At 72.0% G+C, this 55,665-nt stretch carries 51 protein-coding genes and 1 pseudogene (2 of these 52 running past the window's edge); 17 read left to right on the top strand and 35 right to left on the bottom strand.

What is annotated here, in order from left to right; all coding sequences use genetic code 11:
• From ACFC1I_RS17685 to ACFC1I_RS17670, 4 genes are all read left to right on the top strand, one after another.
• Positions 1-992 carry the 3' portion of a CoA-acylating methylmalonate-semialdehyde dehydrogenase gene (locus tag ACFC1I_RS17685; RefSeq protein ID WP_376012374.1) on the top strand. Its footprint begins 562 nt before the window's first position, so only the last 992 of its 1,554 coding nucleotides appear in the window; the start codon falls outside the window, past its left edge; the stop codon is at positions 990-992.
• A 29-nt stretch (positions 993-1,021) separates the two neighbouring features.
• Positions 1,022-2,431 (top strand): aspartate aminotransferase family protein, encoded by a 1,410-nt coding sequence (locus ACFC1I_RS17680; RefSeq protein ID WP_376012371.1) that lies wholly within the window; start codon positions 1,022-1,024, stop codon positions 2,429-2,431.
• Positions 2,432-2,577: 146 nt separating this feature from the next.
• The gene (locus tag ACFC1I_RS17675) at positions 2,578-2,985 is read left to right on the top strand and encodes a transferase (RefSeq protein WP_056372272.1); all 408 of its coding nucleotides are present in this window, start codon (positions 2,578-2,580) and stop codon (positions 2,983-2,985) included.
• Between the two features lie 45 nt (positions 2,986-3,030).
• Positions 3,031-3,588: a thermonuclease family protein gene (locus tag ACFC1I_RS17670; protein WP_376013093.1), complete on the top strand. Its 558-nt coding sequence runs from the start codon at positions 3,031-3,033 to the stop codon at positions 3,586-3,588.
• 20 nt (positions 3,589-3,608) lie between these two features.
• Here the strand turns inward: ACFC1I_RS17670 and ACFC1I_RS17665 are convergent, their stop codons facing one another.
• Positions 3,609-4,007, bottom strand: a complete 399-nt coding sequence (locus tag ACFC1I_RS17665) for a DUF1304 domain-containing protein (RefSeq protein ID WP_376012370.1) — start codon at positions 4,005-4,007, stop codon at positions 3,609-3,611.
• Positions 4,008-4,042: 35 nt separating this feature from the next.
• On the opposite strand from ACFC1I_RS17665, the gene ACFC1I_RS17660 reads away from it, so the two are divergent.
• On the top strand, positions 4,043-4,801 hold the full coding sequence (locus tag ACFC1I_RS17660) for a LysR substrate-binding domain-containing protein (protein ID WP_376012368.1): 759 nt from the start codon (positions 4,043-4,045) through the stop codon (positions 4,799-4,801).
• A gap of 211 nt (positions 4,802-5,012) precedes the next feature.
• On the opposite strand, the gene ACFC1I_RS17655 is transcribed toward ACFC1I_RS17660, so the two are convergent.
• The 4 genes from ACFC1I_RS17655 to ACFC1I_RS17640 form a co-directional block, all read right to left on the bottom strand.
• Positions 5,013-7,484: a CHAT domain-containing protein gene (locus tag ACFC1I_RS17655; RefSeq protein WP_376012365.1), complete on the bottom strand. Its 2,472-nt coding sequence runs from the start codon at positions 7,482-7,484 to the stop codon at positions 5,013-5,015.
• A 79-nt stretch (positions 7,485-7,563) separates the two neighbouring features.
• The gene (locus ACFC1I_RS17650; protein WP_376012363.1) at positions 7,564-9,195 is read right to left on the bottom strand and encodes a S8 family serine peptidase; all 1,632 of its coding nucleotides are present in this window, start codon (positions 9,193-9,195) and stop codon (positions 7,564-7,566) included.
• A 73-nt stretch (positions 9,196-9,268) separates the two neighbouring features.
• Positions 9,269-9,736, bottom strand: a complete 468-nt coding sequence (locus ACFC1I_RS17645; RefSeq protein ID WP_376012360.1) for a hypothetical protein — start codon at positions 9,734-9,736, stop codon at positions 9,269-9,271.
• Positions 9,726-10,343, bottom strand: coding sequence for an RNA polymerase sigma factor (locus ACFC1I_RS17640; protein WP_376012358.1), 618 nt, complete (start codon positions 10,341-10,343; stop codon positions 9,726-9,728). The genes ACFC1I_RS17645 and ACFC1I_RS17640 overlap by 11 nt, the downstream gene beginning before the upstream one ends.
• Positions 10,344-10,467: 124 nt before the next feature.
• Here ACFC1I_RS17640 and ACFC1I_RS17635 point away from each other — a divergent pair, with 124 nt between their 5' ends.
• Entirely contained in the window at positions 10,468-11,211 is a 744-nt protein-coding gene (locus tag ACFC1I_RS17635; protein WP_376012355.1) for a GMP synthase, read from the top strand.
• Here ACFC1I_RS17635 and ACFC1I_RS17630 read toward each other — a convergent pair whose 3' ends face one another.
• The 5 genes from ACFC1I_RS17630 to ACFC1I_RS17610 form a co-directional block, all read right to left on the bottom strand.
• Entirely contained in the window at positions 11,212-12,012 is an 801-nt protein-coding gene (locus ACFC1I_RS17630) for a tryptophan-rich sensory protein (protein WP_376012353.1), read from the bottom strand. It abuts the gene before it with no gap.
• Between the two features lie 76 nt (positions 12,013-12,088).
• Positions 12,089-12,574 carry a glutaminase gene (locus ACFC1I_RS17625; RefSeq protein WP_376012350.1) on the bottom strand — a complete coding sequence of 162 codons (486 nt, stop codon included), beginning with the start codon at positions 12,572-12,574 and terminating at the stop codon, positions 12,089-12,091.
• On the bottom strand, positions 12,571-13,776 hold the full coding sequence (locus ACFC1I_RS17620) for a cation:proton antiporter (RefSeq protein WP_376012347.1): 1,206 nt from the start codon (positions 13,774-13,776) through the stop codon (positions 12,571-12,573). Before ACFC1I_RS17620 ends, ACFC1I_RS17625 begins: the two co-directional genes overlap by 4 nt.
• 22 nt (positions 13,777-13,798) lie before the next feature.
• Positions 13,799-14,998: an alpha/beta fold hydrolase gene (locus ACFC1I_RS17615; RefSeq protein ID WP_376012344.1), complete on the bottom strand. Its 1,200-nt coding sequence runs from the start codon at positions 14,996-14,998 to the stop codon at positions 13,799-13,801.
• Between the two features lie 95 nt (positions 14,999-15,093).
• A complete protein-coding gene (locus ACFC1I_RS17610) occupies positions 15,094-16,224 on the bottom strand; it encodes a hypothetical protein (protein ID WP_376012341.1) in 1,131 nt (376 codons plus the stop codon).
• A 64-nt stretch (positions 16,225-16,288) separates the two neighbouring features.
• Between ACFC1I_RS17610 and ACFC1I_RS17605 the strand changes: the two genes are divergently transcribed.
• Positions 16,289-16,879 carry a TetR/AcrR family transcriptional regulator gene (locus tag ACFC1I_RS17605; protein WP_376012338.1) on the top strand — a complete coding sequence of 197 codons (591 nt, stop codon included), beginning with the start codon at positions 16,289-16,291 and terminating at the stop codon, positions 16,877-16,879.
• A 16-nt stretch (positions 16,880-16,895) separates the two neighbouring features.
• Here ACFC1I_RS17605 and ACFC1I_RS17600 read toward each other — a convergent pair whose 3' ends face one another.
• The 7 genes from ACFC1I_RS17600 to xylA form a co-directional block, all read right to left on the bottom strand.
• Positions 16,896-17,693 carry a GTP pyrophosphokinase family protein gene (locus ACFC1I_RS17600; protein WP_376012335.1) on the bottom strand — a complete coding sequence of 266 codons (798 nt, stop codon included), beginning with the start codon at positions 17,691-17,693 and terminating at the stop codon, positions 16,896-16,898.
• Positions 17,694-17,764: 71 nt separating this feature from the next.
• On the bottom strand, positions 17,765-18,610 hold the full coding sequence (locus ACFC1I_RS17595; protein ID WP_376012333.1) for a transposase: 846 nt from the start codon (positions 18,608-18,610) through the stop codon (positions 17,765-17,767).
• A 186-nt stretch (positions 18,611-18,796) separates the two neighbouring features.
• On the bottom strand, positions 18,797-19,894 hold the full coding sequence (locus ACFC1I_RS17590) for an SAM-dependent methyltransferase (protein WP_376012330.1): 1,098 nt from the start codon (positions 19,892-19,894) through the stop codon (positions 18,797-18,799).
• Between the two features lie 145 nt (positions 19,895-20,039).
• Positions 20,040-21,662, bottom strand: a complete 1,623-nt coding sequence (locus ACFC1I_RS17585) for a LuxR C-terminal-related transcriptional regulator (protein WP_376012327.1) — start codon at positions 21,660-21,662, stop codon at positions 20,040-20,042.
• The gene (locus ACFC1I_RS17580) at positions 21,607-22,014 is read right to left on the bottom strand and encodes a hypothetical protein (protein ID WP_376012324.1); all 408 of its coding nucleotides are present in this window, start codon (positions 22,012-22,014) and stop codon (positions 21,607-21,609) included. Before ACFC1I_RS17580 ends, ACFC1I_RS17585 begins: the two co-directional genes overlap by 56 nt.
• A 62-nt stretch (positions 22,015-22,076) precedes the next feature.
• On the bottom strand, positions 22,077-23,381 hold the full coding sequence (xylB, locus tag ACFC1I_RS17575) for a xylulokinase (protein ID WP_376012322.1): 1,305 nt from the start codon (positions 23,379-23,381) through the stop codon (positions 22,077-22,079).
• Between the two features lie 107 nt (positions 23,382-23,488).
• Positions 23,489-24,679: a xylose isomerase gene (gene xylA / locus ACFC1I_RS17570; protein ID WP_376012319.1), complete on the bottom strand. Its 1,191-nt coding sequence runs from the start codon at positions 24,677-24,679 to the stop codon at positions 23,489-23,491.
• A 99-nt stretch (positions 24,680-24,778) separates the two neighbouring features.
• On the opposite strand from xylA, the gene ACFC1I_RS17565 reads away from it, so the two are divergent.
• On the top strand, positions 24,779-25,786 hold the full coding sequence (locus tag ACFC1I_RS17565) for a LacI family DNA-binding transcriptional regulator (protein WP_376012317.1): 1,008 nt from the start codon (positions 24,779-24,781) through the stop codon (positions 25,784-25,786).
• Between the two features lie 542 nt (positions 25,787-26,328).
• Positions 26,329-26,640, top strand: coding sequence for a hypothetical protein (locus ACFC1I_RS17560; protein WP_376012314.1), 312 nt, complete (start codon positions 26,329-26,331; stop codon positions 26,638-26,640).
• A 49-nt stretch (positions 26,641-26,689) separates the two neighbouring features.
• Here ACFC1I_RS17560 and ACFC1I_RS17555 read toward each other — a convergent pair whose 3' ends face one another.
• Genes ACFC1I_RS17555 through ACFC1I_RS17540 form a run of 4 tightly spaced genes read right to left on the bottom strand, consistent with a single transcriptional unit; the run spans position 26,690 to position 32,242 of the window.
• Positions 26,690-29,059 (bottom strand): beta-glucosidase, encoded by a 2,370-nt coding sequence (locus tag ACFC1I_RS17555; protein WP_376012312.1) that lies wholly within the window; start codon positions 29,057-29,059, stop codon positions 26,690-26,692.
• Between the two features lie 2 nt (positions 29,060-29,061).
• On the bottom strand, positions 29,062-29,952 hold the full coding sequence (locus ACFC1I_RS17550) for a carbohydrate ABC transporter permease (protein ID WP_376012309.1): 891 nt from the start codon (positions 29,950-29,952) through the stop codon (positions 29,062-29,064).
• 1 nt (position 29,953) lies between these two features.
• On the bottom strand, positions 29,954-30,946 hold the full coding sequence (locus ACFC1I_RS17545; protein WP_376012306.1) for a carbohydrate ABC transporter permease: 993 nt from the start codon (positions 30,944-30,946) through the stop codon (positions 29,954-29,956).
• 3 nt (positions 30,947-30,949) lie between these two features.
• On the bottom strand, positions 30,950-32,242 hold the full coding sequence (locus ACFC1I_RS17540) for an ABC transporter substrate-binding protein (RefSeq protein ID WP_376012304.1): 1,293 nt from the start codon (positions 32,240-32,242) through the stop codon (positions 30,950-30,952).
• Between the two features lie 133 nt (positions 32,243-32,375).
• On the opposite strand from ACFC1I_RS17540, the gene ACFC1I_RS17535 reads away from it, so the two are divergent.
• A complete protein-coding gene (locus ACFC1I_RS17535; RefSeq protein ID WP_376012302.1) occupies positions 32,376-33,533 on the top strand; it encodes an ROK family protein in 1,158 nt (385 codons plus the stop codon).
• A 159-nt stretch (positions 33,534-33,692) separates the two neighbouring features.
• Here the strand turns inward: ACFC1I_RS17535 and ACFC1I_RS17530 are convergent, their stop codons facing one another.
• Both ACFC1I_RS17530 and ACFC1I_RS17525 read right to left on the bottom strand, forming a co-directional pair.
• Positions 33,693-34,775, bottom strand: coding sequence for a Gfo/Idh/MocA family protein (locus ACFC1I_RS17530; RefSeq protein WP_376012299.1), 1,083 nt, complete (start codon positions 34,773-34,775; stop codon positions 33,693-33,695).
• The gene (locus tag ACFC1I_RS17525; RefSeq protein WP_376012297.1) at positions 34,772-35,464 is read right to left on the bottom strand and encodes a ThuA domain-containing protein; all 693 of its coding nucleotides are present in this window, start codon (positions 35,462-35,464) and stop codon (positions 34,772-34,774) included. The genes ACFC1I_RS17530 and ACFC1I_RS17525 overlap by 4 nt, the downstream gene beginning before the upstream one ends.
• A 78-nt stretch (positions 35,465-35,542) precedes the next feature.
• Between ACFC1I_RS17525 and ACFC1I_RS17520 the strand changes: the two genes are divergently transcribed.
• The 3 genes and pseudogenes from ACFC1I_RS17520 to ACFC1I_RS17510 all read left to right on the top strand — a co-directional run.
• Positions 35,543-36,541 (top strand): LacI family DNA-binding transcriptional regulator, encoded by a 999-nt coding sequence (locus ACFC1I_RS17520; RefSeq protein ID WP_376012294.1) that lies wholly within the window; start codon positions 35,543-35,545, stop codon positions 36,539-36,541.
• Positions 36,542-36,647: 106 nt separating this feature from the next.
• Positions 36,648-38,051: an aspartate aminotransferase family protein gene (locus tag ACFC1I_RS17515; RefSeq protein WP_376012291.1), complete on the top strand. Its 1,404-nt coding sequence runs from the start codon at positions 36,648-36,650 to the stop codon at positions 38,049-38,051.
• 106 nt (positions 38,052-38,157) lie between these two features.
• A pseudogene (locus tag ACFC1I_RS17510) lies at positions 38,158-38,460 on the top strand (hypothetical protein); the annotation flags it as partial.
• Between the two features lie 130 nt (positions 38,461-38,590).
• Here the strand turns inward: ACFC1I_RS17510 and ACFC1I_RS17505 are convergent.
• Both ACFC1I_RS17505 and ACFC1I_RS17500 read right to left on the bottom strand, forming a co-directional pair.
• Positions 38,591-38,920 carry an ATP-dependent DNA ligase gene (locus ACFC1I_RS17505; protein ID WP_376012289.1) on the bottom strand — a complete coding sequence of 110 codons (330 nt, stop codon included), beginning with the start codon at positions 38,918-38,920 and terminating at the stop codon, positions 38,591-38,593.
• Positions 38,921-38,940: 20 nt separating this feature from the next.
• Positions 38,941-39,438: a helix-turn-helix domain-containing protein gene (locus ACFC1I_RS17500; RefSeq protein ID WP_376012287.1), complete on the bottom strand. Its 498-nt coding sequence runs from the start codon at positions 39,436-39,438 to the stop codon at positions 38,941-38,943.
• 184 nt (positions 39,439-39,622) lie between these two features.
• Between ACFC1I_RS17500 and ACFC1I_RS17495 the strand changes: the two genes are divergently transcribed.
• On the top strand, positions 39,623-40,648 hold the full coding sequence (locus ACFC1I_RS17495; protein WP_376012284.1) for an SDR family NAD(P)-dependent oxidoreductase: 1,026 nt from the start codon (positions 39,623-39,625) through the stop codon (positions 40,646-40,648).
• 300 nt (positions 40,649-40,948) lie between these two features.
• On the opposite strand, the gene ACFC1I_RS17490 is transcribed toward ACFC1I_RS17495, so the two are convergent.
• The 6 genes from ACFC1I_RS17490 to ACFC1I_RS17465 all read right to left on the bottom strand — a co-directional run bounded on the left by ACFC1I_RS17490 (position 40,949) and on the right by ACFC1I_RS17465 (position 48,639).
• On the bottom strand, positions 40,949-42,508 hold the full coding sequence (locus tag ACFC1I_RS17490; protein WP_376012281.1) for an SLC13 family permease: 1,560 nt from the start codon (positions 42,506-42,508) through the stop codon (positions 40,949-40,951).
• Positions 42,509-42,694: 186 nt separating this feature from the next.
• Entirely contained in the window at positions 42,695-44,743 is a 2,049-nt protein-coding gene (locus ACFC1I_RS17485; RefSeq protein WP_376012278.1) for an NAD(P)-binding protein, read from the bottom strand.
• 24 nt (positions 44,744-44,767) lie between these two features.
• Positions 44,768-45,928, bottom strand: a complete 1,161-nt coding sequence (locus ACFC1I_RS17480) for a cystathionine gamma-synthase (protein WP_376012275.1) — start codon at positions 45,926-45,928, stop codon at positions 44,768-44,770.
• A complete protein-coding gene (locus tag ACFC1I_RS17475; protein ID WP_376012272.1) occupies positions 45,925-46,953 on the bottom strand; it encodes a pyridoxal-phosphate dependent enzyme in 1,029 nt (342 codons plus the stop codon). The genes ACFC1I_RS17480 and ACFC1I_RS17475 overlap by 4 nt, the downstream gene beginning before the upstream one ends.
• 211 nt (positions 46,954-47,164) lie before the next feature.
• Positions 47,165-47,782, bottom strand: coding sequence for an FMN reductase (gene msuE / locus ACFC1I_RS17470; RefSeq protein WP_376012269.1), 618 nt, complete (start codon positions 47,780-47,782; stop codon positions 47,165-47,167).
• Entirely contained in the window at positions 47,779-48,639 is an 861-nt protein-coding gene (locus ACFC1I_RS17465; protein ID WP_376012266.1) for a sulfurtransferase, read from the bottom strand. Before ACFC1I_RS17465 ends, msuE begins: the two co-directional genes overlap by 4 nt.
• A gap of 239 nt (positions 48,640-48,878) precedes the next feature.
• Between ACFC1I_RS17465 and ACFC1I_RS17460 the strand changes: the two genes are divergently transcribed.
• Positions 48,879-49,460, top strand: a complete 582-nt coding sequence (locus ACFC1I_RS17460) for a hypothetical protein (protein ID WP_376012263.1) — start codon at positions 48,879-48,881, stop codon at positions 49,458-49,460.
• Positions 49,461-49,466: 6 nt separating this feature from the next.
• Here ACFC1I_RS17460 and ACFC1I_RS17455 read toward each other — a convergent pair whose 3' ends face one another.
• The gene (locus ACFC1I_RS17455; RefSeq protein WP_376012260.1) at positions 49,467-51,590 is read right to left on the bottom strand and encodes a DEAD/DEAH box helicase; all 2,124 of its coding nucleotides are present in this window, start codon (positions 51,588-51,590) and stop codon (positions 49,467-49,469) included.
• A 78-nt stretch (positions 51,591-51,668) separates the two neighbouring features.
• Here ACFC1I_RS17455 and ACFC1I_RS17450 point away from each other — a divergent pair, with 78 nt between their 5' ends.
• Together ACFC1I_RS17450 and ACFC1I_RS17445 are read left to right on the top strand one after the other, a co-directional pair.
• Positions 51,669-52,037: a DUF6412 domain-containing protein gene (locus ACFC1I_RS17450; protein WP_376012257.1), complete on the top strand. Its 369-nt coding sequence runs from the start codon at positions 51,669-51,671 to the stop codon at positions 52,035-52,037.
• Positions 52,038-52,122: 85 nt separating this feature from the next.
• Positions 52,123-52,875 (top strand): YidC/Oxa1 family membrane protein insertase, encoded by a 753-nt coding sequence (locus tag ACFC1I_RS17445; RefSeq protein ID WP_376012255.1) that lies wholly within the window; start codon positions 52,123-52,125, stop codon positions 52,873-52,875.
• A gap of 20 nt (positions 52,876-52,895) precedes the next feature.
• Here the strand turns inward: ACFC1I_RS17445 and ACFC1I_RS17440 are convergent, their stop codons facing one another.
• From ACFC1I_RS17440 to ACFC1I_RS17430, 3 genes are all read right to left on the bottom strand, one after another.
• Positions 52,896-53,954, bottom strand: coding sequence for an FUSC family protein (locus ACFC1I_RS17440; RefSeq protein ID WP_376012252.1), 1,059 nt, complete (start codon positions 53,952-53,954; stop codon positions 52,896-52,898).
• Positions 53,955-53,965: 11 nt separating this feature from the next.
• Positions 53,966-54,592 carry a TetR/AcrR family transcriptional regulator gene (locus ACFC1I_RS17435; RefSeq protein WP_376012249.1) on the bottom strand — a complete coding sequence of 209 codons (627 nt, stop codon included), beginning with the start codon at positions 54,590-54,592 and terminating at the stop codon, positions 53,966-53,968.
• Between the two features lie 64 nt (positions 54,593-54,656).
• Positions 54,657-55,665: the 3' portion of an ATP-binding protein gene (locus tag ACFC1I_RS17430; protein ID WP_376012245.1), read on the bottom strand. It continues 269 nt past the right edge of the window; 1,009 of the gene's 1,278 nt are visible here — the last part of the coding sequence; its start codon lies off the right edge, out of view; its stop codon occupies positions 54,657-54,659.

Raw genomic sequence — 55,665 nt, 5'->3', positions numbered from 1 at the left:
TGAAGCCGAGTGAGAAGGACCCCACCGCGGCGCTGTGGATGGCGGAGCTGTGGAAGGAAGCCGGCCTGCCGGACGGCGTGTTCACGGTGCTGCAGGGTGACAAGCTCGCCGTCGACGGCCTGCTCACCTCCCCCGATGTCGCGTCGATCTCGTTCGTCGGGTCGACGCCGATCGCGCAGTACATCTACGAGACCGCGTCCCGCCACGGCAAGCGGGTGCAGGCGCTGGGTGGCGCGAAGAACCACATGCTGGTGCTCCCCGACGCGGACCTGGACCTCGTCGCCGACCAGGCCATCAACGCCGGCTACGGCGCCGCCGGGGAACGCTGCATGGCCATCTCCGTCGTGCTCGCCGTGGAGCCGGTCGCCGACGAGCTGATCGCCAAGATCACCGACCGCATCGGCAAGCTGACCATCGGCAACGGGGCGGGCATCGACGGTGTCGAGCCCGACATGGGCCCGCTGATCACCGACGTGCACCGCGACAAGGTCTCGCAGTACGTCGACATCGCCGAGCAGGACGGCGCGACCATCGTGGTCGACGGCCGCGGCTTCCAGGTCGAGGGTCATGAGGACGGCTTCTTCTTCGGCCCGACGCTCATCGACGACATCCCGACCACGAGCCGGGCGTATCAGGAGGAGATCTTCGGACCTGTCCTCTCCGTCGTCCGCGTCGCCTCGTACGACGAGGGCCTCGACCTCATCAACTCCGGCCAGTTCGGCAACGGCACCGCGATCTTCACCAACGACGGGGGAGCCGCCCGCCGGTTCCAGAACGAGGTCGAGGTCGGCATGATCGGCATCAACGTCCCGATCCCCGTCCCCGTCGCCTACCACTCGTTCGGCGGGTGGAAGCAGTCCCTGTTCGGCGACGCGAAAGCCTACGGCGTGCACGGGTTCGACTTCTTCACCCGCGAGAAGGCCATCACCTCCCGCTGGCTCGACCCCGCCAGCCACGGCGGCATCAACCTCGGCTTCCCCCAGAACAACTGACCCGCAGCATCCGGAACCCAGGGACTCCCATGACCGACACGCTCGCAGACACCGCCGTCTACATCGACCCGGCAGGCGCCTCGCGCCCGCTCCCCGACCTCGAGGCCGACGCCCGCGTACGCGCGGACGACCGCGGTCACGTGTTCCACTCGTGGAGCGCGCAGGCGCTCATCGACCCGCTCCCCATCGCGTCGGGCGAGGGGTCGACCTTCTGGGACTACCGCGGCAACGCCTACCTCGACTTCAGCTCCCAGCTGGTGAACCTCAACCTCGGGCATCAGCATCCGGATCTCGTCCGGGCCATCCAGGATCAGGCGGCTCGTCTCGCGACGATCCAGCCGTCGATGGCCAGCGACGTGCGCGGCGAGCTCGCCCGGCGCATCGCCGAGGTCGCCGGCGACGGCTTCGAGAAGGTGTTCTTCACGAACGGCGGCGCCGATGCGAACGAGAACGCGGTGCGCATGGCTCGCCTCGTGACCGGTCGCCGCAAGGTGCTGTCGATGTACCGCAGCTACCACGGCAACACCACCACGGCGATCTCGCTGACCGGCGACCCGCGCCGCTGGCCCAATGAGCCCGCGGACGGCTCGACCGCGAAGTTCTTCGGTCCGTACCCGTACCGCTCGGCGTTCCACTCGTCGAGCGCCGAGGAAGAGACGCAGCGCGCGCTCGAGCACCTCGAGCAGACCATCGTGCTCGAGGGCGCCACGACGATCGCCGCGATCATCATCGAGACGATCGTCGGCACGAACGGGGTGCTCGTGCCGCCGCCCGGCTACCTCGCCGGCGTGCGTGAGCTGTGCGACCGCTACGGCATCGTCTACATCGCCGACGAGGTCATGGTGGGCTTCGGCCGCGTGGGCGAGTGGTTCGCGTTCCACGCGTTCGACGTGCAGCCCGACCTCATCACCTTCGCGAAGGGCGTGAACTCCGGCTACGTGCCGCTCGGCGGTGTCGTAATCTCCGATCGGATCGCGTCGCACTTCGACACCGTGTCGTTCCCCGGCGGGCTCACGTACTCCGGCCATCCGCTGGCGTGCGCGGCGGGTGTCGCCACATTCGAGGTGTTCGAGCGTGACGGCATCCTCGCGCGCGTGCGCGACCTCGGCGCGCGCGTCGTCGAGCCTCGCCTGCGCGACCTCGCGTCGCGGCATCCCTCCGTCGGCGACATCCGCGGAATGGGGCTCTTCTGGGCGATCGAGCTCGTCAAAGACCGCGAGACCCGCGAGCAGCTCGTGCCCTTCAACGCGAGCGGGACGGATGCTGCGCCCCTCGCCGCGGTCGCCGCGGCGTGCAAGCGGGAAGGGGTGTGGCCGTTCACGCATTTCAACCGCGTGCATGTGGCGCCTCCGCTGGTGATCACCGAGGACGAGCTGGTGCGCGGGCTCGACGTCATCGACCGGGCGCTCTCGGCCGCCGACGAGTACGTCACGCGCTGATCAGCACCCCTTTCCGGCCCCGCGTCCACTCAGGACGCGGGGCCGCTCCACGCCCGCGCCCGAATCGTTCCGATGCGCGGGAATGAATCACCCCTCCCCATCGTTATTCCTGTACTCAGCACCATGTGCTGCTCCAGGAGGGGACCGTGGGAAAGAACTACATCGACATCGAGAACGACCAGGGCGAGATGCTGCGCTACCGCAAGCACGTCAACGGTCGGGGCCTGATCGCGCACGGAGCGAAGGTGCACCCCAGCGCCATCGTCGAAGCGGGGGCGTATGTCGAACCGGGCGTGCAGATCGCCGCAGGCGCGCACGTCGGCAGGGGCGTATGGGTCGAGACGGATGCCGTCATCGGGCCTGACGCCGAGATCGCACCGCACGCCCACATCGGGCCGCGCGCGGCCATCGGCCCGCGCGCGAAGATCGGCGTGCGCACCCAGGTCGGGCACGACGCCCGCGTCGCCGGGGGCTCGCTCATCGGCGACGACGAGACGATCGCCGACGGCGAGCGCGTCGCCACCGACAAGCGCGGACTGCGTCTGGCCGCGTGAGACCCGCGGTGGCGCGTCGGCGCCACCGCATAGGCTCGCGTCGTGATGAGACGCGTCCTTCTCGGCATCCTGCTGCTCGTCATCGCGGGCGGCGCGTACTGGTGGTTCGTCGCGCGCGAACCCGCCGAGCCGCCGATCATCCCGGCCGCGCCCGCCACGATGCCGGCGATCCCGGCCGACGCGTTCGAGATGACCGTCGAGAGCGTCCACGACGGCGACACGCTGCGCGCTCGCGTCGCCACCCCCAACGCCGTCGTCGGCGATCTCGAGTCGACGCGCGTCCGCCTGCTCGGGATCGACACCCCCGAGATCTCCCCGGAACTCGACTGCTGGGGTGCGGAGGCGACGGCGAAGCTGACATCGCTCGTCCCCGTGGGATCGACGATCCTGGTCGCTCCCGACGTCGAGGTGCACGACCGGTACGGCAGAACACTCCTCTACATCTGGACGCCGGACGGCCGCTTCGTCAACGGCGAACTCGTCGCGCAGGGTGACGCCCGCGTCGAGGTCTACTCCCCAAATCGCAGCCAGGAGACCGTGCTGCGCTCGCTCGAGTCCTCGGCGGTCGCCTCAGCCTCCGGGCAGTGGGGCGCGTGCGGCTGAGCCGTCCCGCGGGTGGATGCTCAGGCGAAGAGGAACAGCACGAACCCGATGAGGGGCAGCGTGCCCTGGATGAGCGCCGGCCGCAGATACCGCAGGCCGGTCGTGAGCAGCACGAGCGCCGCGGCCACCATCGACCCCAGCGCGAACAGCACGAGCGCGAGCCCCGCCGCGTGGACGGGCGCGGTGTCGCTTCCCGCGAAGAGCAGCACGAGCCCGATCACGACGCCGATCGCGAGGAACAGGTTGTAGTAGCCCTGGTTGTACGCCATCGGCTTCGTCGTGTCCGCGGCCGCCTGGTCGGCCACGCCGAATCGTTTCCAGATCTTCGGCTGCGTCCACTGGACGCTCTCCATCACGAAGATGTAGACGTGCAGGAGCGCGGCGAGCGCCGCGAACACCGTTGCCAGAATCGCCACCATGAGCGAACCATATCGCCCCGGCTACGCTGAACAGCATGGCGAAGGGCGGGTCGCGCACAGGCGGACGAGGACGCGGTGCATCGGGCAAGCGCGGGGGCGCAGCATCCGTGTCCTCCTCGAAGGCGGGGCCCGCCAAGACGCGGCGGCCGCAGCCGTCGCCCGGGCCGTCGCCGACGCCGCCCACCGAACCCGACATGCCGACGACGTTCACCCTCGGCGCGATCCCGGGGGCGACACCCGGCAAGTGGATCGACATCTGGAAGGAACGGATGCCGCGGACCAGCCTCGAGCTGGTCCCGCTGGCCTTCGCCGATCAGCGCCGCGCGCTGCGCGAGGGCGAGCTCGACGCGGCCCTCGTGCGGCTCCCGCTCGACAAGGACGGCCTCCACGTCATCCCGCTGTACGACGAGGTCCCTGTGGTGGTGTGCGCGAAGGATTCTCACCTCACCGCCGCTGAAGACGAGCTCGACGCCGCCGACCTCGTGGGCGAGGTGCTCATCGTGCCGCAGGACGACGTGCTCGCCGTCGATCTTCCCGGCACGGTGGCTCCGAGGTTCGCCGCGCCCGCCGACACGGGCGAGGCGATCGCCACGGTCGCTGCCGGCGTCGGGATCGTGGTGGTGCCGATGTCCGTCGCACGACTGCATCATCGGAAGGACGTCGAATACCGCGCGCTCAGCGGGGGCCCGATCTCGACCGTCGCGCTCGCATGGGCCGCCGAACGGACCACGCCCGCGGTCGAAGCGTTCGTCGGCATCGTGCGCGGCCGCACCGCCAACTCCTCGCGCGGCTGAGCGCCGCCCCGTCGCCGCATGGGGATGAGGGGTGCCGCCCCAGTCTCTGCAGCACCCCTCGAGGATCGGCGGCGAAGACCCTAGCCGATTCCGCATTTCCCCAGAAGGTCTTCTGTCAGCCGCTCGCCGACCCCCCGTCGGCGAAGCGTAAGCCGTTCCGATGACCAAGAGCAGGCAGCATCCGTCCTGATACAGGGATCGTGAAGAAATCTCAGAAACCTGCGCCGTGGACCTGGAACGGGGCGACGATGCCGGTGCGGACGGATGCTGCGGCCAGCGCCTCCGACGGCGCCTGCCCCGCGGCGAGGCCCTCGTGCATCGCCGCGAGCAGATCGCAGGCGTCGTCGTCGGCGACGATGACCGGCGCCGCCACGACGCTGCGCACACCCGCATACAGCCAGACCCGGGTCATGCCGACAGCCTCCTCGCCCCAGCGCACCGAGGAGCGCCCCACCTCGCAGGCCGACAGCACGACGACGTCGGGGACCTTCTCGACGAGGTCGATGTCGTAGCCGAACAGGGTCCCGTCGGCGAGTTCCAGGCCCGAGAACATGGGGTTGTCGACGGAGTGGCGGCCGTGCGCGGCGACGTGCAGCACGTCGACGCGAGATGCGACCCGGGTCACGCCGGCCACCGATGCGTCCTCGCCTCGCAGCACGGTCGGTGTGCGCCACGCCCCGGCGGCGGCGTCGATCTCCTCAACCGCCCGCGGCACACGAGGACCGGCTGCGAAGCCCGCGGTCGACGCCGCGCGCGGCGTCCGGCGGCCTCGCGCCCAGCGTGTCGCCGATCCCGCCAGGGTGAACACCCGCCCGCGCATCGCCGGCAGCATCGCCCACGGCACGTCGCTCAGAACGCCGGGAACCGTGATCACGAGCCGGCGAGCCGACGTGAGCGCGACCAGGTCCGCGAGCAGACCGTCGGAGAGCAGGGCGAGCCTGTCGGCGAGCCCGCGACGGACGATCTCCCCCATCGGCCCGCGAACGGATGCCGCCATGTCGAGGTCGGCGCGCAGCCCACGGAACGACCGACGGACGTCCGCCCACCGCGGGATCGGGTGCAGCCGGCTGCGCTCCGGCGTGACGACGAGCGCCGACAGCGCGTCCTGGGTGTAGACGAAGGCGATCAGCGCCGTCTCGGCGTCGAGAGAGTCGCGGATCTCCTCGAGATCCGCGCGGTGCTCGACGGCGGCCGTCCCGGTCGCCGACCACTGACGCTCGCGTGCGCGGTCGCGGAGCTCCGCGACACGCGGATTCGAGAGCCACGCGGGATCGTCGGCGCGCAGCATCCGGATCTCCGCCATGTCCTCGGCGACGGCGGGATCCGGCGAAGGCCGCAGCGGCACGATCTGCTGGCTCAGATGGCGGGCACGCTCGGACCACTCGAACACGACGTCCGGACGCCCGGATCGGACCGCCGATTCGAGTCCGGCGTAGATCAGCCCGCTGCCGTGCATGGTGATCGCGGACTGCAGGTCGAGGCTCCCGAACGACTCCTGCCAGCGTGCGAGCACGTCCAGCCCGGCTGCCGCGTTGCGCCGCGCCAGAGCGGGCCGGCCGGATGCGGCCGCCCGTGCCGCGCGGGCTTCGTATGCGAGAAGCCGCACCTCCATCGACGCCGACGGCGGCACGCGGATCGGTGTGCGGTCCGCCTCGGGTGCGCGCCGGGACTCGGCCAGGATGCGAGACATCCGCACCGCAGCGGCCTCGTTGCCGAACCCGCGCTCCGCCAGGCGCGACGCGACGGCCTCCACCGCGCCGGTGCTCGGGGCTCGCCGAGGGCGCGGCCCCTGACCTCCGCCGCGTTCCCGGGCATCGCCGATCAGATCCGCGCGCAGCCTCACACCGTCGGCGCGCGCCGCCCACGTCTCGTTGCCCAGCGTCCGGAAGCGGGCGGCGGCGATGCGAGCGGTCGCACGCGCGCCGGAAGGGTCGTGGGTGAGCAGCGAACACGCCAACTGGAACTCGGCCTCCGCGCGGGACTGCGGCATCCGATGCCTGCCGAAGGTGGACGCGACGCGACGAAGGCTGTCTTCCGCCTCGTTGGTGAGCCCCGCGTCGCGCAGGACCTCGGCGCGGTCGAGGTCGCAGATGGCGGCGATGACCGCCGAGGTCGGAGCGAGCGTCGCGCGTGCGGTCAGCATCGACTGGTTCGCGGTGACCAGGTCGCCGGAGAGGAGGGCGATGTAGCCCTCGTTGTGCCGGGCCTGCGCTTCGGCGATGGGCATCTCGAGCGCCGCGAAGATGCCCCTCGCCTGTGCCACGTCGCGCGTCGCGCCGGTGAGAGCCCGGCGCCGCATGTTGATGAGGCTGCGGTTCATGAGGAGGTTGGCGCGCGCCTCGGCGTCGCCGTCGAGCCCGTCGACGCCCCGGGTGAGCCACCGCTCGGCATCGTCGAGATCGCCCGCCTGTTCGGCGAGGGCACCCATCTGGCCCGCGAGGACCGCGAGCGTGTGCGCCCCGAGGCGGGAGTCGTCCATCGCCGCCCGGCAGACGCTGATCGCCCGCGCGAGGTCGCCGGTGCGGGCGAGCGCATACGCCTGCGTCCCCGCGATCCGTCCGAGCAGGTCCGGATCCTCCGTGAGCGCTGCCGCCTGCGCGAGCCGACGCCGCGCGTCGGAGTAGAGCCCCTTGTTCACGCGATCCACCGCCATGCGGTGGAGGTCTTCGGCGGAGCGCGGCACGGTCCCATCTTGGCGTGCACGTCCGACGAAGGCGATGCCCCGCCGGGCGGACCCGACGGGGCGCGTGCCGCAACGGGCCTCAGACCAGGCGCGGCCCGAGCAGCGTCAACTCCGTGTCGATCGACCCTTGCGCCTTCTGCACGGCCGACACCCGCTCCTCGGGAGTCGTCAGCTCTCCGGCCGCGAGCCGTTCGTCGAGCCACCGCGCGTAAAGCGCCGCGACGTAGGGTGCGGCGAACGACGTCCCGCTCCACAGCGAGAAGCCGCCGGAGAAGTCATCAGGGTCGATCGTCTCGCGCCGTACCCCGTCGCGGTCGTTGCGCGAACCGGGCTGCACGCCACCGACGAACGGCGGCGACGTGCTCAGGACGGCCACTCCCGGCGCGCAGGTCCGCACCCAGGGGCCCACGTTGCTGAACAGCGCCATCGTGCCGTTGGGGTTGAGCGCCCCGACCGACACGTGCGGTGCCGCGTCGGACGGGTCGTCGACGATGAAGTCCGCCCCGGGCCACTGCCACAGGGCCGCGGGGAAGGCCGGTCGTTCGGTGGCCTCATTCCCCGCCGAGCAGACCACCACGCAGCCCTGCTTGCGCGCGGCGACGAGGAGCTCGCTCAGCGTCCGATCGAACAGCTCGTCGTCGGGGGTCTCGTGGTAGTAGCTGAGCGACAGGTTGATCACATCGATCGTCTGACCGCCCTCGGGCAGCGACATCCATTTGACGAGGCTGCGCACCGCGACCATGAACTGGCTCTCCAGCACCGTCCCCTGGCTGTCGGCCACACGGACCGAGATGATGTCCGCTTCCGGCGCGACCTGACGGATGATCCCGGCGATGAAGGTGCCGTGCCCGGCCGCCTCATCGATGCCTCCGTCGAGGGGTCCCACGAGGTCGCCGTGGACCTCGGGGTCTGTACGGGGATCCGTCAGTCCGACCGGGGTCCCGTCGACGACGGGGTGTCGGTTGACGATGCCGTCGGGAAGCCAGTCGTGCCTGCCGCAGCCGGTGTCGAGCACGGCGACGACGGCCCGACGACCCGACGCCCGCTGCTTACGGCGGAACGGCGCCGCCCCCACGTAACCGACCACCTGGCGCCCGCCGCTGCCCGGATCGGCGTAGCTCTCGATACCGGGAGCGTTCGTTCTGCCGAACGGATTGGTGCGCCCGAACGGGTTGGTCCGCCCGAACGGGTTCGTGCGGCCGAACGGATTGACCTCGAGAGGATCGACGCTGAGCACGTGGTCGAGCCCTGCCCCGGTGAAGTCCCGGCCGAACCGGGCCCGCACCCGCTGCAGCAGACGCCACGCGTCGATGGGCGGCACGGGCTCGTCGTCCTTGTCGGGCCGCGGCTGCGGGAAGATACGCACGCGGTAGAAGGTCGGCAATGCGAAGCGGTCGCGCCCGTCCCGCGCCCGGGTGAGCGCGGCTTCCACGTCTTCCGTCTCTCCGCTGACGCGCTGCAGCTCGATGCCCCAGCCGAAGTCGGAGGCGGCCACCCGCAGCTCCTCGAGGATGTCTTCGAGGCGGTCGGTGTCGGTGATGATCAGATGATCCGAGTCGTACGCGGTGGGATAGGCCTCGATGCCCGAGACCGGCTCGCTGCGCGGGTCGAGCGGAACCCCCCGCGCGCGTGCCGCGTCGTAGCGCGCCTTCCAATCGAAGGTCCGATCGGCACCGCCGGCGCCCGAACCGCTGGGTGGCAGATCCGTCATGTCGTCTCCTCACACACGGGGGAGCCGCGGCCCCCAGGCCGCGGCATCCGTTCCTCGTATCTCGAACTGGTTGTCAGACTTCGAACTGCGGGGTCTGGAAGTCGCGCAGCGCGCCGTCGGCGTCGCGCACCACCAGGCGAAGCCGCGCCATCCCGGGCGTGACCTCGTCGAAGGCGAAGCGTCCGTGCTCGCCCGGTTCGGCCGACCATTCACGGTCGCCCTGGATCAATCGGATGGCGAGGGCCGCAGCATCCACCCATCCGTCCACACGGCGTCCGCCGTCTTCCGTGGCGGTGACGTGCAGCAGCACACTGGTCGTGCCGTCGCTGAACTGCAGCGTCGCGGTGTCGGTCTCGCCGCGCACGGCGGCGAACGTCCCCTCGACGAGGGTCAGGAGTGCGTACTCCCGCGACAGGTCCTCGACGGCGACGGCGGCGACCATCTGGTCGACCAGGCCGGCCGGCACGGGGTCGACGTCCTCCCACATGCGCCGCATCTGTGCGAAGAGCGCGGCGTCGGCCGCAAAGTCCTCAGTTTCCATCGTCGTCACCTCTCCATCCGTCTCCCTCGAGTACGGCGCGTAGCTTGGCGAGGCAGCGCTGGCGGGTCGGTCCGATCGATCCGACGGGCATCGCGAGGTCTTCGGCGATGCGGGCATAGTCGGGGCGGTCCTCGAACGCGACGATCCGCAGCAGGCGCTGGCATCGTTCGTTGAGCGTTCCGACCGCTGTCCAGAGGCGACGGGTCTCGTCGTCCTGCGCGGCGGTCTGCTCGGCGGATTCGTGGACCGGAAGGTGCGGTTCGAGCGACTCGGCCTCGGTCGCATCGGCACGCCGATGCTGTTTGCCGACCCGCCACGCCTCGCGGCGCGCGCACATCGTGAGCCATCCCGACACCGCGAGGGGGTCGTTGATGGTCTCGTGACGGCGTACGAGCGTCAGCCAGGTCGTCTGCACGACGTCCTGCGCCAACGAATGATCGAGCCCGTACGCCCTCACGACATGCCACAGCGGCGGTGTCATCAGGCGGACGAGTTCGTCCATCGCACGGCTGTCGCCTTCACGCCACCGCACGAACAGTGCGGCGGCGCGCTCCCATCGTGCCGGCTCCACGGAGTCGACGGAGGGCTCGGCGCCTGCCTGCGTCATAGCGCCCATTCTGTCCACACCATGCCCGAGCGCGATAGTGCGGGTTTGATACACCGGGATCGGGTGAATTCCGTAGATTTCCGGCGACTCGCACGGCCCCCGAGGGCCGACTTAGAATTCGGGCATGACGACCGCGCCGCTGCTCTATGTCTGCGTGCGCCCGCAACAGGGTGCGGCGGAGGCCGAATACGAGTCGTTCCGCTCCGCGATGCACCTCGACGAGAGCCGCCTCGCCCGCCACGATCTGGTGCGCGAGCCGCTTCCCGACGACGTCTTCGACCGCTACGCCGGGTTCCTCGTGGGCGGCAGCCCGTTCAATGTGACCGACCCCGAATCGACGAAGACCGATGCGCAGCGGCGCCTCGAGGCGGATCTCGCGCGCATCGCCGAGCGCACCGCGACCGGCGACGGGCCGGCCGCGCTCTTCACCTGCTACGGCATCGGCATCGCGACCCGCACGCTCGGCGGCACGGTGAGCCGTGCTTTCCCCGAAGACACCGGACCCGTCGCCGTGGCGCTCACGAAGCAGGCCGCGACCGACCCGCTGTTCGGCGGTCTCGCGAACCGCTTCACGGCGCTCACCGCCCACAAGGAGGGCACCGAGAGCCTTCCGGCCGGCGCGGTCCTCCTGGCGAGGAATGACGGATGCCCCGTCCAGGCGTACCGCGTGGGCGACCGGCTCTACGCGACCCAGTTCCACCCCGAGCCGACCACCAAGGCGTTCACCGAGCGCATGGCGGTGTACCGCGACGACGGCTACTTCGATTCCGCGGACTACGACGCGATCGCCGGACGCGTGCTCGCGGCATCCGTCACGGAGCCCGTGCGTCTGCTGCGGGCGTTCGCCGACCGCTTCGCGCCCGCCTGATCACACCTCGGCGTTGCGGACCGCCGTCAGCTCGCGCGCCGCCGTGCCGATCACCGCGGTGCCGAGGATTACGACGGCGACGATGATCGCCGTCACCCCGATCGCGGTGCTGTGCGGCTCGCCCGCCAGCCGGCCGACCGCGAGCCAGCTCAGTCCCCACGCGAGTGCGAGGGCGGGCGCGAGCCGCCAGCGGCTCGCAAGCTCGATCCCGAGCCCGATGACGGCGACGGCGATGAGCACGACGACGCCCCAGAGATCCGCCGAGTCCTCCCACTCGGGGGGCGCGATCGACGTCAGCCAGGCCGTGATGTTCGCGACGGTCGCGAGCGTCACCCAGCCGAGGTGCAGGCCCGTCACCCCGTCGACCAGCAGGCGGTCGGCCCAGCCGTCGGCGGGCTCGATGACGGTGCGGCTGAACGTGACGCCCAGGAGCGCCAGCAGCACGATGATCGCGAGCACCGTGAGCGCGAGCGAGCCGAACTGGGCCGCCACGAGCCACAGCCCGTTGAGGGCCATCGTGCCGGCGATGAGATACCCGAGCGCGCGCTGCCGGTCGCTCCCCCGCTGGCGGGGCAGCGCCTGCCACACGGTGTAGGCGAACAGGCCGACGTAGATCACGGTCCAGATCGAGAAGGCCGGCCGGGCAGGGGCGAGATACGAGCCGTCCTGGTCGAGCGCGCCGTTCTGGAGATCCTGCACCGGTGTGCCGCCGAGTAGCCCCGTCCCGACCATGGCGGCGATGATCATGAAGCAGAACGCGCTGATGACGATGATCTGCCGGGCGAGGTCCTTGGCGGTCATGCTCACACGCTAGGGCGGGCCCACCGCTGGGGAGAGGGCTCTTGACATCGAGGTCGGCGGCCGATATCGGCCCGCCTCACGCACCGCGCGGCGGGTCGAGCAGCAGGGCGACGCGCTCCGAGAGGTAGGCCTCGAGCGGCATGAGTCCCCCCGCCGTGCTCCATCTCACGCTGGGCACGCCATCGGCAGGGAACAGCGGAGCGGATGCCTCGCCCCTGTCGACCGCGCCGGGCTGCAGCATCCACCATCCGATGTGCACGGTCTCGCCCTCCGCGAAGCCGCCACGGCGCGCGGCGGCGGCGAGCTCGGCGCGCTGCCGCTGCGACTCGGCGGTGTAGCCGCGGCGCGCCTCCTGGCGGGCGCGGAGGATGTCGCCGGTCGCGAAGACGGCGTCGTCGGTGAGGAGCAGCACCCCGAGATGCCACGCGTCGCCGCGGCGCTCGATGCGGGGCGCGCGCGCCACCCCCAGGAAGCGCTTGGGCACGACGAGCTCGCCGAGCGCCTCGCGGGGCGCGCCGGCGAGCCGTGCGCGCGCGGCGTCGAGCAGGTCGAGGGTGTTCACGCCATGTCGTCCAGGAGGGAGGAGGGGCTCGCCTTCAGCCGCTCGCCGCGGAGCGCCATGCCGATGAGCGGGAACAGCAGCACGGAGAGCATGCCGCCGGCGACGAGCACGGTCTGCTGCGTCGCGTCGAGGATCTTCTCGTCCACGCCGATCTGGGTCACCGCGACGATGATCGGCAAGCCGGTCGCGCCCAGCAGGGCGATCGAGAGACGCTCGCGACGGGACGATCCCTCGGGAGCGGCGAGCGTCGACGGCAGCCCGCGCACCACGAACAGCGCGACGAGCACCAGGGGCACGAGCCAGAACAGCACGGGGTCGTCGAGCAGTCCCTGCAGGTCGAACGTGACGCCGGTGTAGATGAAGAAGATCGGCACGAGGAAGCCGAAGGCGACGCCCTCGATCTTGCTCTCGACCGCGTGACGGTCGTGCTCCGAGGCGTCCCGCATGAGGAGGCGCCAGATGATGCCCGCGGTGAATGCGCCGAGCAGCATGTCGAGGTCGAGCACGACGCTGAGGGCGACCAGGGCTGCGAGGATCACGAACACCACGCGGATCGCGAACTGCCCCGACGTGTGCAGCGTCGAGTTGACGAACGCGTGCATGGCGCCGCGCGGGACGCGGAGGGCGAGCCAGATCGCGAGTACCGCGAAGGCGGCGAAGAGGGCGAGGACGATGGTGGAGAGCCCCGGTTCGCGACCGCCGAGGAAGAGGGAGATCGCGATGAGGGGCCCGAACTCGCCGACGGCGCCGATCGCCGCGACCGCCTTGCCGAACGGCGTGGGCAGCTCGCCCGCGTCGCGCAGGATCGGCAGGAGGGTGCCGAGCGCCGTCGAGCACAGCGCGACGCCGATCACGATGGCGGCCTCGCCCGGCGCGAGCAGCCAGCCCGCCGCGACGCCCGCCGCGAGGCTGATGAGCCAGCCGAACGACGCGCGCCGGCCGAGGCGGCCGCGGAACGACCCGAACTCGATCTCGGTGCCGGCGACGAAGAACAGCATTGCGAGGCCGAAGTTCGCCAGCGTGTCGACGAAGGCGTTCGGCCCCGCCCATCCGAGGACCGCCGGGCCGATCAGAATGCCGAGCACGAGTTCGAACACGACCACGGGCACGCGCACCCACCGGCCGAGGCCGCGCGCCAGAATGGGGGCGAGCACGCCCAGCAGCGGGATCAGCAGGAGCGTCGAGGGCGTCAGACCATCCACGCGAACAGACTAGCCAGCCCGCTCACCCCGCCGAGACCCCGTCGAGCCAGCGCAGCATCGCCGGCAGGGCCAGGTACGCCACCGTGCCGTGGTCGGCGAAGGGGATCTCGTGGTACGTCACGTCCATGCCGAGACCGGCCTCGTGCTGTGCGAACCCGGTCGTGTCGGACGGCACGACGAGCTCGTCCTCGAGCCCCTGCGCGAGGAACAGCGGCGCGTCGAACGCCGTCGCCCCCGCCGAGTTCTCTTCGAGCAGGCTCGCCCACGGCTCGGTCGTGGTGGGGTCGCTCAGGGTGAAGTCGCCGACGAGCGGCTGCCCGATCCGGTGCAGCTCGGGGATGCTCGTCAGCAGGCACAGCTCGTTCATGCGCGGCACGATCGCGCGGGCGGCGGGGGTGAGGATCTTGTCGACGGATGCCTCGGGGTAGACGTCGCCGTATGCCATGAACGCGTACGAGCCGATCGTGACGCCCGAGATGTCGTCGAGGTGCGCACGCATCAGCCCCGGCAGGTCGGCGGCCGGAGCCGCCGCGGCGACCGCGCGGAGATCGAGCTCAGGGGTGTACGAGGCCGCCTGCTGCGCGGCGAAGAGCACCGCCTGACCGCCCTGCGAGTGCCCCCACAGCACGACGCGCTCACTGGCCCGCGCCTCGGGGATCGCGCGCGCGGCGCGCACCGCGTCGAGCACGGCGTTGCCGCCGGTCACACCGACGAGGTACGAGTCGGTGCCGTCGGTTCCCATGCCCACGTAGTCCGTCGCGACGACGGCGTACCCGCGGTCGAGCAGGAACCGCAGCCCCTCGATGCCGATGAAGGGGTCGAAGCCGTACGAGGGCGCGCAATCGCGGGCCGCCCCGGTGGTCGGGTGGCCCCACGACACGACCGTGCGCCCGCGCGGCGGCGCCGGCGTCAGCGGCGCGACGAGCACGCCGGTCGCGACCGCCGGATCGCCGTGCACGTCGGTGGTGCGGTACATGATGCGCCAGGCCCGCGCGGCGAACGGGGTGCCCAGGAGCGCGTCGCTCTTCACGAGCGAGCCGTGCTCACCGTCGGTCGCGTCGTCGGGCTGGGCGTAGAACGCGTCGATGCCCGGCCTCTCGAGCGCGTTCCCGACGATGCGCGCCTCTTCCGCGGCGACCACGCCGCCCACGACGGCCAGCGTCGCCGCCACGAAGGCGAAGACGAAGCGCTGCCGGCGCGCGCGACGCGTCGAGGTCCCCATCGCTGCGACGCTAGCGCGTCAACACCCCGGGACGCACGATCCGGCGGCTCTGCGCCGGATCCCGCCGGATCCCACGGTGCGTGCGCCGCGCTGGGTCAGTGCTCCAGCTGGCGCTCGGGCGGCGTCAGCTCGGCGCGATCGCGCTGGTGCCCGATGAGCGCCAGCACCACACCGGCCACGAGCCACGCGCCGAGGATCGTCCACTGCGCCCACGTGGCGGCATCCGGGAAGTACATCACCGAGCGCAGCAGGTGCGCCGATGCCCCCGGAACGAAGAACTGGCCGACGGCGCCCCACGGCTCGGGGAGGAACTGCGGCGGCTGCGCGGCACCGGCGATCGGGTTCGCGATGAACATGGTGATGATCGCGCCGACGGCGATCCCCGGAGGACCCATCAGGGCGGCGAGCCCAACGATGAGTGCGGACGTCGCCGTCACGCCGAGGCCGAGCACGGCGGCGTTCAGCAGCCAGTCTCCGGTCAGGATGCCGAACCAGGTCTGCATCACCAGTGCGATCAGCGCACCGGCCGCGACGCCGAAGACGAGCAGGCCCACCAGGCGGCGGACGACGCCCTGCACCAGCAGCGTCAGCAGGATGCCGCCGAGCATGCCGCCCAGCACCATGGGGAAGACGGATGCCGCGAGCCCGGCGCCCGTGCTGTCACCGTCGGCGAGCGGCACGATGTCGGTGACCGTGACCGTGGGGATCTCCGGCGCCGCACCCGGCGCACCTTCGGGAAGCTGCGGCATCTGGCCGGCCTTCAGCGCCCCGACGATCGCGGTGAGCTGGTCGGTGAGCGCGGTCTTGGCCGCCGTGTCGATCTGCGACTGCAGCTGTGTGGCGACGGCGCGCAGCGCTTGCGCGGCGATGGGGCTCGCCGCCGTCGCGATGAGCACCTCCGGCTCGTCGCCCAGGAGGATCGCGCCGTACAGCGTGCGCGACTCGATCTGCGACACGGCGTCGTCGCGCGAGTCGACCTCATGGAGATCGAAGGGAGCCGGGTCCTGCGCGGCGAGCTTGTCCTCGACGGCGGCGACGGCGTCGGCCGGACCGGAGATTGCGACGGGGAGGTTCTGCGGCTGCGAGGTCGCCGCGGGCCAGACGAAGGCCATCACGATCACGGCGACGATCAATGACCCGATCAGGCCGAACAGTGCGGCGACGCCCCACTTCGTGGGCCGGGCGGGTGCAGCATCCTTCGATGCCGTTTCACGATGAGTGCTCATCGCGTCCTCCTAAAAAGAATGGTGATTCTGTTTGCGAGGATAACAGAATCGGTATTCTGTTTCCATGCCGAAGGTGTCGGAGGAGTACCGCGAGGCCCGCCGCGACGAGATCGCCCGCGCCGCACTGCGCGTCCTGGCGCGCAACGGCGTGCGCGACACGTCGATCGCCGACATCGTCGAGGAGTCGGGTCTGTCGACCGGTGCGATCTACTCGCACTTCTCGAACAAGGCGGAGCTCGCCCGCTACGTGGTGGGGCGGTTCCTGCTCCCCCGCATCGACGCCCTCGAGGCGGCCGGCGAGAGCGGACGCATCGTCACGCCGCGTGAGGCGTTGCAGGGCATGCTCTCGATGTTCGCCGAGGCCGGGCTCTCCCCCTCGCTCGTGCTGCAGTTCTGGGGCGAGGCGATGGTCGAGCCGGGCCTTCACGAAGAGATGCTCCGCACCGCCGCTCGACTGCGCGGCTCGCTCACCCTCGCGATCGGGCCATGGGCGCGCACGCAGACCAGCGACGATGCGCATTCCGCCACCCTCGCCGCCGAGACGGCCCGGTCGATCGTCGCCCTCGCTCAGGGTTACATCGCGAACAGCGCCGTCTTCGGCCCGCGCGCGGTCGACGAGTACCTCGAGAGCGCCGTCGCCGTCCTCGCCAGCTGAACCATGGCTCGGTCGCTCAGACCGGGCGAGCCTCCGTGTCGCCGGGGCGCGGGGGCGCAGCATCCGTCGACGGCTCGGCAGGAGCGGGAACCGCCGTGATCTCGCGGACGGCCACGGGTGCGGTCTGGCCGGCCTTGCCGCCCCGGATCTCGCGGTGCAGGCGCTCCATGCGGGCGTCGAGCTCGGCGGCGGTCTCGGCCGCGTCCTTGAGGCTTTCGAGCAGCTCGTCGGGCACGCGGGTGGCGTACTTGTAGTAGATCTTGTGCTCGAGGCTGGCCCAGAAGTCCATCGCGATGGTGCGGAACTGCACCTCGACGGGCACCTCGATGCGCCCCGTCGACAGGAACACCGGCACCTCGAGGATCGCGTGCAGGCTCTTGTAGCCGTTGGACTTCGGCGTCGCGATGTAGTCCTTCACCTGCAGCACGCGCACGTCGTCCTGGGCGCTCAGGAGGTCGAACAGGCGGTAGACGTCGGCGGTGAAACTGCACGTGATGCGGATGCCCGCGATGTCGGTGATGTTCTCGCGGATCGACGCGAAGTCCCCGTCGATGCCCTTGCGCTGCACCTTCTCGACAAGGCTGTCGGGCGACTTGACGCGGCTCGAGACGTGCTCGATCGGGTTGTAGTCGTGCGTCAGCAGGAACTCGTCGCGCAGGATGCCGATCTTCGTCTCGACCTCCTGCAGGCCGAAGCGGTACTCCATCATGAAGCGCTGCAGCTCGTCGCGGAGCTCCCGGAGCTCGCTCGGCGAGACCGTGATCTCACCCTCGTCGGACGCCGTCGCGGGCACCAGTGGTGCGGGAGTCGCCATGCGTCTCACGCTAGGCGGCGGTTCTACGAGAGTCCTGTGAGGGATGGTCCCCGCGGCCCCTGCGCTTCGGGTCAGGCGTCGTCGAGGGCCTGCTGCGCGCGCTCGGACGCCTGCGCGGCGTCGCGGGCCTTCGCCGCGGCCTCGGACCGCTCGCTCTCGACGGCGTCGAGCTTCTCGACGGCGGTGCGCTCATCGGCCTCGAGGGCGGCGAGGTCGCGGCGGAGGTCGTCGATGCGTTCGCGCACATGGTCGACCCGTTCCTGTGCTTTCGCGCGGCGCGCGTCGACGCGGGCGAGCTCGCGCTCCGCCTCGTTCGCGAGGCGCTCGGCCTCGCGCGCGGCCTTCTCCGCGGCCTTGCGCGCGCGCCGCTCGGCGAGGTCGTCGCGCGGCGGTGGGGCGACGGCTCCCGGGAGCGACCCTCCCACCGCGTCGGCGAGTGCGGCCGGGTCGATGTCGCCGGCCTCCAGCGGCTTGACGAGCCGGGCCGTGAGGACGGCGGCCGCGGCCGCAGCATCCATCACCGCCGCGTTGATCGTCGCCGCGACGTCGTCGCGCGCCGCCGCACTCACGGTGCCGCCCGCGTCTTCGGCGAGCCCGACCGCCTGCTTCGCGAGGGCGGCGACGAGCTGCCGTCGCTGTCGACCCAGGCGCGCGAGCTCGGCGGCGTCGAGGTCGTCCTGCGCCTCGCGGAGGGCGGCCGACAGCTCCACCGCGTCGGCGAGCTGCCCGTCGCGCGCGAGCAGGTTCACGGCCCACGCCGAGACCGTGGGCTTGCGCAGCGCCTTGAGCCGCTTCGCGAGCTCCGGCGCCGCGAGGCCCGCCCGCGCGTTGCGCGCGGCCGTGAACTCGGCGGGCGGCAGGGCGTACAGCTCCGCGGCGATCGCATCGAGCTTGTGGGCTGCGTCGGCGTCGGGCATGGGCCCATTGTGGCCCATGCCCGCGCCCGTTCTCAGGACCGACCGCGGCGAGCGCGACCGACGCCGGCGTGCGGCGGTGGCCGAGGCGTTCGGCATCCGGAACAGTCCTGCAAACGGTTCGGAAGGCCGCGGGATGGGAATCCCGCAAGCCCCGCCGCGAAGAGCTCGCGACGGGGCTGCCACCACTCAGACGATCTCGTAGAAGCGCCAGAGGCCGAACTCGGGGACCAGCACCTGGACGTCGGACCACCCCGCCGAACGCGCGTAGCCGCGGAGGGTCGAGGGGCGCATCACCGTGCCGGTGCCCGCGCTCGGTGTGTGCGAGCGTCCGTCCGGCAGGCAGACGAAGAGGCTGAAGCCGTAGAGCAGTCGTTCGAGGTTGCTCGCGTTCGCGGCGAAGCGTTCCTCGGTGGCCTCGTCCATGATGACGACCATGCCGTCGTCGCTCACTGCGCCGCGCGCCGCCGCAAGCACCTCCACGGGATGCGGCATGTCATGCAGGCACTCGAACGCGAAGACGGCGTCGAACGGGCCGTACTCGGCGACGAGCGCCGCATCGCACAGCAGGAACTCGACGCGGTCGGCGACCCCGGCTCCCGCGGCGTTCTGGCGGGCCGCCTCGACGGAGGCCTCGTCGATGTCGAGGCCGACCACGCGCAGCTGCGGGTACGCCTTCGCCAGGGCGATCGAGGACCAGCCGCCGCCGAAGCCCAGGTCGGCGATGCGGGCGTCAGGGCGCCGGAGCACGGCATCCAGCCGGTCGATCCCCGCGAAGAGGTCGGGCAGATCGTCGAACCACGGCCGGTTCATGTCGGCCTGCGCCTCGCGGGCGTGCCGGCCGAGCTGCTCCCAGCTGACGCCGCCGCCGGTGCGATAGGCGTCGAGGAGGGCGTCGATCTGGGTCCCCGACGCCGCCGCCATGCGGGCGAGCGGTTCGAGGTAGGACAGACTCCCGCGGTCGAGCAGCACCTCGGCGACACCCGGCGCGAGGCGGAACCGCCGAGCGACGGGGTCAGCGTCCTCATCCGCGCGCAGGATACCGCTCGCGGACTGCTGCTCGAGCCACTCGCGCGCGTACCGGGCGTCGGTGTGCGTGCGCTCCGCGAGTTCGTCGACGGTGAGCCCGTCGGCCCGCGACAGTTCGGCGTACCAGCCGAGCTGCGAGCCGAGGTGGACGGCCATGAGGTCCATCCAGCCGAGCGTGGCTTCCATGATCCGGTCGGCGAAGGCCGCGGTGGCCTCGGTCTCGGTCTTCGCCTCGGGCTCCGTGGTCGTCGTGGACATCTTGTTCTCCTTCATGGGTGCTCGGTCTGCTGTCTGGTCCCGACGCTACGGAGCGTGAGGGAGCCGCCGCGTCGGCAGAACCGCGCACATCCGCCGCGCGCGTCTGCACCATTCGATGCAGGGCAGCGCTCGGCGCCGACCTCGGTCACCGGCTGCGCTTCCCCGCGTGCTCGCGCCACCATGCGGCGGCGGCGGTGCGCGAGCCGACGTCGAGCTTCACGTAGATGTTCGCGAGGTGCCGGCTCACGGTCTTCTCGCTGATGAAGAGCTCGTCGGCGATCTGCCGGTTGGCCCTGCCCTGCGCGACGAGCTCGACGATCTCGCGCTCCCTGGCGGTCAGCGGGCCGCCGTCCTCGGCAGCCGCGGATCGCACGACGACCGGCGGCGCGCCGAGGCGCTCGAAGATCACGCCGGCCTGTTCTCGCAGCTGTGCGGCCAGCGCCGGCTCTCCGCGGAGCTCCTCGGCGGTGGCGAGCCAGCACAGCACGTTCGCCTGCTCCCAGGGCTGCCCCAAGCGCCGGAAGAGGTCGAGGGCGGCGTGCAGCCGGCCGACGGCGCCCGCGGCGTCACCGGTGTGGATCAGGATCATCCCGTGCCCGTGGGCCGCCCACGCGTGGAATCCGTCGCTGCCGAAGGCGCGGGCGTCGTCCTCGAGCTCGTCGAGCAGGTGCTCGGCCTCCCGCGGCCGCCCGTCCGCGAGGGCGATCTCGATCCCCGGACGCAGCAGCCGCGCGCGGCCCATCCGATCGCGCTGCTCCAGTGCGGCGGCGATCATCGCCGCCGCACGCTCGGTGTCGCCGTCCGCGAGCACCAGCAGCGCCTCGCCCGGCACCGGGTCGACCCCGGCCTCGCTCGCACGGCGGTAGGCGTCGCGCGCTCCAGAGGCATCGCCGCGGAGGCGCCGGATCTCGCCGAGCTGGTTCCAGCCCTCGCCGGCGATCCACGGGTGATCGGATCCGAGGTCCTCGCACGCGCGCTCGAGCGCCGCTTCCGCAGCATCCCATTCCCCGCTCGCGGACTGGAGCTCGAGTCGGTGCACGCGGCAGACGCCGGCGTAGAGGACGTGCGCGCCGCGTGCGGCGCACCAGGCCTCGGTCGCGCGGGTCCAGTCGGCCATGCGGCGGAAGTCGGCGAGCTCATGGCACACGTGGATGGTGGTGCACAGCACGTCGCCCGCCCACTCCGCCTCGAGTTCGTCCGACACGACGCAGAGCATGGCCTCGTCGAGCTGCGCGAAGCCCTCGGCCGTGCGCCCCGCCCGGATCGCGTGCATCCCCGCCATGACCGCGCTCAACGCGGACACCGCGGGCTGGCGCAGCGCGTCGGCCAGCTCGCGCATGCGCGACACGCTTTCGGCAGGCCACAGCGCGCCGGTGCCGTCGAGGTCCATGCTCGCCGTGAGGTACACCTCGTAGGCGTGCCCGCGACCGTCGGGCAGGTCGGCGAGGATCCTCCGCGCGCGCCGCGCCCACGCCGTGCCGACCGTGATCTCGGCGCGGATCAGGCGGACGAGCGCGACGACGAGCGCCGCCTCGGCCGCGCCCATGGCGTCGCCCTCGTCGGAGAGCACGCGGAAGGCCGACTCGAGGCGCTCGAGGCAGGCATCCTGCCGCCCGAGCCACCACTCGCACGACGCGAGCGCGCGCAGGTCTGCACCGGTGGCCGCGGCGTCGCGGCGGGCCCCCTCGAACGCCTCCCGCGCCGTCTCCCAGTCACCGGACCGGTATGCCGCCCGCGCCCGTTCGAGCACGGCGACCGTGTCCGCCATGCCCGAATGCTACCGCCGTCATCGCGCCGTGTCCGGTCGTCGCCGCGCGACCCCGATGCGCGTGCGCAGACACCCCGTAGAGCACGAGCATGATCGCCATGGTCGTGAGGTAGAAGCCGTGCAGGATCCAGATCGGCCCGAACGGCAGGCTCAGCACGTAGACGGTGTAGACGGCGTTGCCGACGTTGCCCATCACGAGCGCGCTGAGGCTGTACGAGCGCAGGTCGTGCGACCGCACGGCCTTCACCACCATCGGGAGGTTGGCCGCGGCGAACAGCACGGTCGAGACCGTACCGGCGAGCGTCGCAGCATCCATATAGGGAAGATACGGATGCGGCCACCCGCGATACATCGGCAGTTCTACCCATTTTCCGCCGAGGTGGCCTGCATGATTCGGCCCGCAGGCTTCCGTGCTCAGGAGGCGAGGATGGATGCTGCCTGCCGCGCCGCACCGAGAGCCACGTACTCGCCCGGCTCGGGCACCTCGACCGGGAGGCCCAGCACGAGCGGCGCGATCTCGCGCACCGCCGCGGACTGGGCGCCGCCGCCGACGAGCAGCGCGCGCTCGAGCGGCACGCCGAGGCCGCGGAGGGCCTCGAGCCCCGCCGCGAGCCCCGAGAGCATGCCCTCGACCGCGGCGCGCGCGAGGTTCTCTCGCGTCGTCGAGGCGAGCGTCATGCCGGTGAGCGAGGCCGTGGCATCGGGGAGGTTGGGCGTGCGCTCGCCCTCGAAGTAGGGCACCAAGGTGAGGCCCGCGGCGCCCGGTTCAGCGGAGAGGGCCAGCCGCGACAGCTCGGCGTGGTCGACGCCGAGCACGCGCCCGATCGCGTCGAGCACGCGCGCGGCGTTGAGCGTCGCGACGAGCGGCAGGAAGCGGCCCGTGCAGTCCGCGAAGCCTGCGACCGTGCCCGTCGGGTCGATCGTGCGCTGCTCGCTCACCGCGAAGACGGTTCCGCTCGTGCCGATCGACACGACGACGTCGCCGGGTCCGGCGCCGAGCCCGAGGGCGGCGCCCGCGTTGTCGCCGGCGCCGCCGCCGACGCGGCGGTCCGCAGCATCCGTCACCCATTCGTCGGGTCCGAGCACGCGCGGCAGCGCGGCGTCCTGGCCGAGGGCGGCGATGAGCAGCTCGCGGTCGAAGCCGCCGGTCGCCGGGTTCCAGTAGCCGGTGCCCGAGGCGTCGGAGCGGTCGGTCACGAGCTCGTCGAGCACGGGTCCGCGGGGCGACTCGCCCTCGGGTCCGAAGCCGCGCAGCCGCCAGGTGAGCCAGTCGTGCGGCAGGGCGACGGCGGCGACCCGGGCCGCGTTGGCGGGCTCGTGATCGCGGAGCCAGCGGAGCTTCGTGATGGTGAAGGATGCGACGGGCACGAGGCCCGTGCGCCGCGCCAGCTCGTCGGCGCCGAACTCGGCCGTGAGGTCGGCCGCGGCCTGCGCCGAGCGGGTGTCGTTCCACAGCAGCGCGTCGCGGATGACACGTCCGTCCGCGTCGAGCGCGACCATGCCGTGCTGCTGCCCGCCGATCGCCCAGGCCTCGACGTCGTCGAGCCCGCCGGCGTCGGCGATCGCGCCTTGCAGGGCCGTCCACCAGGCCTCGGGGTCGACCGAGGTGCCGTCGGGGTGCGAAGCACGCCCCTGCCTGACGACCGCCCGAGTCGCAGCATCCACGATCACGACCTTGCAGGACTGCGTCGACGAATCGACCCCCATCACGAGGTTCATGTGCGCTCCTTCACGCTGTGTTCCGCCGAAACAGGGGATTCCACGCGAGACCGGGGACTGTGCCCCGGGTCTCGACGAGAATCCCCTGGTTCAGTGAGTGGGATGGGTCAGCCGCGGGCGCCGAGCAGGTGCTCGGTCGCGAGCTGCTGCAGGCGGACGAAGCCGAAGCCCTTGCCGCCGAGGTACGCGTTGGCGTCGAAGTCCTCGTAGGCCGAGCGGTCCGCGAGGAAGTCGTCGTACGACTCGCCGGGGTTGAGCGTCGGGGTCGACAGCTCGTCGACCTTCGCGGCGGCGAGCGCCTCCTGCACCTCGGGGTCGGCGCGGAAGGCCGCGGCGCGCTCCTTGAGCAGCAGGTAGGTGCGCATGTTCGCGGCGGCCGAGTCCCAGACGCCGGTCTCGTCCTCGGTGCGGCTCGGCTTGTAGTCGAAGTGGCGCGGGCCGTCGTAGGCCGGGACCCCGCCGGGGCCGCCGTTCTCGAGCAGGTCGACGAGCGCGAACGCGTTGTGCAGGTCGCCGTGGCCGAAGACGAGGTCCTGGTCGTACTTGATGCCGCGCTGGCCGTTGAGGTCGATGTGGAAGAGCTTGCCGTGGAACAGCGCCTGCGCGATGCCGGCGGCGAAGTTGAGGCCCGCCATCTGCTCGTGGCCGACCTCGGGGTTGAGGCCGACGAGCTCGGGGCGCTCGAGCGAGTCGATGAACGCGATCGCGTGGCCGAGGGTCGGCAGCAGGATGTCGCCGCGGGGCTCGTTGGGCTTGGGCTCGATGGCGAAGCGGATGTCGTAGCCCTTGTCGGTGACGTAGTCGCCGAGGAGGTTGACGGCCTCGCGGTAGCGCTCGAGCGCTGCGCGGATGTCTTTCGCCGAGTCGTACTCGGCGCCCTCGCGGCCGCCCCACATGACGAACGTCTTGGCGCCGAGCTCGGCACCGAGGTCGAGCTGGCGGAACACCTTGCGCAGCGCGAAGCGGCGCACGTCGCGGTCGTTCGACGTGAAGCCGCCGTCCTTGAAGACCGGTGCGGAGAAGAGGTTCGTGGTGACCATCGGCACGATGAGACCGGTGTCGGTGAGCGCGCCCTTGAGGCGGTCGATCTGCTTCTGACGCTCGGCGTCCGTCGATCCGAACGCGAACAGGTCGTCGTCGTGGAAGGTGAGGCCGTACGCGCCGAGCTCGGCGAGCTTCTCGACGGCGTGCACCACATCGAGGTGGTTGCGGGTCGGCCCACCGAAGGGGTCGGTGCCGTTGTAGCCGATCGTCCAGAGACCGAACGAGAACTTGTCGGCGCGGGTAGGGGTGGGCATGACGCTCCTTCGCGGTAAATGTTGCTGTCGACAACCTATATCAGAAACGGATGCTGCGCCAGCACGATTCCTCGATAGTTTCGGCGTTAGCATCGATCCATGACGGACGGGCCACGCATCACGCTCGCGACCATCGCCGCCGAGGCGGGCGTGTCGCTCGCCACCGTGTCGAAGGTGCTGAACGGGCGCACCGACGTCGCCCCCGCCACGCGCGCACGACTCGAAACGGAGCTCGCCCGCCACGGGTACACCCGCCGGTCGGGCAAGCAGCGCAGCGAGTTCGTCGAGCTGGTGTTCCACGAGCTCGAGCCGAGCTGGTCGATGGAGGTCATCGAGGGCGTCGAGGACGTCGCCCACGACGCGGGGCTCTCGGTCGTGCTGACCGTGAGCGGCGACCGCCACACGCCCGGCGCCGACTGGATCGACGGCGTGCTGCGCCGGCGCCCGGTCGGGGTGATCCTGGTGTTCTCCGACATCGCCGAGCGGTTCCGCGACAAGCTGCGCGCGCAGGGCATCCCGTTCGTGATCGTCGATCCCGCCGGCGACCCCTCCCCCGACGTCCCGTCGGTCGGGTCGGCCAACTGGTCGGGCGGGCTCATGGCCACCCGCCACCTCATCGAGCTGGGGCACCGGCGCATCGCCGCGATCACCGGCCCCGAAGACATGATGTGTTCGCTCGCACGCGTCGACGGCTATCGCTCGGCGATGAACGCGGCGGGTCTGCCGATCGACCCGGCGCTGATCCGGTTCGGCGACTTCCATCCCGGCGGAGGCGAGTCCGCGGGCCGCGAGCTGCTCGCACTCGACGACCCGCCCACCGCGATCTTCGCGGGCAGCGACCTGCAGGCGCTCGGCGTGATCGCCGCCGGGTCGGCGGCCGGCCTGCGCGTGCCCGACGACCTCTCGGTGGTCGGCTACGACGACATCGCCCTCTCGCGCTGGATGAGCCCGCAGCTCACCACCGTGCACCAGCCCCTGCGCCGCATGGGCGAGGAGGCGACGCGCCTCGCACTGCGCCTCGCCGAGGGTGCGACGCCCGACACGCTGCGCATGGACCTCGCGACGCACCTCGTGGTGCGCGGCAGCACCGCCCCGTTCGCCGCCTGAACGCGGGTCCGATCCCCAGCGCGCACGCCGCTCACCTGTCACAACGTGTCGCGGAGCCGACACTTCGTGACAGTCGAACAAAGAGGATTCAGGATGCTGCGGCCCAGCGCCGCGCCGCGCACAGTCGCTCGGGCCGCGACATCTCGATTTCGCCATTGAACTTCCGGTTCACACAGCCCCGTTGAGCTTCCGGTTCACACAGCCCCGTTGAACTTCCGGTTCACACAGCCCGTGGAGCCTCCCGTTCGCGTGGGCGCCTCGTCCGGTTGCGCACGGTCGATTGCGATGCCTTCGGCGGACAGGACACGAGCGCTACCCCGAAGGTCACCGCGTCGCCGCCCGGAGGCCCGGAGCGCTGTGTGAACCGGAAGTTCAACAGCCTGTGACACGGACTTAACACTCCGGGGGTAGAACTGGAGGTGGCACAGCCGGGCCCGACGACGAGGCCGGAGAGCACATAGTGGCGCTTCCCTCGAAGGTCAAGCCCCCTGCGTCGAAATCCCTCTGGGACCAGGATCGTTCCACACGACAGGAGGCTCGCGATGGTGCTCGAACTGCCTACCTCGCCCGCGAAGCGCAACGCACTGCGCGCCCGGGTCATGCCGTCGCTCAAGGAGCTTCCGCCGCGGCGACCCGAGCCTCCGGCACCGGACGACTCCGCCGTGCGCTGGGACCGCATCGACATCGACCGGTACGAGGTGCGGGCGAACGGCGTGACCGTGGGCTTCGTCGACGTCGTCGGCGCGGTCTTCGTCGTCCTGTCCGGTACGCGCTACGACCGCGCGGTCGAGGTGCTGCAGACCCTCGACTTCGCCGCGGCGATCGGGTCGATCTCTCCCGCCGACACGGACTGACGGCGCGGCCGGGCGCCCGTGGGGGGCGGTGGACACCCGGCCGCGCCGGTCACTCGCCGCGGCTCACCGTCACCGCCGCGTGCAGCGTGCGCCAGTGGTCGACGAACCGCGCCTCGCCGGTGACACGGACCGTGCGGGTCGCGACGATCTCACCGCTCGATCGACCGAAGCCGAACACCAGGTCGCCGGGCTCGACGACGCGACGGCCGTCGCGCCCCGAGAACGCCGCGAGATCGGCGGGCACCTCGAACGCCACGCGCGCCCGTTCGCCCGCGGCGAGCGGCACCCGCGCGTACGCGATGAGCCGTCGCACCGGACGCACGACCGAGGCGACCGGATCGTGCAGATACAGCTGCACCACCTCGACGCCGTCGCGATCGCCGGCATTGCCGACGTGGATCGACACCGTGACCGAGCCGGCCGTCGACATCTCGGCGGCCGAGGCCGCAGCATCCGCCCACACCGACGATGCGTACCCGAGACCGTGGCCGAACGGATACGCCGCGGTGGGATCGATGTTCGACACGTCGTTGCGGCGCGCGAGCTTCGATGCCAGGTACGTCGAGGGCTGCGCACCCGGATCCCGCGGGATGCTGACCGGCAGGCGCCCGCTCGGATTCACGCGCCCGCTCAGCACACCGGCGATCGCGCCGGTGCCCTCCTCACCCGCGAAGAAGCTCTGCACGATCGCCGCGGCCCGCTCGGGGGCGGTGCCGAGCGCGTACGGACGACCCGCGAGGAGCGTCACGACGGTCGGCGTCCCCGTGTCGAGCACCGCGTCGAGGAGCACCTGCTGCGCGCCGGGCAGGGTGAGGTCGGCGGCATCGCACCCCTCGCCGCTCGTGCCGCGGCCGAACAGACCCGCGCGGTCGCCGAGCGCGAGCACGACGACGTCGGCTCCGGCCGCAGCGGCGAGCGCCTCGGCGAACCCGCCGGTCTCGCCTCCGTCGATCGACGTTCCGGCCGCGTACGCGATCTCAGCCTCCGCGAACTCGGCACCGAGCGCCTCGCGCAGCGTGGGCAGCGCGATACCAAGGGGGAGTTCGGGATGCCGCACCCCCACGTGCGACGGGAACGAATAGCACCCGAGCACGGCGTAGGGGTCGTCGGCGGCCGGACCGATCACGGCGATCCGACGGGGCGCGGCGAGCGGCAGCACCCCGTCGTTGCGCAGCAGCACGATCGCCTCCTCGGCGATGCGGCGGGCGAGCGCGCGGTTCTCAGGCGGGTCGAGGTCGACCGTGCCGCGGACCGCGTCGAGCGAGGCATCCTCGAGCCCCGCCAGCGCCGGCGGCACCGGCGACCAGTCGGCGTCGAGCAGGCCGAGCTCGGCCTTCTGCCGCAGCACGCGGCGCAGCGCCCGATCGACGATCGTGCCGTCCACCTCGCCCGCCTCGACCGCGCGCACGAGGTCGGCGCCGAAGGTCTTGACCGTGGGCAGCTCGACGTCGATGCCGGCCGAGAGGGCGCGAGCCGCGGCATCCGTCCATCCGTCGGCCACGCCGTGCAGGTCCTTGAGGAACGCGATCGAGAAGTAGTCGGCGACCACGGTGCCCTCGAAGCCCCACTCGTCGCGGAGCAGGTCGGTCAGCAGCGAGGCGTCGGCCGCCGTGGGCACGCCGTCGAGGTCGGTGTACGAGTTCATGACCGAGCGCACACCGCTTTCGCGGATCGCCATCTCGAACGGCGGCAGCAGCACGTCGGCGAGCTCCCGCGGACCGACTGAGACGGGCGCGAGGTTGCGCCCGCCCTTCGACGCCGAGTAGCCCACGAAGTGCTTGAGCGTGGCGACGACGCCCGCGCTCTCGATGCCCTGGATGTACGCGGTCGCGACGGTGCCGACGAGGTACGGATCCTCGCCGATCGTCTCTTCCACGCGACCCCAGCGGGCGTCGCGGACGACGTCGAGCACCGGCGCGAGGCCCTGATGCACACCGACCGCACGCAGATCGGCGCCGATCCGCGCGCCGAGCTCGCGCACGATGTCGGGGTCGAACGTCGCACCCCAGCTGAGCGGCACGGGGTAGGCGGTGGCGCCCCACGTCGCGAAGCCGGCGAGGCACTCCTCGTGCGCGAGCGCCGGGATGCCGAACCTGTTCGCCGCGGCGATCCGCTGCTGCGCGCGCTGCAGTGACAGCGCCCCGGTCGCCGGATCGACGGGAGCCGTGCCGAACGGCCGCGTGAGCTGGCCGAGACCCGCGGGCAGCAGGTCGTCGAGGTCGATGTCGTCCGACATGTCGTGCTGGTGCGGGGCGACGTCTTCTCCATTGGTGGATGCCCCGACCCACACGCCGTACAGCTGCGCGACCTTCTCGGCCACCGTCATCTCGGCGACGAGGGCGTCGACGCGCTCGTCCACGGGCAGCGCCGGGTCGTTCCAGACGCGCTGGGCCACAGCATCCAGAGTCTGCTCTTCCATCGTCATCCCTTCACCGCCCCGGTGAGCCCGCCGACGATGCGCTTCTCGGCGAGGAGGAAGAACACGAGGGCGGGGATCATCGCGAGCGACGTGTACGCCAGCACGGCGCCGGTGTCTTGCGAGTACTGCGTCGAGAACTGGGTGACTCCGAGCGGCAGCGGCCACAGCTCCTGCGGGAGGGTGCCGGTCGAGATCACGAGGAGCGGCAGGAGGTAGCCGTTCCAGCTCGCGACGAAGGCGAGGATGCCGACAGTGATGAGGCCGGGCTTCGCGAGCGGCAGCAGGATGCGCCAGAAGAACCCGAGGCGAGTCGCGCCGTCGATCATCGCGGCCTCTTCGAGCTCGTCGGGGATCGCGCGCAGGAACGGCACCAGGATGATGATCGTCGTCGGCAGCGCGAACGCGATGCCCGGGATGATCACGCCGAGGTACGTGCCGTGCAGGCCGAGCGTGCGCAGCAGCAGGGTGAGGGGAAGTGCGGCGACCGTCAGCGGGAACATGAGCCCCGCGGCGAACAGCGTGTACAGCCCCTCGCGGCCCTTGAAGTCGTAGCGCGCGAGCACGAACGCGGCCATGATGCCCGCGATCACGACGCCCGCGGTCGTGGCGACGGCGAGGACGGTGCTCGCGAAGAGGTTGCCCCAGAACCGAGGCGAGCCGAGCACAGCGACCCAGTTCTGCAGGGTGAACGGGTCGGGGAGGCCCGCGGGGTTCGCATTGAGGTCGGCGGTCGTGCGGAATCCGCCGAGGAAGACGTACAGCACGGGGCCGACGGCGACCGCGGCGACGACGAGCGCGACCAGGTAGACGAACGGCTGGCCCCAGTCGAACCGGCGGCAGGCGGGCTCGGCGGCACGGGGCGCACCCGTGACGATCGTGGTGGTGGCCGACATGTCAGCGGGCTCCGTTCGTGAGGGCGCCCTTGAGGTCGCGGCGCAGCGCGAAGCGCTGGTAGATCAGGGCGATGACGAGCGAGATGACGAAGAGGATCACGGCGATGGCGCTGCCGTAGCCGGGCTGGCCGGCGAACTGCCCCTGCTGCACCATGTAGGTCGCCATCGTCTCGGTGGCGATGCGTCGGACGGCCGGGGCGACCGTGACCCACACCATGTCGAAGACCTGCAGCGAGCCGATGATCGACAGGAACGCCCAGATGCGGATGGTGGGTCCGAGGAGCGGGATCGTGATGTGGCGCTGGATCTGCCACCAGCTCGCGCCGTCGATCTGCGCGGCCTCGGCGAGCTCTTCGGGGATGCCCTGCAGGCCCGCGAGGAACAGCAGGATCGCGAAGCCGATGTACTTCCACGTCAGCACGAAGAAGATCGTCCAGAGCGCGATGGCGGGGTCGGCCAGCCAGTTCTGGGTGAAGGCGCCGAGGCCCACGGCCTCGAGCGTCGCGTTGACCGCGCCGTTCGGCTGCAGGATCAGCTTGAACGCGAGGCCGGCGATGACCTCGGCGAGCACGTACGGCACGAAGATGAGGAGGCGGAGCACGCCGCGGCCGCGCATCGGGCGGTTGAGCAGCAGCGCGACCGCGATCGCGATCGGGCCCTGCACCAGCAGCGACATCACGAGGATGAAGAAGGTGTTGCCGATCGCCTTCTGGAACTCGGGGCTGGTGAGCGCCCGCACGTAGTTGTCGAAGCCGACGAACCGGCCGGAGTCGGCGAGGTTCTCCCACTGGAAGGCGGGCGGGAGGTTGAAGAAGCTGTAGACCGCCGCGAGGATCACCGGCAGGATCACGAAGCCCACGAACAGGATCAGCGCGGGCGAGACGAACAGGAGGATCTCGAGGCGCTTGCGCGTCGAGCCGCGCCGCGGGGCGCGCACGGGGGTGGGGCCCGGGCCCGCGGCGACCGCGGGCCCGGGGGTGGTGAGTGTCGCCATGATCTACAGGGTCGCCGCCGCGTCCTGCATCTTCTCGACGATCTCTTCGGGGGTGCCGGTGCCGGCGAAGAGGTTGACGATGCCCTCGTTCATCGCGTTTCCGACGGTGGTGCCGAACGCGGTGTCGAGCCAGAGCTGGACGAAGGATGCCTCGGCCAGGCCGTCGGCGACCATCTTGAGGTTCGCGTCCTCGAGCGACGCCTGCGCCGCGGGGACCGTGGGGATGCCCGAGCCGCTGGCCGCGAACTTCTTCTGGACGTCCTCGCTCATGATGAACGCCAGCAGCTCCGCGCACTCCGGCGGAGCGTCCGTCGAGCAGCCGAAGCCGTCACCGCCGCCGAGCGCCGCGGTCGGGTCGCCGTCCGCGCCATCGATGCCGGGAACCGGGAACCAGCCGAGGAAGGCCGGGACCTTCTGGTCGGGAGTGAGACCGCCGATCGTGCCGGCGTTCCAGTGACCCATGAGCTCCATCGCCGCCTGGCCGTTGGCGACCATGCCCGCCGAGCTGCCCGCGCCCTGCTGAGCGGGAGTGCCGAGGAAGCCGTCCTGGAACGGCTCGATGCCGAGGAACTCCTGCAGCTGCGCACCGGCCTCGACGAAGCACGGGTCGCTGAAGTCGAACTCGGTCTCGGCGGCGGCGAGGGCCTCGGGCGAGCACGACTTGAGGGCGAACTGGTACCACCAGTGGGCGGCGGGCCAGCCGTCGCCCGCGCCGACCGCGATCGGCGTGATGCCGGCGTCGCGCAGCGCCCCGACCGTGTCGACGAGCTCGTCGAACGTGGTGGGGACCTCGGCGCCCGCCTGCTCGAACAGGTCGATGTTGTACCAGAAGCCCTCGATGCCGAACGTGAACGGGATGCCGTACGTCTTGCCGTCGACCTGCCAGGGGTTCACCGTCGCTCCGACGCTCGAGATCGTGTCGGCGATCGCGTCGTCGAGCGGCTGGAGGTAGCCGTTCTTCACCTGGTCGCGCAGCTCGCCACCCGGCCACACCTGGAAGAGGTCCGGCGGGTCGCCGGCGGCCAGGGCGTTCGGGATGAGCGTGCGCTGAAGCTCTTCGTTCTGGTAGCCGGTCTGCTCGACCGTGACGCCCGGGTGCGCCTCTTCGAACTCGGCGGCGACCTCCTCCCAGACGGCCGGGAGCGGACCCGACGTGGCGTTGTGCCACCACGTGATGGTGACGCCGTCGCCGCTGTCGCCTTCGTCACCGCCGCCGGCACAGCCGGCGAGAACGCCGACCGCCAGTCCCGCGGCAGCGACCCCGGCGAAGACGCGCATCCTGCTGCGTGTGTTCATCTTCGAACCTCTCGAAAGTTTCGACTTCTACGTCGAAAGTGATGTGGACGTGGCCAGAGTACGAGCAAACGGATTTGAGGTCAAGCGCAACAAATTACGGTCCGGCAACGGTGCGGGCCGTACAGTGAGACGGATGAGCGATCCGTCACCGGCCGAAGGCGTCCGCCAGCGCAACCTCGCGCGCCTGCTGCGCCTCGTGCATCTCGAGGGTCCTCTCTCGCGCGCGACCCTCACCGAGGCGACCGCGCTCAACCGCTCGACGATCGCCGACCTCGTCGGCGAGCTCGTCCGCGAAGGACTCGTCATCGAGCGCGCACCCGACCCGTCACGCCGCGTCGGGCGCCCCTCCCCCGTGGTCGCGGCGGACGCCCGGGTCGTCGCGATCGCCGCCAACCCCGAGGTAGACGCGCTCACGATCGCCGCCGTGGGCCTGGACCGCGGCATCCCTCTCCGCGAGCGCATCGAGCTCGATCACCTGCTCACCCCCGACGAGACCGCGCGGCTCATCGCCGAGCGCGTCGCGCTGTGGCGGGCGGGCGAGCTGGCGGACGCCCGCGTCGTGGGCGTCGGGCTGGCCGTGCCGGGCCTCGTCCGCGCGGCCGACGGGCTCGTGCGCAACGCGCCGCACCTGCGCTGGACCGACGCACCGCTGCGCGACCTCGTGGCCGAGGCCACGGGTCTTGCGACGACCGTCGGCAACGACGCCACGCTGGGCGCGATCGCCGAGCACCTCTTCGGCGCGGCGGCGGGCTTCGACGATGTCGTGTACCTCAACGGCGGCGCGAGCGGCATCGGCGGCGGCGTGATCGTGCACGGGATGCCGCTGCTCGGCGCCGGCGGGTACACCGGCGAGTTCGGGCAGAACCGCCCCGGCATCGCGTCCGAGGCCGATCGGCGCGCGGGCAACGGCGTGCTCGAGGATGAGGTCAGCCGCGCCCGGCTGCTCGCTGCGGTCGGACTGCAGGCGGCCGACGACCCGGCACTGGCCGCGGCCCTCGCCGGCGCCGGTGTCGGAGCCGCCGAAGAGGTCGCACGGCAGCGCCGCATCCTGTCGACGGCGCTGGCGAACGCCGTCAATGCGCTGAACCCGGCGGTGGTGGTGCTCGGCGGTTTCCTCGCGACGATCGCCGCCCCCGATGTGCCGGGGCTCACGGCGCTGGTGCAGGATCAGGCGATGTCGGCCAACGCCGAGGACCTCGAGATCCGCGTCGCGTCCCTCGCCGAGGACCGCCTGCTCATCGGCGCCGCCGAGGCCGCCTTCGCCGACCTGCTCCGCGGCCCCACCGCCTGACCGGCGCTTCTTCCCAGCCTCCCCGGGTTTGGGGCGCATCCGCTCCGTTGGGGCGCACATTCTGCGCCCCAACGGAGAGATCACGCCCCAAACCCGGATCGGACGGATGCCGGGTCACGGGTCCGGGGTCACGGGTGCCGGGGGGCGATGCCGGGGTGCTCAGCGGCCCCGCCAGGCCTCCGCGGGCGTGAGGGGGACGAGCGACGGGCGCTCCACCGTCGTCGTCAGCGGCTCCCGCACTCCGGACGCGGCCGATGCGGCGAGCGCCGTCATCACCTCGAGCACGTGCAGGGCCATCGCCCCGCTCGCACGGCCCTCGCCCGCGACCAGGTCCACGAGCCCGATGCCGCGCCCCGAATCGACGTACCCGGCCGAGGGCTCGAGCGTCTCCCACGACCCGCCGCCGCGTGCGTGCAACTGCACGTCGCCGGCGAAGTTGTTCGGGTCGGGCACGATCAGCGACCCGTCGACGCCGTGCACCTCGATGGGCGCCGCCGTCGAGCGGACGCCGTCGAAGCTCATCGTCACGGTCGAGACCGCCCCCGACGCGTGGTGCAGGATGCCCGTGAGGTGCGTGTCGACCTCCACCGGCACGCGCTCCCCCGCCCGCGGCCCGGAGCCGATCACGCGCTCGTCGCGCGAGCGCGACGACGCACCCGACACGGCGGTCACGGGTCCGAGCAGCTGCACCAGCGACGTCACGTAGTACGGCCCCATGTCGAGCAGCGGCCCGCCGCCCTCGCGGTAGTAGAAGTCGGGCTGCGGATGCCACGACTCGTGGCCGGCCGAGATCCACATCGCCGATGCCGACACCGGCCGCCCGATGCGCCCGCCGTCGATCGCAGCCCGCGCCGTCTGCACGCCGGTCCCGAGCACCGTATCGGGCGCGCCCCCGACGCGGACGCCCGCGGCGGTCGCAGCATCCATGATCCGCGCAGCGTCCGCGAAGGTCGCCGCGAGCGGCTTCTCGCCGTAGACGTCCTTGCCGTGGGCGATGGCGGCGAGCGCGATCTCGGCGTGCGCGGCGGGGATCGTGAGGTTGAGGACGGTGTGGATGCTGCGATCCTCGAGCAGCTCGGCGGTCGTGAGTGCGCGGCACCCGGGGATGCCCTCCGCGGCCGCGGCGGCCCGTGCGGGATCGAGGTCGGCGACGGCCGCGATGCGCACGCGCGACGCCGGGAGCAGTGTGTCGAGGTACTGCCGGGAGATGACGCCGAGCCCGACGATCCCGATGTCGGTCACCGCGCCGCCCACAGCAGCCCCCGCTCGATGATCGTGCGGACGTTGTCGTCTCGCAGCACGTCGGGGCTGTGCCCGGGCGTCGCGACGAACACGCGGCCCTGCCCCCAGTCGCGCGTCCACACGGCGGGCGAGACGATCGGCCGGTGCCACGGATGGTACGGCTGCACGGGGTGCGTGGTGGTGGCGAGCACGTCGATGAGATCGTCGTGCAGCACCCAGTACTGCTCGGTGGTGAGCGTGAAGTCGTCGATGCCGGCCGTGATGTCGTGCGTGCGGCCGAGCTCGGTGATCTCGACCGTGTAGTCGAGGTAGTTGTCGGTCTGGTCGCCGTGCACCTCGTCGGGGTGCTTCGACGGGTGTGTCGCGAACTGGCCGCCGACGAGCTGCAGATAGTCCGAGCTCCCGCGGAACGAGTCGGCGATGCCGCCGTGCCAGCCGGCGAGGCCGGTGCCCGCGGCGACGGCGTCGCGGAGGCCCCGGATCGCCTCGTGCGAGGCATCCGACATCGTGACCGCCTGCATCACGAGGTCGACGGTCGCCATGCGGTCCGCGTCGGCGTACACCTGGGGGTCGTCCTCGACGGTGACGTCGAACCCGTTCGCCCGGAGGAACGGCAGGAACAGGTCGGTGGCCTCGACCGGGTGATGGCCGTCCCATCCGCCGCGGACGACGAGGGCGGTGCGTGTCATGTGAGCTCCTTCGCTGTCAGCCACCGACGATGCCATCCGGTCTCGCGCCCGTCGAGGATGTTGCGCAAAACTGGTGACATGCTCGCTCGCGTGACCCTCGCCGCCGTCGCCGCCGATGCCGGAGTGAGTGTCGCGACCGCGTCGCGGGCCCTCTCGGGGCGCGGCGACCTCGCCCCCGCGACGCGCCGCCGGGTGCTGGCGGCGGCGCGCACGCTCGGGTACACGCGCGACCCCGCGGCCGGCGGGCGGCCGCCGGGAACCGCTCGCCTGCTGGACCTGGTGCTCGGGTGGTTCCACAACGCCTACTCCGACGAGGTGACCGCCGGGGCGCGCAGCGCGGCCGCCGCGGCGGGCTACGACCTCGTGCTCACCGAGGAGCGCGACACCCCGGACGACGACTGGCCGATGCGCATCCGCCGGCGCGGTTCGGCGGGCGTCGTCCTCGGGCTCATCTCGCCGACCGCGTCGCAGCTCGCGGCACTGGCGGATGCCGAGATCCCCGTCGTGCTGATGGATCCGCAGGCCGAGACCTCCCGCGGGCTCACGAGCGTGCGCACGACCGACCGCGAGGGCGGCTTCGCGGCGGCGACCCACCTCGCTGCGCGCGGCGCGACGCGGTTCGCGATCGTGCTCGGATCGCCGCCGTACCGGTACGGCCGCGCGCGCAACGCCGGCTTCCGCGAGGGGCTGCGCGTAGCCGCCTCCGGCGCCGACCTCGTCGCTCTGCAGGCCGACTGGAGCGGGACGGCCGCGCGCGACGCGGCGCTCCCGCTGCTGCGGGGGCTCGGCCCCGGCGAACGGCTCGGCGTGTTCGCCTGCACCGACGAGATGGCGGCCGGCGTGTACGCGGCGGCGGCAGCGACCGGGCGCCGCATCCCCGACGACGTGCTCGTGGTGGGCTTCGACGACCTGCGCGGCGCCCGGTGGCTGACGCCGCCTCTCACGACCGTGCGGCAGCCGATCCGCGAGATGGCCGCGGCCGCAGTGACGGCCCTCGCCGATGCGGCGGCCGGCGCCTCTCTGCCGCCGTCGCCGATCGTCCTGCCCACGCAGCTGATCGAGCGCGGCTCGACCTGACGATCCGGACGGACCGGTGGCCGCGGCATCCGAACCGGACGAAACGTCGCATGTCGGCGCGCGGGGCACGCGAGTAGCGTGGGAGCAGTCTGACGGAAGGCTCCACATGTCGATCACGACCGAACGCCACGCCCGCACCGAAGCCGAACTGCAGCAGATGGCCAAAGACCACCTGTGGATGCACTTCGCCCGCCAGTCCGTGATGACCGACGGCGCCGGTGTGCCGATCATCGTCAAGGGCGAGGGGCACCACATCTGGGACTCGCAGGGCAAGCAGTACATCGACGGGCTCGCCGGCCTGTTCGTCGTCGCCGCGGGCCACGGCCGCAAGCGCCTCGCCGAGGTCGCCGCGAAGCAGGCCGAGCAGCTCGCGTTCTTCCCGATCTGGTCGTACGCGCACCCCGCCGCGATCGAGCTCGCCGACCGGCTCGCCGACTACGCGCCGGGCGACCTCAACAAGGTGTTCTTCTCCACCGGCGGCGGCGAGGCCGTCGAGACGGCGTTCAAGCTCGCGAAGTACTACTGGAAGATCCAGGGTCAGCCCACCAAGCACAAGGTGATCTCGCGCGCGGTCGCCTATCACGGCACGCCCCAGGGCGCGCTCGCGATCACCGGCATCCCGGCGATGAAGGCGATGTTCGAGCCGGTGACGCCCGGCGGTTTCCGCGTGCCCAACACCAACTTCTACCGGGCGTCCGACATGGGCGCGCCGACGTCGAGCCTCGAGGACTTCGGCGTCTGGGCGGCGGACCGCATCGAGGAGATGATCCTCTTCGAAGGCCCCGAGACCGTCGCCGCCGTCTTCCTCGAGCCCGTGCAGAACTCCGGCGGCTGCTTCCCGCCGCCTCCCGGCTACTTCCAGCGCGTGCGCCAGATCTGCGACAAGTACGACGTGCTGCTCGTGTCGGACGAGGTCATCTGCGCCTTCGGGCGCATCGGGCACATGTTCGCGTGCGACGCGTACGGGTACGTCCCCGACATGATCACGTGCGCGAAGGCCATGACCAGCGGCTACTCGCCCATCGGCGCCACCATCGTGAGCGACAGGATCTACGAGCCGTTCGCCCATGGCGACCGCGCGTTCTACCACGGGTACACCTTCGGCGGGCACCCGGTCTCGGCCGCCGTGGCGCTCGAGAACCTCGACATCTTCGAGGAGGAGGGGCTCAACGAGCACGTGCGCGAGAACTCGCCGCTGTTCCGCTCCACCCTCGAGAAGCTCACCGACCTGCCCATCGTCGGCGACGTGCGCGGCGACGGCTACTTCTTCGGCATCGAGCTCGTGAAGGACAAGGCGACGAAGGAGACGTTCGACGACGATGAGTCGGAGCGCCTGCTGCGCGGCTTCCTCTCGAAGGCGCTGTTCGACGCGGGGCTGTACTGCCGCGCCGACGACCGCGGCGACCCCGTCATCCAGCTCGCCCCGCCCCTCACGATCGGGCCGAAGGAGTTCGACGAGATCGAGCAGATCCTGCGGAGCGTCCTCACGGAGGCGTGGACGCGCCTCTGACGTCCTGTACCGGACACCGGAGCCTCGAAGGAGTGGATTCCAGCACATCGAACGCGCCGGAATCCACCCCTTCGCTGTTGCCGGGTACCGGGGCTATGGTGGGCGCGTGGGCACGATCTATTACGGCGGCGGCGCGATGCCGATCCATATCGAAGACCGCGCGCTCGCGCACCTCAAGGTCGTCATCGCGACGAAGCTGCGCCGCGACGAGAGCTTCACGGTGTCGTGGAAGCACCCGGACGACCAGCCCCGTGGCCGCAGCACGATCTGGCTGCACCCGTCCATTCCGCTGCGCTTCGTGTTCGACGACCCGGAGCCCACCGAGCTCAGCCGCGACTGGATCGAAGAGCTCGCGAACTCGGCCAGTTCGACCGGCGGCATCATGCTCATCGCCGAGCACTTCGACACCGGACCGGTCGCCGTGCTGGAGGCGGCTGAGGGCGACGACGGCCGCGACGTGACGCTCGGCAACGTCGACGTCGATCACCTCGACGTCGAGCGCCTCACCGTCGGCGGCACCGAGGTGACACCGGACGACGTCAGCCGATAGCGCGGTCGGTCGCCGGCGCCTCGTCCTCTTCGGGCTCCGGCAGGATCGTGAGACCGGACGGCCCACTGGCCGAGAGCATGAGCTCTTCGATCCAGGCGCGGTTGATGCGGGGCTGACGGCTGCCGAAGAAGTGGAACTGGATCGGCACCGACGGGTGGATCCAGAAGCTCCGCCGCCCGCTGCCGTCGCCGATCTCGACGTCGAACATGAACGGCTCGGACCGGCGCAGCTTGTTCATCATGACGATGCGCAGATGCGCCAGCGTGCGGTCGTCGATGTCGACCGAGTTGGCGTTGGTGTCGTAGATGAACCGGCCCATGGCAGGAGCCTAACGCCGGATCAGCGCGGTGCGAATGCCGCCGCGAACAGGGCTCGCGCCCGGCGCGCGGCCGCGGGCCGCAGGGCCGGTTCCGCGCGCGCCACCTCCGTCGCCAGCATGCTGGTCGCCATCGTCACGTCGTCGGTCTCGACGTGCGAGCCGATGCGTCCGGCGGCCCGGTCCCGCGCGACGAGACGATCCACGAGCGCCTGGAAGCGCGCGCCCAGCGACGCGACCCGGCGGTCGGAGAGGTCCGCGGTGATGAGCTCGATGAACGCGGTCGACACGACGGCCTGGTCGACCACGCGGTCGAGCAGATCGTCGATCGTGCGATCGGGTGGCGCCGTGTGGTCCTCGAGGTCGCGCACATTGTCCTGGAAGACGGCGACGGCGAGGGCGGTCCGGTCGGGGAAATGACGGTACAGGCTTCCTTGCCCGACTCCGGCGCGCTTGGCGACGGCGCTGAAGGGAGCCTGAAGGCCCCCTTCGGCGTAGACCTCGCGGGCAGCAGCGATCAACGCCTTACGGTTGTCGGCTGCTGCGGCGGGGCCTCGGTTCTGGCGAGGGAGCGCACGGGGGGATGCGGTGCTCGGCACGGGTGTAGCCTAGTACCGGACACTGTTGTCCGGTAGGAGCTGTCCCGAAAGCTCCTCATCTCCCCGGACCCGCAGGCCCGCTGAACTGCATGAAGAAGGGAAAGAAATGAGCACCACCACCGCTGCGCTGACGGGTGCATCCACCATCCAGACATGGCTCGACGACCCCGCCGGAGGCGCCGCGCTGCGCGGCCTGCTCGCCCAGGGCGGCCAGACCGCAGAGGCCCTCGCGCCGATCGCCGGACTCCCGATCAGCAACCTCGTGGCGATGAGCGGCGGCGCGTTCCCGCAGGCCGCGCTCGACGCACTCGTCGCCCAGGTCAACCCCGACGGCGTCCCCACCGAGGCCGCCGCCGAGACCCCGAAGGCCGAGTGGGCCGAGAAGGTCACCGCCGGGCGCTTCACCGGACAGACGGTCATCGTCACCGGCGCGGGCTCCGGCATCGGCCGCGCCACCGCGTCGCGCGTGGCCCGCGAGGGCGGTCGCGTGATCGCCGTCGACGTCAGCCAGGATCGCCTCGACGAGTTCGTCGCCGCCCACCTGGGCGCCGACGTCGTCGCGCTCACCGCCGACATCACCGACGACGAGGGCGTGGCCCGCATCGTGGAGGCGGCGGGCGACCGGATCGACGCCCTCGCGAACATCGCCGGGATCATGGACGACATGACCCCCGTCGGCGACGTCACCGACGCGGTCTGGGATCGCGTCTTCCGCGTGAACGTGACCGGCACGATGAAGCTCATGCGCGCCGTCATCCCCGCCATGCTCGCGCAGGGCAGCGGCTCGATCGTGAACACCTCGTCCGAGGCATCCCTTCGCGGATCCTCCGCCGGTGCCGCCTACACCGCGTCGAAGCACGCGGTCGTGGGCCTCACCAAGTCGAGCGCGTTCATGTACGGCCCGAGCGGCATCCGCGTGAACGCCGTCGCCCCGGGTGCGGTGATCACGAACATCGAGGCGAAGTTCGCCTCTCCCCTCGGCGCCGACCGCGTGCGCGCCGGCATGGCCGTCATGACCCCGCCGGTCGCCGCGGACCGCCTGGCCGCGTCGATCACCTTCCTGCTGAGCGACGACGGCGTGAACGTCAACGGCCAGAACCTCGCGAGCGACGGCGGCTGGTCGGCCGCCTGACCAGCCCCACGACGCCCCGGCGGACCCGAACCGCCGGGGCGTCGTGCTGCTTCCGCGAAGTCCGGACATCGCAGGAGACCACCACTGCGCACGCTGCGAAGTCCGGACATCACAGGAGACGACCACTGCGTGGGCTGCGAAGTCCGGACATCACGGGAGACCACCGCTGGGTGGGCTGCGAAGTCCGGACATCACAGGAGACCACCACTGCGTGGGCTGCGAAGTCCGGACATCACACCCACGGCGGCGGGGAATGGATGCTGCGACCCGGCGTGCTGCGCCGGGTCGCAGCATCCACCGCTAAAAGGGCCAGATGAGGGGCACGTACCAGACGGCGATGACGAGGAAGAACAGCACGAGGGGGAGGCCGAGCTTCCAGTAGTCGCCGAAGCGGTAGCCGGCCGGCTCCATCACCATGAGGTTCGCGGGCGTCGCGATCGGCGTGAGGAACGCCGCCGCGCCCGCGACGGTGAGCGCCATCATGAAGGGCTGCACCGAGAGGCCGAGCGACTGCGCGACCGAGATCGCGATGGGCGCGACGATGAGCACGGTCGCGGTGTTGCTGATCAGCTGCCCGAGCACGACCGTGAGCCCGCACAGCGCGAGCAGCGCGACGTGCGGGCCGGCGTCGCCGAGGAACGAGAGCATCCAGTTCGCGACGAGATCTGCCGTGCCGGTGCTGATGAACGCCGTCGACAGCGGGATCATGCCGGCGATGAGCACGATGGTCGTCCACGAGATCGAGTGGTACGCCTGGTTCACGGTGACCGTGCGCGTGAGCACGAGGGCGCACGCGGCGAGGAGCGCGGCCACGGCGGGCGGCACGAGTCCCGTCGCGAGCAGCACGATCATCGCGAGCAGGATGCCGATCGCGCGTCTGGCGCCCTTGCCGAGCGGCACCGAGCGGCGCAACTGCGCGGGGTCGTCGACGACGAGCACGCCCGGATCGTTCGTGCGACGCGTGAGGTCGTCCCAGGCGCCCTGCAGCAGCAGCGCGTCGCCGGCCTGCACGACGAACTCGGTGCCTTTGAGCTGCTCGTCGCCGCGCCGCGCCGCGAGCACGACGAGGTCGCCGTCGGGCGTGGTCATGCCCGCGCACACGCGCTTGCCGATGAGCGGTGAGCGCGGCGCCACGACGACCTCCGTAACGCCGGTCTCGGGGCCGAGGAGCACGCCGGTGTCGAGAGTGAGGGAGTACTGCTGGCGCAGGAGGCGTGCGTGCCGCACGAGGTCGAGCGGCATGAGCGCGCCCGTGCGCTCGGGCACGAGGCCGCCGCCGAGCAGGAGGATGACGACCGTTCCGAGAAGCACCGGGATGCCGACCAGTGCGAACTCGAAGAACCCGAACTCGCGCCCGCCCGCCGCTGCGGCGAACTCCGACACGATGATGTTGACGGGCGTGCCGGTGAGGAGCAGGAGCGATCCCGCAGATGCGGCGAACGCGAGCGGCATGAGCAGCTTCGACGAGGCGATGCCCGCGCGCGCGGCGACCACCACCACGAGCGGCAGCAGCGCCGCGACGGCGCCGTTGATGCTGATGAGGGCGGTCAGACCGGCGACGAGCAGCGCGATCACGACGACGAGGGTGGTGCGCTTGGTGCCGGCGCGGCCGATCACCTTCTGCCCCGCCCACGCCGTGACCCCCGTGGCATCGAGCGCCTCGCTCATCACGAACAGCCCCGCGATGAACAGCACCGTCGGGTCGCCGAACCCGGCGAGCGCCTGCGGCAGCGTCAGCACGCCGGTGAAGAAGAGGGCGAGTGCGACCCCGATCGCGACGACCCCGATGGGGACGCGGTTGCTCACGAACGCGATCACCGCGAGCACGAGGATGGCGAGCGTTGCGGTGACGGGGTCCACCCGCCCAGCGTATCCACCGCCCGGTGGGTGGGACGGGGCAGGGTCCGCGGGACCTCTGTCCCAAGTGGCTTCGACAGGTCAACCGGGCCTTGACAGGAGCGTTTGCGGGGGAGAGCTCCTGTGGAACCCCGGTTGACCTGTCGAACGGGAGGGGAGACGGATGCTGCGACCCCGGCCGCGCGGACCTCAGCCGCGCAGCGTGGCGAGGCCGGCGACGTCGTAGGCGAGCTCGACGGCCTCGAAGATCGCGGTGTCGATCGTGCGCGGGGCGAAGGCGTCGCCGATCACGACGACGCGGGGAGGGATGGATGCCTCGGCCGCCGCATCCGGCACCAGCCCGGGGACGCCGGCCGACGCGCGGGGCTCGATCGCGACGACGGCGTCGACGCCCGGGATCGCATCCGTGACCCCGGTGAGCGTGTCGCGCACGCCCACGACGCCCGGCTCGAGGCGCTCCACCCGGTGCGCGACGCTCCGGCGGAAGCCGCCGTGGGCGCCGAGGCGCTCGAGCAGCAGCGGCCGGTCGTACCCGGCGCCGATGTGCGGGAACACGGTCTCGAAGGGCGTGATCAGCTCGAGCTCGCCGACGCGCTCGAGCAGGGTCAGCACGATGCCGGCCGCGTACGCCGTGCCGTCGGCATCGACCACCGCGATCCGGCGGCCGAGCGGCACCCCGTCCGCGACCGCGGCGAACGCGCCGATGGCGCCCTCGGCCGGGAACCCGCCGGCGTAGGCGCCGCCGAGGGCGAGCGACGTGGTCGCGGGCGCGACGGCGCCGGTGGCGACGACGACGCCGTCCGCAGCGCCGAGCCCCGCCAGCGTCTCGGCCGTCGCGTCGACGCCGAGCCGCACGTCGACGCCTGCCGCGGCGAGGTCGCGCTCGAGGTCGTCGACCAGCAGCCCGACGCTCTCGCGGCCCGGCACCCGTCGGGCCAGGCGCAGCTGCCCGCCGAGCTCCTCGCCGCGCTCCAGCAGCGTCACCGCGTGCCCGTCGGTCGCGAGCTCGACCGCGGCGCGCATGCCCGCGGGCCCGCCGCCCACGACGACCCACCGCTGCGCAGACGCCGCGCGCGGTCGCTCGCCGCGCTCGAGCTCGCGGCCGGCGAGCGGGTTCACGGTGCACGACATCGCGAGTCCGCGGCTGCCGCGGCCGAGGCATCCCTGATTCAGGCGGATGCAATGACGGATGCCGCGTTCCCCCGAATCGACGGGCTCGAGTCCGAGGAGCTTCTGGCCGAGGTCGGGGTCGGCGATCTGCGCGCGGGTGAGCGCGACCATGTCGGCGACCCCGGACGCGACGACCTCCTCGGCCTCCTCGACCGAGCGCGCCGCGCCGACGCCGAACACCGGCACGTCGGGGTTCGCGGCCTTGACCGCGGCGACGTCGTCGCGCAGCCACGCATAGGGCATCGGCGACGACGGGAAGACGTAGTGCACGTTGTGGTAGCCGCCGGCGGCGAGGTCGAGGAAGTCGATCCGGGCCTCCTGCCGCAGGCGCGTGATGACCTCGCGCATGCCGGCGCCGTCGATGCCCTCAGGGTGGAACTCGTTCGCGACGATGCGGATGCCGACCGTGAAGTCCTCGCCCACCCGCTCGCGCACGGCGCGCAGCACCTCGCGCGGGAACCGCGTGCGGCCCTCGAGGTCGCCGCCGTACTCGTCCTCGCGGGCGTTGTAGAGCGGCGAGAGGAACTGGTGCAGCAGGTAGCCGTGCGCCATGTGGATCTCGACGCCGTCGAACCCGCCGTCGCGCGCGTGCGCGGCCGACAGCGCCCAGCCCTCGACGAACGAGGCGATGTCGGCGCGGTCCATCTCGCGGGTGGCATGCCCGGTCGAGGGCGAGATCAGGCGTGACGGCGCGTAGACCGTGCGCGGGCCGTCGGGTCCATCGGGCTGCGCCTGCGCCCCATGGTGGTTCAGCTGCACGAGGATCTTCGCACCGGCTCGGTGCACAGCATCCGTCATCTTCTTCGAAGCCGCGACCCCCTCGGGACGGTACGCGTCCTCGAAACCCCGGATCGACCCGGTCGGGTGCACGAAGTGGTTGCCGGCGACGAAGAGCCCGCAGCCGCCCTGCGCACGGCGCACGTAGTACGCGGTCTCGCGGTCGGACTCGACGCGGTCGGAGTACTGCTTCGAGTGCGCCGTCTGCATGATGCGGTTCGGCACGGTCATGGCGCCGATGCGCAGCGGCTCCGCAAGGACGGACGAACGGATGCCGGGGCTCGCGGTCATGCCCCCGAGCCTACGTCCGCCCCGTCAGAGGCCCGAGAGGGCCTCGTCGAGGTCGGCGAGCAGGTCGGGGGCCGACTCGATGCCGACCGAGAGGCGCACCACCTCGGGCGGGACGGCGAGCTCGGTGCCGCGCACCGACGCGTGCGTCATCTCGTCGGGGTAGTTCATCAGCGACTCGACGCCGCCCAGCGACTCTGCCAGCTGGAACAGCCGCGTCGACTCGGCGAAGCGGCGTGCCGCCGCGGCCTCCGCCAGCGCCACCGACACGATGCCGCCGAACCGGCTCATCTGCCGCGCGGCGAGCTCGTGCCCGGGGTGCGAGGCGAGACCCGGGTAGTAGACCCGCGCGACCGCGCCGTGGCCCGACAGGAACTCGGCGATCTGCTGCGCGTTCTCGCTGTGCCGCTGCATGCGCAGGGCGAGCGTCTTGATGCCGCGGGTCGTGAGCCACGCATCGAGCGGGCCCGAGACGGCGCCGACAGCGAACTGCAGGAACTTCACCTCGGCGTGCAGCGCGTCGTCGTTGAGCACGAGTGCGCCGCCGACGACGTCGGAGTGACCGCCGAGGTACTTGGTCGTCGAGTGCACGACGACGTCGGCGCCCAGCGCGAGCGGCTGCTGCAGCGCCGGTGACGCGAACGTGTTGTCGACGACCACCAGCGCGCCGGCGTCGTGCCCGAGCTTCGCGAGCCCCCCGATGTCGGTGATGCGCAGCAGCGGGTTGCTGGGCGTCTCGACCCACACGATGCGGGCGGGGCGCTCCTCGAGCGCCGCGCGCACGGCGTCGAGGTCGCTCATGTCGACGACGCGGATGCCGACGCCCCACGCCCCCAGCACCCGTGCGATGAGCCGGTACGTGCCGCCGTACACGTCGTTGCCGAGCAGCACCTCGTCGCCGGGCTTCAGTGCGGCGCGCAGCAGCGCGTCCTCGGCGGCGAGGCCCGAGGCGAACGACAGAGCGTGGGCGCCGCCCTCGAGAGCGGCGAGCTGGGTCTCGAGCGCGGTGCGCGTCGGGTTGCCGCTGCGGCCGTACTCGTAGCCCTCGCGGAGCCCCCCGATGCCGTCCTGCGCGTACGTCGTCGAGAAGTGCACCGGCGGGATCACCGCGCCCGTCGTCGGGTCGAAGGCCTGCCCGGCGTGCACCGCACGGGTCTCGAAGCCGCGGTCGTTCGTGGACTCGGTCATTCGGGTGCTCCTTCGGTGGGGATGGATGCCTCGGGGCTCCGGCTTGCGTCGGGTGCAGCCGCCGCATCGCCGACGGTGAAGCCGTGCTCGCGCATCCAGTCGTCGTCGTAGAACCGGTTGAGGTAGCCGCGGCCGTGGTCGGGCAGCAGCACGACGACGACGGCGTCGGCGGGCAGCTCGCGGGCCGTGCGCAGCGCCGCCACCACCGCCATGCCGCTCGATCCGCCGACGAGGAGCCCCTCCTCGCGGGCGAGGCGGCGCGTCATCTCGAACGACTCGGCGTCGGGGATGCGGTGGATCTCATCGGGCACCGACGGGTCGTAACTCTCGGGCCAGAAGTCCTCGCCGACGCCCTCGACGAGGTAGCCGTGCAGCGGTCCGCCGGAGTAGATCGACCCCTCGGGGTCGGCGCCGACGACCCGCACCGCGCCGTTCGACACCTCCTGCAGATAGCGGCCGGTGCCGGTGATCGTGCCGCCGGTGCCGATGCCCGCGACGAAGTGGGTCACGCGGCCGTCGGTGTCGCGCCAGATCTCGGGCCCGGTCGTCTCGTAGTGGCTGAGCGGCCCGTTCGGGTTCGCGAACTGGTTCGGCTTGAACGCGCCGGGGATCTCGCGCACCAGCCGGTCGGCCACGCTGTAGTACGAGCGCGGATCCTCCGGCGGCACGCTGGTCTCGGTCTCGACGACCTCCGCGCCGTAGGCCCTGAGCACGTCGACCTTCGCTCCCGCGAACTTGTCGGGCACGACGAAGATCATGCGGTAGCCGCGTTCGATCGCGACGAGCGCGAGCCCGACGCCGGTGTTCCCGCTGGTCGGCTCGACGATGGTGCCGCCGGGCTTCAGCACGCCGTCGCGCTCCGCGGCGTCGATGATGCGCCGGGCGATGCGGTCTTTGGCGGAGCCGCCGGGATTGAAGTACTCGACCTTCGCGAGCACCGTCGCGGCGATGCCGCTGGTGACACGGGTCAGCTGGACGAGAGGGGTGTTGCCGACGAGGTCGGCCGCGCTCTGGGCGTAACGCACGATGTGTCCTGGTGTGTGGCCGCGCGGGTGCGCGGAGAGTTGTCGGGGTCGCTGAGGTCTGCGTGAAGCGAAGGCTTCAACAGCAGGGACGACAACACCGACAGGTCAGCACGGGCGCCAGTCTAGACGGACGACACGGACGACGTCGAGAGAGGGATGCTGCGACCTCCGCGCTCTCGCACGCGCCGGGCCGCAGCATCCCACTCCCCGCTCACCAGGTCGCGAAGTACTCCGATCGACGCACGAGCGCGGCCTGCTCGATCAGCGGCAGTGAGCGGTCGACGGCCTGCGCGACGCGCTGCGCGACGTCGGGCGAGGTCAGCTCGTAGTCGGTGAAGTCGCTGTTCGAGGCGTAGACGCCGATCGGCAGGGTCAGCGCCTGGAAGAACCCGAACAGCGGGCGCAGCTGGTGTTCGATGATGAGCGCATGCCGCTCGCCTCCGCCCGTCGCCGCGAGGAGCACGGGCGTTCCCACGAGGTCGTACTGGCCGGCGAAGTCGAAGAGGTGCTTGAACAGTCCCGTGAAGGATGCGCGGTACACCGGGCTCGCCGCGACGATGAGATCGGCCGACTCGATCGCCCGCAGGGCGCTCTCGACCTCGGGGGCCCCTTCTTCGCGCGTGAGCGCGCCCGCGAAGCCGGGACCCAGCGCGGCGACCTCGACGAGTTCGGTCTCGGCGGGGATCCGCTGGGCGACGTTCGCGAGGATGGTCCGCACGAGGGCGGTGGTGCGGCTCGGCTCGTGGAGCGATCCCGACACGCCCACCACGCGCAGCGGGCGGTCGGCGATGGTGCGGAGAGCGGGCGCTTCGCGCAGTGCTCCGGTCATACCGGCACCACGTCCAGCGACGGCGCAGGGCCGACGGCGGCCAGCCGGCCGCGCGAGCGCGACCACTGGCTCCACGATCCCGGGTAGACGACGACGTCGATGCCGGCGAGCGCGCCGGCGAGCGCCGTGTGGGTCGCCGCGATGCCCGAGCCGCAGTACGCCGCGACCGAGACGCCTTCGACGACGCCCGCAGCCGCGAACGCCGCGCGGATCTCGTCGGGTGAGCGGAATCTCCCCGCGGTCAGGTGCACGGTCGTCGGCAGGTTCACCGCGCCCGGAATGTGCCCGCCGACGGGGTCGAGCGGCTCCGCGTCGCCGCGATAGCGCTCCGGCGCGCGCACATCGAGCAGCAGGCCGTGATCGGGCCACTCCTCCACCCCGTCGATGTCGGCGACGCCCTCGGTGATCTCGTCGAGCACGACGTCGCCCGGCGGACGCGGCAGCACGTCGCCCGTCTCGAGCGGGAGGCGCTCGGTCAGCCAGCCGCGCAGGCCGCCGTCGAGCACCCGCACGTCGGCGACCCCCGATCGCGTGAGCACCCACCACGCGCGCGCCGCGGCGACCGAGTGCACGTCGTCGTACGCGACGACGGTGTCGCCGCCACGGATCCCCCACCGCCGCGCAGCAGCCTGGAGCTGCTCGCGCGGCGGCAGCGGGTGGCGCCCCTCGCGCGGATCGCCGCGGCGCGCCAGCTCGTGGTCGAGGTCGACGTAGACCGCACCGGGCAGGTGCCCGTCGAGGTACGCCGGCCGCCCCTCGGGCTGGTCGAGCCGCCAGCGCACGTCGAGGATCCGCGGCGGGGTGCCGCTGCGGATGAGGTCGGCGAGCTCGGTCGGCGAGATGATCGGGGAAGGCATGCCGCCATGCTCGTCGCGCGGTCCGGGCCGCTGCGCGCGGTGACGACACACGCCGCGACACGACGACACGGGACGTCACACGCGGTCATGTGTCAGACCGTGTGGAGGCTGACGGTGTGTCTCGCGGCGAATCCGGGCCCGCTCGCATGCGCGGCCGTACGATTCCGCAAGAACCGATGGAGGAACGGATGCCGCACCCTCGCGCGACACGTGATTCCCGTGGTCCGCGGCGGTCGCGTGTGACCCGGACGCTCGCCGGACTCGCCCTCGTGGCCGGGCTCACGCTCCTCGCCGGGTGCGGGAACGGCGGGATCCCGCTCCCCACCGCCCTCCCCACCAGCCTGCCGACGAATCTGCCGACCCGGACCGCGTCGCCGGCACCCACGGAGGAGCCGACGCCGGAGCCCACACGCGTCCTTCCGACGCGGACGCCCGCTCCGACCCCGGAGCCGACGACGGCACCGGAGCCGACGCCCGAGCCGACGACGGCACCGGAGCCGACGCCCGAGCCCACGCCGGAGCCGACCGTGGCGCCGGAGCCCACCGCCGCGCCCACGACACCCGTCCCGGCGCCCACGGCGGTGCCGGAGCCGACCGCGAGCCCCACGCCCGAGCCGACCGCGACGCCGACTCCCACGCCCACGCCGACACCGACACCGACCCCGTCCGCGACGCCGTCCCCCACTGCCGAGGCGGGCGACAACGCCGCCGCGCCGATCGACTGGGTGCCGTGGGTCGTACTGGTGGTGCTGCTCGTAGCGGCGGCCGTGATCTACCTCATCGTGCGCCGGCCGCGCCCGAAGCCGCCGACCGGGACGTAGCCCGCGTCAGCCGCGGAGGGCGAGCGCGAAGGGGAGCACCGCGGTCGCGCCGGCGCGGCGGAGCATGCGGGCGGCGACGGTGAGGGTCCAGCCGCTGTCGACGCGGTCGTCCACCAGCAGCACGGGCCCCGCCGGGAGGTCGAGCCCCGTCGCCGAGAACCGGTCCCACACGCCGGCGACCCGGAACGCGCTGTTGCCTCCCGGCTGGCCCGTGGGCCCGCCGTCGACGAGATCGAGCGACCCGAGGAACGGCAGCCGGCCGATCTCGGCGATGCCGCGGGCGAGCGAGTCGACGAGCTGCGGCTTCGCACGGGACGGCATCGCGACGACCGCCACGGGACGGTTCTCCCAGCCCCAGTCCGCGAGCACCCGCACGCAGGCCCCGAGCACGTTCTGCGGCACCGGCGCGTCGGCGGCTCCGGCCGCGAACAACTCGCGCAGCGCGCCGCCCCAGCCGAGGTCGGTGAGACGGGCGAGCGCGCGTCCTTCGGCGGCCTGCTCCTCCGCGGAGATGCGGCCCTTCACGGGCACTCCGAGCTTGTCGGCGCCCGTCGGCCACTGCCGCCTCGGCTCGATCGGCACGCCGACGCGGTCGAGGGCCGCGGCCGCCGCATCCGTCGCTCCCGAGGCGATCGCCGTCGGGAACCAGGCGCCCGCGCAGTTGTCGCACCGGCCGCAGGGCGCCGCAGTGTCATCGTCGAGCGAGCGCTGCAGGAACTCCATGCGGCAGCCGGCGGTCTCTTCGTAGTCGATCATGTGCTGCTGCTCGGCGACGCGCTCGGCCGCGATGCGGCGGTAGCGCTCCTCGTCGTAGGTCCATGACTCGCCGGTGGCGATCCAGCCGCCGCGCACGCGGCCGACCGCGCCGTCGACGTCGAGCACCTTCAGCAGCAGCTCGAGCGGCGTGCGGCGGATGTCGACGACCGCCTCGAGCGCCGGCGTCGACATCGGCCCACCGGCCGCGGCGAGCGCGGCGAGCACCCGCTCGGCACGCTCGCGGTCGGGCATCGACGCGGTCGCGAAGTAGTGCCAGATCTCGCGGTCCTCGACGCCGGGGAGCAGCAGCACGTCGGCCGAGCCGGTCGCACGGCCCGCACGACCGACCTGCTGGTAGTACGACACGGGCGACGACGGGGCGCCGAGGTGCACGACGAAGCCGAGGTCGGGCTTGTCGAACCCCATGCCGAGCGCACTGGTCGCGACGAGGGCCTTCACCTTGTTGTCCTTGAGGAGCGCCTCGGACTCCTCCCGCTCGTCGGTGTCGGTCTGCCCGGTGTAGGCCCGCACGTCGTAGCCGCGTTCGCGCAGCAGCCGCGCGGTGTCGTTCGCGGCGGCCACGGTCAGCGTGTAGATGATGCCCGACCCGGGGAGGTCGCCGAGGTGGCTGAGGAGCCACGCCAGCCGGGCCGGCGAGTTCGGCAGGCGCAGCACGCCGAGCCGCAGCGACGCCCGCGCGAGCGGGCCGCGGATCGTCAGCACGCCCTGGGCCGCAGCATCCTGGTCCGCAATGCCGGCGTCGAGCTGCTCGGCGACATCCGCGACGACGCGGCTGTTGGCGGTCGCGGTGGTCGCGAGCACCGGCACGCCGGCGGGCATGCGCGCGATGAGGTCGCGCAGGCGCCGGTAGTCGGGGCGGAAATCGTGGCCCCAGTCACTGATGCAGTGCGCCTCGTCGACGACGAGGAGGCCGATGCGGGCGACCAGCTGCGGCAGCTGCTCGTCGCGGAACGACGGGTTGTTGAGCCGCTCGGGCGACACGAGCAGCACGTCGACCTCGTCGCGGTCGAGCTGGGCGAGCACCTCGCCCCACTCGTGCGCGTTGGTCGAATCGATCTTCACGGCCCGCACCCCGGCGCGCGCCGCCGCGGCGATCTGATCCCGCATGAGCGCCAAGAGTGGCGACACGAGGACCGTCGGTCCGGCTCCCCGGCGTCGGGGGAGCAGCGTCGACACGAAGTAAACGGCGGACTTGCCCCACCCGGTGCGCTGGACGACGAGCGCGCGGCGGCGGTCGTCGACGAGGGCCTCGATCGCCTCGAACTGCCCGTCGTGGAAGTCGGCGTCGTCGCGCCCGACGAGGGTGCGCAGCACCTCGAGGGCTTCGGTGCGGGTCGTCGTGGTCGCTGTCACCCTTCCACCCTGCCCGACACGACCGACACCGGCGACCGCCGGGCCTGCACGTGGGGAGTGCGCGCCCCCCGTGCTACCGTGGCCGCGACGGAGGAGGTGCGCGTGCTCGAGACGATCGTCGTCGTGCTCCGCCTCGTGGCCGAGGTGGTCGCATCCGTCACCCGCCCCGCCGCCGAGCTCCTCGGCGCGGCCGCGCGCTCGCTCTTCGAGGTCGCGCCCGCGGCCCAACCCGCGGCCGGCGCCCTCGTGATCGCGGTCGCCGTCGTGGCGACTCTGGCGCTCCTCGCCGTCGCGATCGCCGTCCTCTTCTCCCCCGTTCGGGCGATCGCCACCGCGGCCCACCCGCGCCGCGCGATCACCGATGCAACGCGGCTCACCGCGTCCCACCCCGACGCTCCGGGGCACTCCCGTCCGCGCGCTCCGGGTTCCGCGGCCCTGGCCGCGTAGCCCCGACGCACGTTCCCTCCGAGGACCGCTCGCCGGTGCCTTCGTGGCCGCACGCCACGACCCGCACCCGACGAACGGACATTCCTTGGACCTCTACGCCTTCCCACCTGTCGCCGCGATCCTCGACGCGGCCTACTCCCTGCTCATGGGGCTCGCCGCCCTGCTCGAACCCCTCGCCGGATCGGCGGCGGCCGCAGCATCCGTCGTCGTCCTCACCCTGCTGGTGCGGGCGGCGCTCATCCCCGCCGGCATCGCACAGGCGAAGGCCGAGCAGACCCGCAGCCGCCTCGCGCCGAAGCTGCGCGACCTGCAGCGCCGCCACAGGAAGAACCCCGAGCGCCTGCAGCGCGAGACGATGAAGCTCTACGCCGACGAGAAGGCGTCGCCGCTCGCGGGCTGCCTGCCGATGCTCGCGCAGGCGCCCGTCGTGGCGATCGTGTACGCGCTGTTCCTGCACACCTCGATCGCCGGGCACGCGAACGCGCTGCTCGCGCACGAGCTCCTCTCGGTGCCGCTCGGCACGAGTCTCGTCGGCGCGGTCGCCGCGGGAACGGCCTCCGCCGCGACCGTCGGCGTGTTCGCAGGTGTGCTCGTGGTGATCGTCGCGGTGGCCGAGATCACGCGGCGCGCGTTCCGCCCCGTGATCGAGACGGCGATGGATGCCTCGCCCCTGGCCGGCGCCGGCATGGCCAGGGTCGCCGGGGTGCTGCAGTTCACGACCGCGGTGTTCGCGGTGTTCGTGCCGCTCGCCGCCGCGCTGTACCTGGCGACGACGGTGGCCTGGACGCTGGTGCAGCGCCTGGTGCTGCGCAGGGTCTACCCCCTCGCGACGGCGTGAGGGCGCAGCATCCGTCCGGGTCAGTCCGCCGGGTCGTTGCGGGCGTGGAGCAGACCGCTCGCCGCGCCGAGCACGGCCCCGGCCAGCGTGTCGACGACGCGCTCGGTCGCGACGGCCACGGTGTCGACCCCGCCGGTCGCGGCGCCCGTGAGCAGCAGCACGAGCGGCGTGATGAAGACGAGCGCGAGCGCGTAGTTGCGCACGACGAACAGCTCGATCGTGAACTGCAGCACGCCCAGCACCAGCGCCAGCCACAGCGCGGGGATCGGCAGCGGCGCGAGCAGCAGGTAGACGCCGGCGCCGAGGATCGTGCCGATCAGGCGGTGCAGCCCGCGGCTGAACGCCGCCCGCCGGTCGGGGGCGATGCCCACGACCGCGACTGCCGCGCCCACGATCCAGTACGCCCGCTCCGGGTCGACGAACAGCGCGACGGCGATGCCGACCACGGTCACCAGCGCGACGCGGACCACGAGCATCCGCTCCCCCGGCGGCCAGGCCGGGCCGGGCAGCACCTGCCGGAGCGGCCTCGCGACGACGCGGCGGCGGCTCGGCAGCACCAGCGGGACGAGCGAGACGAACGAGGAGAACAGGATGCCGCAGGCCACCGCCGCCACGTAGGTCGCCGCATCCGCTCCCGCGGCGATGATGTGCGCCGACAGCCCGTAGACGAGCACGACGAACAGAGGACCGGGCGGGCCGACGGCGAAGCCGAACATGGCGACGGCAGCCCCGACGGCGACGACCACGAGGCCGACGAGGGTCGCGACCGGGAAGGGACCCGCGAGAGCGCCGAGCATCGCCGCGAGAACGAGTCCTCCGGCGACGAAGGGCACGACGCGCGCCCGCTCGCGCACCGGAAGGTGGGTGCCGTACAGCGCGACGAACGCGCCGGTCGCCGCCTGGAAGCCGAGATCCGGCCGCCCGAGCACGGTCATCACCGCGATCGGCACGGCCATCGCGATCGCCGCGCGCAGGCCGATCGCCCACCGTGGCGCCGGCGCGGGCGCGAGGCGGAACAGACTCGACACCGCGTGGGCCACTTCGGCCCCGAACCGGCGTCCGGCGCTGTGCTGCGGCATCCGTCCTCCTCTCAGACCGCCGGGCGCGCGGCCGGAGCCGGCTCCGCGAGCAGCTGGTCGAGAAGGGCGAGGGCGGCGTCCTGCGGCGCCTGGGGGTCGAGCAGCCACTGCGTCTGCAGCCCGTCGGAGGCCGCGATCAGGAGCGCCGAGGCGGCCATCGGATCGACGTCCGCCCGGATGCGCCCGGCGCGCTGGTTGTGCCGCACACGCTCGGCGATCTCGGTGCGGACGCGCACGAAGCGCTCGGTCGCGAACGCGCGCGCGGCGGGATGGCCCTCTTCGAGCGCCGACGCGACGAGCGAGGAGTACAGCTGCACGAGCCCCTGCACCTCGTGGTTGGCGTCGCTCCACCGGCGCAGGAGCTCGGTGGGGGTGACGTCCGGCGGCACGGGCTCCCAGTCGTCGTCGCGGGCCTCGGACTGACGGTAGACGGCGATGAGGAGCTCTTCGAGCGAGCCGAAGTAGTGCTTCAGGGCGGCGTGGGTGACGCCGACCTCTTCGGCGATCGCGCGGAGGCTGGTGCGGTCGGAGCCGCGCTTCGCGAACACCTCGATGGCCCGGTCGAGGATCTCCTGGCGACGGGCGACGCCCTTCGCATACGACCCGCGCGGGATCGGCTGGTGCTCCGCTTCGGCCATGCCTCCCATGGTATTCGACGCTAAACCTCCAACCGGAGGTATTCAGGTGCGGATCTCGAGGACGCTAAAGGCGGCCGACGGTCTCGATGTCTTCGAGGAAGTCGGCGGCGACCTGCGCCGACACGGTGGCGCGCGTGCCGGCGATCGCGGCCGTGTAGTCCGCCATGAACGGGCCGTCGGGCTCGGACGAGCCCGAGTCCACGGCGTTCTCGAGGGCGGACTGCGACGCCTTGCGCGCGGCGAACTCGATGTCGGCGGGCGAGAAGCCGTCGGTCATCGCGACGAGCTCGGGCACGTCGATCCCGACGGCCGCCTCGGGGATGTAACGGCGCCAGATCGCGTCGCGGGCCGCGTCGTCGGGCAGGCCGATCGGGATCACGTAGTCGAATCGGCCATGCCGGAGGAACGCGGCATCCAGCGATCTGATGAAGTTCGTCGCGCAGATCAGGAGGCGTCCCGGCTGCTCGCGGAAGGCGGGGATGATCTTGAGCAGCTCGTTCGTGACGCCCTGCGTCGGCGACGGCGGCTCGCCCTGGCGGTGCGAGGCGATCTCTTCGACCTCGTCGATGAAGACGACGGCGTGCTCGAGCTCGGCGATCGTCGCGAAGGTCTCGCGCAGCGCGCCGGCGAGGCCACCCGGGTGGGACGCGAGCCGCGAAGGGAAGACCTCGACGAACGACCACTCCAGGCGCGACGCGATCGCCTTGGCGAACGTCGTCTTGCCGGTGCCGGGCGGCCCGAAGAGCACGATCGCGCGCGGCGGCACCACCCCGAAGCGCTCGGCGAGCTCGGACTGCGCGAGCGGCAGCACCACGCGGCGTTCGAGGAGCTCCTTCTCCGTGTTCATGCCGCCGACCGCGTCCCAGAGCCCGCGGGGCAGCACGCGGCCGCCGAGCTCGGCGAGGCGCTTGAGCTCCTCGCGCTGCACGGGGATGTGCCGCTCGAAGTAGTGGAGGTCCTGCTTGAGCGCGAACCCCTGGCGGAGGAACGCCCCCACTCGCGTCTCGACGGCGGGCATCAGCGCCGACAGCTTCGAGATGCCCTGCGGCGCCATGCGCGCCTCGAGCGCCGAC

The sequence above is a fragment of the Microbacterium sp. NPDC056044 genome, from assembly GCF_042267145.1.
Taxonomy (GTDB): domain Bacteria; phylum Actinomycetota; class Actinomycetes; order Actinomycetales; family Microbacteriaceae; genus Microbacterium.
This window is presented reverse-complemented; position numbering and strand designations above follow the sequence as displayed.

Excerpts from the sequence above, each read along its gene's own strand:
- ACFC1I_RS17495 (WP_376012284.1), top strand. The coding sequence starts at position 39,623 with ATGAGCACCACCACCGCTGCGCTGACGGGTGCATCCACCATCCAGACA.
- ACFC1I_RS17565 (WP_376012317.1), top strand. The coding sequence starts at position 24,779 with ATGACGGACGGGCCACGCATCACGCTCGCGACCATCGCCGCCGAGGCG.
- ACFC1I_RS17480 (WP_376012275.1), bottom strand. The coding sequence starts at position 45,928 with ATGACCGAGTCCACGAACGACCGCGGCTTCGAGACCCGTGCGGTGCAC.
- ACFC1I_RS17630 (WP_376012353.1), bottom strand. The coding sequence starts at position 12,012 with ATGACCGCCAAGGACCTCGCCCGGCAGATCATCGTCATCAGCGCGTTC.
- ACFC1I_RS17560 (WP_376012314.1), top strand. The coding sequence starts at position 26,329 with ATGGTGCTCGAACTGCCTACCTCGCCCGCGAAGCGCAACGCACTGCGC.
- ACFC1I_RS17525 (WP_376012297.1), bottom strand. The coding sequence starts at position 35,464 with ATGACACGCACCGCCCTCGTCGTCCGCGGCGGATGGGACGGCCATCAC.
- ACFC1I_RS17580 (WP_376012324.1), bottom strand. The coding sequence starts at position 22,014 with ATGTATCGCGGGTGGCCGCATCCGTATCTTCCCTATATGGATGCTGCG.
- ACFC1I_RS17435 (WP_376012249.1), bottom strand. The coding sequence starts at position 54,592 with ATGGCCGAAGCGGAGCACCAGCCGATCCCGCGCGGGTCGTATGCGAAG.
- ACFC1I_RS17610 (WP_376012341.1), bottom strand. The coding sequence starts at position 16,224 with ATGAGCACTCATCGTGAAACGGCATCGAAGGATGCTGCACCCGCCCGG.
- ACFC1I_RS17520 (WP_376012294.1), top strand. The coding sequence starts at position 35,543 with ATGCTCGCTCGCGTGACCCTCGCCGCCGTCGCCGCCGATGCCGGAGTG.
- ACFC1I_RS17650 (WP_376012363.1), bottom strand. The coding sequence starts at position 9,195 with ATGACGGATCTGCCACCCAGCGGTTCGGGCGCCGGCGGTGCCGATCGG.
- ACFC1I_RS17680 (WP_376012371.1), top strand. The coding sequence starts at position 1,022 with ATGACCGACACGCTCGCAGACACCGCCGTCTACATCGACCCGGCAGGC.
- ACFC1I_RS17600 (WP_376012335.1), bottom strand. The coding sequence starts at position 17,693 with ATGGCGACTCCCGCACCACTGGTGCCCGCGACGGCGTCCGACGAGGGT.
- ACFC1I_RS17505 (WP_376012289.1), bottom strand. The coding sequence starts at position 38,920 with ATGGGCCGGTTCATCTACGACACCAACGCCAACTCGGTCGACATCGAC.
- ACFC1I_RS17555 (WP_376012312.1), bottom strand. The coding sequence starts at position 29,059 with ATGGAAGAGCAGACTCTGGATGCTGTGGCCCAGCGCGTCTGGAACGAC.
- ACFC1I_RS17515 (WP_376012291.1), top strand. The coding sequence starts at position 36,648 with ATGTCGATCACGACCGAACGCCACGCCCGCACCGAAGCCGAACTGCAG.
- ACFC1I_RS17635 (WP_376012355.1), top strand. The coding sequence starts at position 10,468 with ATGACGACCGCGCCGCTGCTCTATGTCTGCGTGCGCCCGCAACAGGGT.
- xylB (WP_376012322.1), bottom strand. The coding sequence starts at position 23,381 with ATGAACCTCGTGATGGGGGTCGATTCGTCGACGCAGTCCTGCAAGGTC.
- ACFC1I_RS17645 (WP_376012360.1), bottom strand. The coding sequence starts at position 9,736 with ATGGAAACTGAGGACTTTGCGGCCGACGCCGCGCTCTTCGCACAGATG.
- ACFC1I_RS17640 (WP_376012358.1), bottom strand. The coding sequence starts at position 10,343 with ATGACGCAGGCAGGCGCCGAGCCCTCCGTCGACTCCGTGGAGCCGGCA.
- ACFC1I_RS17670 (WP_376013093.1), top strand. The coding sequence starts at position 3,031 with ATGAGACGCGTCCTTCTCGGCATCCTGCTGCTCGTCATCGCGGGCGGC.
- ACFC1I_RS17585 (WP_376012327.1), bottom strand. The coding sequence starts at position 21,662 with ATGGCGGACACGGTCGCCGTGCTCGAACGGGCGCGGGCGGCATACCGG.
- ACFC1I_RS17665 (WP_376012370.1), bottom strand. The coding sequence starts at position 4,007 with ATGGTGGCGATTCTGGCAACGGTGTTCGCGGCGCTCGCCGCGCTCCTG.
- ACFC1I_RS17595 (WP_376012333.1), bottom strand. The coding sequence starts at position 18,610 with ATGCCCGACGCCGACGCAGCCCACAAGCTCGATGCGATCGCCGCGGAG.
- xylA (WP_376012319.1), bottom strand. The coding sequence starts at position 24,679 with ATGCCCACCCCTACCCGCGCCGACAAGTTCTCGTTCGGTCTCTGGACG.
- ACFC1I_RS17465 (WP_376012266.1), bottom strand. The coding sequence starts at position 48,639 with ATGCCTTCCCCGATCATCTCGCCGACCGAGCTCGCCGACCTCATCCGC.
- ACFC1I_RS17540 (WP_376012304.1), bottom strand. The coding sequence starts at position 32,242 with ATGAACACACGCAGCAGGATGCGCGTCTTCGCCGGGGTCGCTGCCGCG.
- ACFC1I_RS17660 (WP_376012368.1), top strand. The coding sequence starts at position 4,043 with ATGGCGAAGGGCGGGTCGCGCACAGGCGGACGAGGACGCGGTGCATCG.
- ACFC1I_RS17535 (WP_376012302.1), top strand. The coding sequence starts at position 32,376 with ATGAGCGATCCGTCACCGGCCGAAGGCGTCCGCCAGCGCAACCTCGCG.
- ACFC1I_RS17615 (WP_376012344.1), bottom strand. The coding sequence starts at position 14,998 with ATGGGGACCTCGACGCGTCGCGCGCGCCGGCAGCGCTTCGTCTTCGCC.
- ACFC1I_RS17550 (WP_376012309.1), bottom strand. The coding sequence starts at position 29,952 with ATGTCGGCCACCACCACGATCGTCACGGGTGCGCCCCGTGCCGCCGAG.
- ACFC1I_RS17605 (WP_376012338.1), top strand. The coding sequence starts at position 16,289 with ATGCCGAAGGTGTCGGAGGAGTACCGCGAGGCCCGCCGCGACGAGATC.
- msuE (WP_376012269.1), bottom strand. The coding sequence starts at position 47,782 with ATGACCGGAGCACTGCGCGAAGCGCCCGCTCTCCGCACCATCGCCGAC.
- ACFC1I_RS17485 (WP_376012278.1), bottom strand. The coding sequence starts at position 44,743 with ATGACCGCGAGCCCCGGCATCCGTTCGTCCGTCCTTGCGGAGCCGCTG.
- ACFC1I_RS17545 (WP_376012306.1), bottom strand. The coding sequence starts at position 30,946 with ATGGCGACACTCACCACCCCCGGGCCCGCGGTCGCCGCGGGCCCGGGC.
- ACFC1I_RS17590 (WP_376012330.1), bottom strand. The coding sequence starts at position 19,894 with ATGTCCACGACGACCACGGAGCCCGAGGCGAAGACCGAGACCGAGGCC.
- ACFC1I_RS17440 (WP_376012252.1), bottom strand. The coding sequence starts at position 53,954 with ATGCCGCAGCACAGCGCCGGACGCCGGTTCGGGGCCGAAGTGGCCCAC.